This window comes from Modestobacter sp. SYSU DS0657, from assembly GCF_054050925.1.
Window position 1 is genome coordinate 1 of sequence record NZ_JBJHAG010000022.1, and the last position, 54,473, is coordinate 54,473.

Sequence of the window (54,473 nt, forward strand, 5' to 3'; positions counted from 1 at the left end):
TTTTTTTTTTTGTTTGTGGGTTGTGATGATATTTGTATATTTATATTATATGGAGTTCGGGGGGTTTGTGTGGGGGGGGGGGGGGGGGGCCCCCCCCCCCCCCCCCCCGCCGGCTCCGAGCACTGCCCACCCCACGCACGCGCACGACTGCGAAGACACGGAGAGAGGAACCCAGTGGCCAAGGCCAAGTTCGAGCGGAACAAGCCGCACGTCAACATCGGCACCATCGGGCACATCGACCACGGCAAGACGACGCTGACCGCGGCGATCACCAAGGTGCTGCACGACAAGTACCCGGACCTCAACGAGGCGTCCGCCTTCGACATGATCGACAAGGCGCCCGAGGAGAAGGCCCGCGGCATCACGATCTCGATCGCGCACGTCGAGTACCAGACCGAGAGCCGGCACTACGCGCACGTCGACTGCCCCGGGCACGCCGACTACATCAAGAACATGATCACCGGTGCCGCGCAGATGGACGGCGCGATCCTGGTGGTCGCGGCGACCGACGGCCCGATGCCGCAGACCAAGGAGCACGTCCTCCTGGCCCGCCAGGTCGGCGTCCCCTACATCGTCGTGGCGCTCAACAAGGCCGACATGGTCGACGACGAGGAGATCCTCGAGCTCGTCGAGCTCGAGGTCCGCGAGCTGCTCAGCGAGTACGAGTTCCCGGGCGACGACGTCCCCGTGGTCCGCGTCTCGGCGCTGAAGGCCCTCGAGGGCGACGCCGAGTGGGGCGACAAGCTCATGGAGCTGATGAACGCCGTCGACACGGCGATCCCGGAGCCCGAGCGCGACATCGACAAGCCGTTCCTCATGCCCGTCGAGGACGTCTTCACCATCACCGGCCGCGGCACCGTCGTGACCGGTCGCGTGGAGCGCGGCATCGTCAAGGTCTCCGAGGAGATCGAGATCGTGGGCATCCGCCCCGGTTCGACCAAGACCACGGTCACCGGCGTCGAGATGTTCCGCAAGCTGCTCGACCAGGGCCAGGCCGGTGACAACGTCGGTCTGCTGCTGCGCGGCATCAAGCGCGAGGACGTCGAGCGCGGCCAGGTCATCGTGAAGCCGGGTTCCATCACCCCGCACACGAACTTCGAGGGCTCGGTCTACATCCTCTCGAAGGACGAGGGCGGCCGTCACACGCCGTTCTTCAACAACTACCGGCCGCAGTTCTACTTCCGGACCACGGACGTGACCGGCGTCGTCACGCTGCCCTCGGGCACCGAGATGGTCATGCCCGGTGACAACACCGAGATGACCGTCGAGCTGATCCAGCCCATCGCGATGGAGGAGGGCCTTCGGTTCGCCATCCGTGAGGGTGGCCGCACCGTCGGCGCCGGCCGGGTCACCAAGATCATCAAGTGACACCCTGACGGGCGGCGGTCGTTCCCGGCCGCCGCCCGTCACCCGGGTCGGGAGACCCGACCCCCGGGTCAGCAGACCCACCTGAACTTTCACAACCGATCGGCAGGAGCGAAGACAACCGATGGCGGGACAGAAGATCCGCATCCGGCTGAAGGCCTACGACCACGAGGCGATCGATGCCTCGGCGCGGCGCATCGTCGAGACGGTGACGAAGACCGGAGCGCGCGTCGTCGGCCCCGTGCCGCTGCCGACGGAGAAGAACGTCTACTGCGTCATCCGCTCGCCGCACAAGTACAAGGACTCGCGCGAGCACTTCGAGATGCGCACGCACAAGCGGCTCATCGACATCCTCGACCCGACCCCGAAGACGGTCGACGCGCTGATGCGCATCGACCTGCCGGCCTCGGTCGACGTCAACATCCAGTAAGGGCTGTTTCCAGACATGGCGAGCACATTCCGTGGTCTCCTCGGCGAGAAGCTGGGGATGACCCAGGTCTTCGACGAGAACAACCGCATCGTGCCGGTGACCGTCGTCAAGGCGGGCCCGTGCGTGGTCACCCAGGTCCGCACCCCGGAGAAGGACGGCTACTCGGCCGTCCAGCTCGGGTTCGGCGCGATCGACCCCCGCAAGGTGAACAAGCCCGAGGGCGGGCACTTCGCCAAGGCGGGCGTCACGCCCCGGCGGCACGTGGTCGAGCTGCGCACCGAGGACGCCGGCGACTACACCGTGGGCCAGGAGCTGACCGCTGAGGTCCTCTCCGGCGTCGCCAAGGTCGACGTCATCGGCACCAGCAAGGGCAAGGGCACGGCCGGTGTCATGAAGCGTCACGGCTTCAAGGGCCTGGGCGCCGGTCACGGCACCCACCGCAAGCACCGCGCCCCCGGCTCGATCGGTGGGGCCTCGACGCCCGGCCGGGTTTTCAAGGGACTGAAGATGGCCGGGCGCATGGGCGCGGTCACCACCACCACCCTCTCGCTGAAGGTCCACGCCGTGGACACCGAGAAGGGCCTGGTGCTGATCAAGGGTGCCGTCCCGGGCCCGCGCGGTGGGCTGCTGCTGGTCCGCTCCGCGGTCAAGGGCGGCCCCGTGGGGAGTGACGCGAAGTGACCTCATCCACCAGCGAGCGGGTCGACCGCCAGGTCGACGTCCGCACCCCGGCGGGCAGCACCGCCGGCAGCGTGACGCTGCCGGGCGCGCTGTTCGACGCGCCGGCCAACGTGTCGCTGCTGCACCAGGTCGTCGTGGCGCAGCTCGCCGCGGCGCGCCAGGGCACGCACGCCACGAAGACCCGCGCGCAGGTCAGCGGTACCGGTGCGAAGCCGTACCGCCAGAAGGGCACCGGCCGTGCCCGCCAGGGCTCGCTGCGGTCGCCGCAGTTCTCCGGCGGTGGCATCGCGCACGGGCCGCAGCCGCGGAACTACGAGCAGAAGACGCCCAAGAAGATGAAGGCCGCCGCGCTGCGCGGTGCCCTCTCCGACCGGGCCCGCGAGGACCGCGTGCACGTGGTCTCCGCCTTCGTCGAGGGCGACGCCCCGTCGACCAAGGCCGCGCTCAAGGTGCTGGACTCGGTCACCGCCGCGAAGCGGGTCCTCGTGGTGCTCGACCGTGACGACGTCCTCAACTGGATCAGCCTGCGCAACGTGCCGCGGGTGCACCTGATCGAGGCCGGCCAGCTGAACACCTACGACGTGCTCGTCTCCGACGAGGTGGTCTTCACCGAGACCGCGCTGGCGGAGTTCATCGCCGGCCCGGCCCGGGGCGGCAGCTCCGTCGAGCTGCCCGACCTGACCACGCCGGACGTCCCGGGTGGCATCCCCTCGATCGAGGGCACCGGCACGACGGACCTCGACCTGGGCGAGGCCCCGGCCGAGGCGGCGCCGGTCAAGAAGGCGGCGGCCAAGAAGGCCACGGCCAAGAAGGCCGGCAGCGCTGCCGACGCCGCGCCGGCCAGCGCTGCCGAGGCCGCTGCGGCCCCGGCCGAGCAGGCCGAGGCCGCCAACGCCGGTACGGACGCCACGGCGCCCACCGAGGACGGCACCACCGACGCGAGCACCGAGGAGAAGGCATGAGCGTCCGCGACCCCCGGGACGTCCTGCTGTCCCCGGTCATCTCCGAGAAGAGCTACGGGCTCCTGGACGAGAACAAGTACACGTTCATCGTCCGGCCCGACGCCAACAAGACCCAGATCAAGATCGCTGTGCAGCAGGTCTTCAACGTGAAGGTCCTGTCCGTAAACACGATCAACCGTCAGGGGAAGAGGAAGCGCTCGCGCGGCGCTGTGATGGGGAAGCGCAAGGACACCAAGCGCGCCATCGTCGCCGTTGCCCCCGGCGACCGCATCGAGCTCTTCGGGGGGCCGGGCGCCTGAGGCGACAGCCTCATCCACCCGGACACCCGCCCCACAGACTGGACCAGAGGACTCTGAGGAACCATGGCCATCCGTAAGTACAAGCCGACGACGCCGGGCCGCCGCGGCTCGTCCGTCGCCGACTTCGCCGAGGTCACCCGCGACCACCCCGAGAAGTCGCTGGTCCGGCCGCTGCACGGTCGCGGCGGGCGCAACGTCCACGGCCGCGTCACCGCCCGGCACCAGGGCGGTGGGCACAAGCGCGCCTACCGGCTGATCGACTTCCGCCGGGCGGACAAGGACGGCGTGCCGGCCAAGGTCGCGCACATCGAGTACGACCCCAACCGCACGTCGCGCATCGCGCTGCTGCACTTCGCCGACGGGGAGAAGCGCTACATCATCGCCCCGGCCCGGCTGAAGCAGGGCGACACGGTGGAGTGCGGGCCCGCCGCCGACATCAAGCCCGGCAACAACCTGCCGCTGCGCAACATCCCGGTCGGCACCGTCGTGCATGCGATCGAGCTGCGGCCCGGTGGCGGCGCGAAGATCGCCCGGTCGGCCGGCACGAGCGTCCAGCTGGTCGCCCGTGAGGGCCGCTTCGCACAGCTGCGCATGCCGTCCGGTGAGATCCGCAACGTCGACGTGCGCTGCCGCGCCACCGTCGGCGAGGTGGGCAACGCCGAGCAGTCGAACATCAACTGGGGCAAGGCCGGCCGCATGCGGTGGAAGGGCAAGCGCCCGACCGTCCGCGGTGTCGCCATGAACCCGGTGGACCACCCGCACGGTGGTGGTGAGGGCAAGACCTCCGGTGGCCGGCACCCGGTCAACCCGAAGGGCAAGCCGGAGGGCCGGACGCGCAAGCGGAAGGCCAGTGACGCCCTGATCGTGCGCCGCCGGCGCACCAACAAGAAGCGCTGAGCGGGTAGAGGAGTCCGACAGACATGCCACGCAGCCTGAAGAAGGGCCCGTTCGTCGACGACCACCTGCTCGCCAAGGTGGACGCTCAGAACGACAAGGGCACCAAGAACGTCATCCGCACCTGGTCGCGGCGTTCGACGATCATCCCCGACATGCTCGGGCACACGATCGCCGTGCACGACGGCCGCAAGCACGTCCCGGTGTTCGTCACCGAGGCGATGGTCGGGCACAAGCTCGGCGAGTTCGCGCCCACCCGCACCTTCCGTGGGCACGTCAAGGACGACCGCCGGTCGCGGCGCGGCTGAGCGCCGGACCAGGTAGAGAAGAGACGCATCAGATGACTTCCCAGTTGGGACAGGAGACGCCGGTCGCCCGGGCCACCGCCCGGTTCGTCCACGTCACCCCCATGAAGGCCCGTCGGGTGGTGGACCTGATCCGCTACCTGCCGACCGACGAGGCGCTCGCACTCCTGCGGTTCGCCCCGCAGAGCGCCAGCGAGCCGGTGGCCAAGGTCGTCGCCAGCGCGGTCGCCAACGCCGAGCACAACCTGCGGCTGGACCCGGCCGCGCTCGTGGTGAGCGCCGCGTTCGTCGACGAGGGCCCGACCCTGAAGCGGATCCGTCCGCGCGCCCAGGGCCGCGCCTTCCGGATCAACAAGCGCACCAGCCACATCACCGTCGAGGTGAGCGAGGTGACCAGCAGCGCGGACCTCGCGCAGCGGTCGCGCAAGGCACGTCGGGACACCGGTCAGGCCGGCCCGGCCACCCAGCAGTCGAAGAACAACACGAGGGGAGGGACCCGCTAGTGGGTCAGAAGGTCAACCCGCACGGGTTCCGGCTCGGCATCACCACCGACTACAAGTCCCGGTGGTACGCCGACAAGCTGTACAAGGACTACGTCAAGGAAGACGTGGCCATCCGCAAGCTCATGGGCAAGGGCATGGAGCGCGCCGGGATCTCGAAGGTGGAGATCGAGCGCACCCGTGACCGGGTCCGGGTCGACATCCACACCGCCCGTCCGGGCATCGTCATCGGCCGCCGCGGCGCCGAGGCCGACCGGATCCGTGGCGAGCTGGAGAAGCTCACGGGCAAGCAGGTGCAGCTGAACATCCTCGAGGTGAAGAACCCGGAGTCCGACGCGCAGCTGGTCGCCCAGGGCGTCGCCGAGCAGCTCTCCAGCCGGGTCAGCTTCCGCCGTGCCATGCGCAAGGCGATGCAGTCCGCGCAGCGGAGCCCGCAGGTCAAGGGCATCCGGGTGCAGTGCTCGGGTCGTCTGGGCGGCACCGAGATGAGCCGGTCGGAGTTCTACCGCGAGGGTCGGGTGCCGCTGCACACGCTCCGCGCGAACATCGACTACGGCATCTACGAGGCCCGCACGACCTTCGGTCGCATCGGCGTGAAGGTGTGGATCTACAAGGGTGACGCGAGCGGCTCGCGCGCCGAGCGGGAGGCCCTCGAGGCCCTTGCGCAGCGGCAGGCCCGGCGTGAGCGCCCCCAGCGTCCGCGTCGTTCGGGCTCCAGCGGCACCACCGCTGGTGGCACCGAGGCCGGTCGCGCCGCCGCAGAGGGCGGCCCGGGCACGGCTCAGGACGCCGTCGCCGTCAGCTCGGGTGACGTCCCGGGCGAGCAGACCATCGCCCAGGCCGCCGGGGCCGAGGGCACCGCGGCAGCCACCTCCGCCGCTGACACGGCGGCCGGTACCGAGAACAACACGACTCCGGAGCAGGGGGCCTGATCATGCTGATCCCGCGTCGGGTCAAGCACCGCAAGCAGCACCACCCGGACCGTTCCGGGCGGGCCAAGGGCGGCACGGCGATCAACTTCGGTGAGTACGCCATCCAGGCGCTCGAGCCGGCGTACGTCACCAACCGGCAGATCGAGTCCGCTCGTATCGCCATGACCCGCCACATCAAGCGTGGCGGCAAGGTCTGGATCTCGATCTACCCCGACCGCCCCCTCACCAAGAAGCCGGCCGAGACCCGCATGGGTTCCGGCAAGGGCTCGCCGGAGTGGTGGGTGGCCAACGTGAAGCCCGGTCGCATCATGTTCGAGCTCTCGGGTGTCGCCGAGCCCGTGGCCCGCGAGGCCATGCGCCGCGCGATCCACAAGCTCCCCATGAAGTGCCGCTTCATCACCCGTGAAGGAGAGGTGTGATGGCCGCCGGACTGACTGCGCCCGAGCTGCGCGAGCTGTCCGCCGACGAGCTGGCCACCCGGCTGCGCGAGTCGCGCGAAGAGCTGTTCAACCTGCGGTTCCAGGTGGCCACCGGCCAGCTGGACAACAACCGGCGACTGCAGACCGTCCGCCGCGACATCGCCCGGATCTACACGATCATGCGCGAGCGCGAGCTGGGCCTCTCGGTCGCCCCGAACGAGGGTGTGGCATGAGCGAGGCCAGTACCACCAACACCGAGGCCCAGACCTCGACCGGCCCCGGCCTGGCCGGGCGCGGGTACCGCAAGGTCCGCGAGGGCCTCGTCGTCAGCGACAAGATGGACAAGACCATCGTCGTCGAGGTCGAGGACCGGGTGAAGCACGGGCTGTACGGCAAGGTGCTCCGCCGGACCAGCAAGCTGAAGGCCCACGACGAGCAGAACACCGCCGGCATCGGCGACCGGGTGCAGATCATGGAGACGCGCCCCACCTCGGCCACCAAGCGCTGGCGCCTGGTGACCATCGTCGAGAAGGCCAAGTGACGCATCCGGCTGCAACGGCCGGGTGAACAACAGGTACTCTGGACGACTGGCGCCCCTGACGGGTGCGCCGCATCCCGGTATCCCGTGACGGACGGCCGGTGGCTCACGCCACCGGCTGTCCGCGCGTGGGAACCGGACAGCCGGTTCACCGATCCGGCCCGGCTGTCACCACTAGTTCGAGGAGCAGGAAGTGATCCAGCAGGAGTCGCGGCTGCGAGTCGCCGACAACACCGGTGCCAAGGAGATCTTGTGCATCCGTGTGCTCGGTGGGTCCGGGCGACGCTACGCGGGCATCGGCGACATCATCGTCGCCACCGTGAAGGACGCCCTCCCGGGCGCCGGCGTGAAGAAGGGCGACGTGGTCAAGGCCGTCATCGTCCGCACGGTCAAGGAGCGGCGCCGTCCCGACGGCTCGTACATCCGCTTCGACGAGAACGCCGCGGTGATCATCCGCGACAGCGGCGACCCGCGCGGTACGCGCATCTTCGGTCCCGTCGGCCGCGAGCTGCGGGACAAGCGCTTCATGCGGATCATCTCGCTCGCTCCGGAGGTGTTGTGATCATGGCTCAGCACATCAGCGGGAAGACCCCGTCGATGAAGGTCAAGAAGGGCGACCAGGTCGTCGTCCTGTCCGGCAAGGACAGGGGCGCCAAGGGCCGCGTCATCGCAGCCTTCCCCAAGACCCAGAAGGTGCTCGTCGAGGGCATCGGCCGGGTGAAGAAGCACACCCGGATCAGCTCCACCCAGCGTGGGGCGCAGTCGGGCGGGATCGTCACGCAGGAGGCGGCCATCCACGTCAGCAACGTGATGGTCATCGACAGCGAGGACAAGCCGACCCGGGTCGGTTACCGCAAGGACGAGGAAGGCCGCAGCATCCGGGTCTCGCGGCGCACCGGTAAGGACCTCTGATCCCCATGAGCGCACCCACCCGTGAGCTGCCCCGCCTGCTCGCCCGCTACCGCGCGGACATCGCGCCGGCGCTGCAGAACGAGTTCGGCTACGCCAACGTCATGCAGATCCCCGGTCTGGTGAAGATCGTGGTCAACATGGGCGTCGGCGAGGCCACCCGTGACGCCAAGCTGATGGACGGCGCGGTCCGTGACCTCACCGCCATCACCGGCCAGAAGCCGGCGGTCGTCCGGGCCCGCAAGTCGATCGCCCAGTTCAAGCTCCGCGAGGGCATGCCGATCGGCGCGAAGGTCACCCTCCGCGGCGACCGCATGTGGGAGTTCCTGGACCGGCTGCTGTCGCTGGCCCTGCCCCGCATCCGTGACTTCCGTGGGCTCAACCCCAAGCAGTTCGACGGCCACGGCAACTACACGTTCGGCCTGACCGAGCAGTCGATGTTCCGCGAGATCGACGTCGACAAGATCGACCGTCCCCGCGGCATGGACATCACCCTGGTGACCACCGCGACCACCGACGAGGAGGGCCGCGAGCTGCTCACGCTGCTCGGCTTCCCCTTCGCCGGCCAGACCGTCGTGAACGCGACCCGCTGAGCGGGCGAGGAGAAGCGATATGGCCAAGAAGGCTCTGATCAACAAGGCGGCCCGCAAGCCGAAGTTCGCGGTCCGCGGTTACACCCGCTGCCAGCGGTGCGGTCGCCCGCACGCGGTCTTCCGCAAGTTCGGCCTCTGCCGCATCTGCCTGCGGGAGATGGCGCACGCCGGCGAGCTGCCGGGCGTGAGCAAGTCCAGCTGGTGACTGACCCCGCCGCCCCCCACGCCTCGCAAGCTCGGCGCGGGACCCTGCGGCGGGGCCGTCCCAGCGGCAGCACTCTGCAGGACCCCACCTAGAAGAGCACCACCGATCGCCGAGAGGCCCGGGGCCAAGTCGCACGGACCCAGCCCCAGAGGAACCGCGGCGAGAGAGGCACCACCCGACATGACGATGACCGACCCGATCGCGGACATGCTCACGCGGCTGCGGAACGCCAACCAGGCGTACCACGACACCGCCGCCATGCCGTCGTCGAAGCTGAAGACGCACGTCGCCGAGATCCTCCAGCAGGAGGGCTACATCGGCGGCTGGACCGTCAACGACGTTGAGAAGGACGGCCACATCCGCAAGGAGCTCGTGGTCACCCTCAAGTACGGCCCGAACCGCGAGCGGAGCATCGCCGGCGTCCGGCGGGTGTCGAAGCCGGGTCTGCGGGTCTACGCGAAGTCGACGTCGCTGCCCAAGGTGCTCGGCGGCCTGGGGGTCGCGATCATCTCGACCTCCACCGGGCTGCTCACCGACAAGCAGGCGAACAAGAAGGGCGTGGGTGGGGAAGTCCTCGCCTACGTCTGGTAAGAGGAGCGAGCAGACATGTCACGGATCGGACGACTCCCGGTTCCGGTGCCCTCTGGTGTGGAGGTCGCCCTCGACGGGCAGACCGTCAACGTCTCGGGCCCGAAGGGGAAGCTGAGCCACACGGTCGCAGCTCCCATCACCGTCGAGCGCGGTGAGGACGGCACGTTGCTGGTGCAGCGTCCCAACGACGAGCGTGAGAGCCGGGCGCTGCACGGCCTCTCCCGCACCCTCATCGCCAACATGATCACCGGCGTCACCCAGGGCTACGACAAGACCCTGGAGATCGTCGGCGTGGGTTACCGCGTGCAGGCCCGTGGTGCGGACCTCGAGTTCGCCCTGGGCTTCAGCCACCCGGTCCCGGTGAAGGCGCCCGAGGGCATCACCTTCACCGTCGAGGCCCCCACCCGAATCCGGGTGAGCGGCATCGACAAGCAGCAGGTGGGCCAGGTCGCGGCCAACATCCGGAAGCTCCGCAAGCCCGACCCGTACAAGGGCAAGGGCGTGCGCTACCAGGGTGAGGTCGTTAAGCGCAAGGTCGGGAAGACGGGCAAGTGATGGCACAGGCACAGAGCGACAAGGGTGCCCGGGTGCACAAGCCCGTGGGCACCGACATCAGCACCGCCCGCCGCGTCTCGCGGCTGCGCCGCCACAACCGGCTGCGCAAGCGGGTCTCCGGCACGCCGGAGCGTCCGCGCATGGTGGTCAACCGCAGCAGCCGGCACATGCACGTCCAGGTGGTCGACGACACCGTCGGCCGTACCCTGGTCAGTGCATCGACGCTGGACGCCAGCCTGAAGGGCGCCGAGGGCGACAAGTCGACGCTCGCCAAGCAGGTCGGTGCGCTGGTGGCCGAGCGGGCCAAGGCGGCCGGCATCACCGCGGTCGTCTTCGACCGTGGTGGCAACCGGTACGCCGGCCGCATCGCGGCGCTGGCGGACGGCGCCCGCGAGGGCGGGCTGGACTTCTGATGAGCACGGCAACTGAGATCGAGAGGGACGTCTGATGCCAGGACCACAGCGACGCGGCGGCGGCGCCGGCGGCGGTAACGACCGCCGCGACCGCCGTGACGGCGGGCGGGGGCCCGGAGGCGCGCCCGCCGAGAAGAGCCAGTTCATCGAGCGCGTGGTCGCGATCAACCGCGTGTCGAAGGTCGTCAAGGGCGGTCGGCGCTTCAGTTTCACCGCGCTGGTGATCGTCGGCGACGGCGACGGCACCGTGGGCGTCGGCTACGGCAAGGCCAAGGAGGTGCCCGCGGCCATCGCCAAGGGCGTCGAGGAGGCCAAGAAGCACTTCTACCGCGTGCCGCGCATCGCCAGCACCATCCCGCACCCGGTGCAGGGTGAGGCGGCAGCCGGTGTCGTGCTGCTCAAGCCGGCCAGCCCGGGTACCGGTGTCATCGCCGGTGGTCCGGTGCGCGCCGTGCTCGAGTGCGCCGGAATCCACGACGTGCTCTCCAAGAGCCTCGGGTCCTCCAACCCGATCAACATCGTCCACGCCACCATGCAGGCGCTGAAGGACCTCGTCCGTCCCGAGGAGATCGCGGCCCGCCGCGGTCTGCCCCTGGAGGACGTCGCCCCGGCCGCCATGCTGCGGGCGCGGGCCGGTCAGGGGGTCTGAGATGGCTCAGCTGAAGGTCACCCAGATCAAGTCGGCCATCGGCACCAAGCCGAACCAGCGTCAGACGCTGCGTTCGCTGGGGCTCAAGCGGATCAACGACTCGGTCGTCCAGGAGGACCGTCCCGAGATCCGCGGGATGGTCGCGACGGTGCCGCACCTGGTCACCGTCGAAGAGATCGTCTGAGCAGGGGAACACCATGACTCTCAAGGTCCACCACCTGCGGCCGGCTCCCGGCGCTCACACCAAGAAGACCCGCGTGGGTCGTGGTGAGGGCTCCAAGGGTAAGACCGCCGGTCGCGGCACCAAGGGCTCCGGCGCCCGCGTGCAGGTGTCTGCCCGCTTCGAGGGCGGTCAGACCCCGCTGCACATGCGGCTGCCGAAGCTCTCGGGCTTCAAGAACAACAACAAGGTCGTCTTCCAGGTCGTGAACCTGGACCGGATCGCCTCGCTCTTCCCCGAGGGCGGCTCGGTCAACCCGGACTCGCTGGCGGACGCCGGCGCGGTGCGGCGCGGCCAGCCGGTCAAGGTGCTGGGCACCGGCGAGCTCGGCGGCGTCCAGGTCCACGTGCACGCGCACGCCTTCTCGGCTTCGGCCGCGGAGAAGATCGGCGCGGCCGGGGGCAGCACCACCCAGATCTGAGCGAGGACCCCCCTGCCGTCCCGCCTCGAACGCGCTCGAGGCGGGACCTAGCAGGGGGGCCTTTCTCTGTCCGCGGCCGGGCCCGCCGACGCCCCGGTCCGTCCCCTCGGGACGGCCGGGGTCGGTTCGCCCGACCTCCGTTGATAACCTCGCACGACCGACTCGGGGAGGGCACGTGCTGCAGGCGTTCGCCGCGGCGTTCCGGACGCCAGACCTCCGGCGCAAGCTGCTGTTCTCCCTGGCGGTCATCGCCGTCTACCGGCTGGGCGCCAGCATCCCCGGCCCAGGCGTGTCCATCGAGGCGATCAACAGCTGCCTCGAGCAGGCGCAGGCCTCCGACCAGCGGGACGTCTACTCGCTGGTCAACCTGTTCTCCGGCGGTGCGCTGCTGCGCCTCTCGGTCTTCGCGCTCGGCATCATGCCGTACATCACCGCGAGCATCATCGTCCAGCTGCTGGTCGTGGTCATCCCACGATTCGAGCAGCTGAAGAAGGAAGGGCAGTCCGGTCAGGCGAAGCTGACCCAGTACACCCGTTACCTGACGATCGCCCTCGCGGTCCTGCAGAGCACCGGCATCATCGCCCTCGCCCGCAGCGGTCAGCTCTTCCCCGGCTGCGCGCAGGACATCATCCCGTCGGACTCGGTCTGGACCACGATCATCCTGGTCGTCACCCTCACCGCCGGCACCGCCGTCATCATGTGGCTGGGTGAGCTGCTGACCGAGAAGGGGATCGGCAACGGCATGTCCGTGCTGATCTTCACCTCGATCGCCGCCCGAATCCCCGCCGAGGGCGGGTCGATCCTGCAGGCGCGCGGTGCGTTCATCTTCGCGATCGTCTGCCTGATCGCGGTCGTCATCATCGGCACCGTCGTCTACGTCGAGCAGGCGCAGCGGCGCATCCCGGTGCAGTACGCCAAGCGCATGGTCGGCCGACGCATGTACGGCGGCACCTCCACCTACCTGCCGCTGAAGGTGAACCAGGCGGGTGTCATCCCGGTCATCTTCGCCTCGTCGCTGCTCTACCTGCCGCAGCTGATCGCCCAGCTCCAGGGGGACACCGCCGGCCCGGTCCGGCGGTTCTTCGAGTCCTACGTGATCAACCAGAGCAGCCCGGTGCACATCGCGATCTACTTCGCGATGATCATCTTCTTCACGTACTTCTACGTGTCGATCACGTTCAACCCCGAGGAGCGGGCGGAGGACATGAAGCGCTACGGCGGCTTCATCCCGGGCATCCGGCCGGGGCGTCCCACCGCGGAGTACCTGCAGTACGTGCTGTCCCGGATCACCCTGCCCGGGTCGATCTACCTGGGGCTGGTCGCGGTGCTGCCCAACCTCTTCCTCTCCATCACGCAGGAGGGGCAGAACCAGAACTTCCCGTTCGGCGGGACCGCGGTGCTGATCATGGTGGGAGTGGGCTTGGAGACGGTGAAGCAGATCGAGACGCAACTCAACCAGCGCAGCTACGAAGGGTTCCTGAAGTAGTGCGCGTCGTGCTGCTGGGCCCGCCTGGAGCCGGCAAGGGGACCCAGGCCCAGATCATCGCCGGCCGGCTGTCGGTGCCCGCGATCTCCACGGGCGACATCTTCCGGGCCAACGTGAGCGGCCAGACGGAGCTCGGACGGGCCGCCAAGGTCTACATGGACGCCGGCGACCTCGTGCCCGACGAGATCACGGTGGCGATGGTCTCCGACCGGCTCGCCGAGCCCGACGCCAAGGCCGGCTTCCTGCTCGACGGCTTCCCGCGCACCATCGCCCAGGCCGAGCAGCTGCGTGATTCCCTCGCCGAGATGGGGCACCGGCTCGACCGCGTACTGGAGCTCGTCGTCGACCAGGACGAGCTGGTCCGGCGTCTCTCCGGCCGGCGCATGCTCGTGGACGGCGAGTGGGTCCAGCGCGACGACGACAAGCCCGAGACCGTGCGGCACCGCCTCGAGGTCTACCGGGAACAGACGGCGCCGCTGTCCGGTTTCTACGCCGAGGCCGGGCTGCTCAGCCAGATCGACGCGATCGGGGAGATCGACGAGGTCACCCGGCGGGCGCTGACAGCCCTCGGCGCCGAGGACGCGCTGGCGGACGAGCCGGCCGACGGCTCGACCGAGGACTGAGGCCGGGACGTCCCCGGTGCACGGCGACCGCAGTGCCGCGCTCCTCGCCCGACTGCCCCTGTTGGCCAAGTGGAGTGGACGCATGATCCAGATCAAGACGGCGCACGAGATCGAGCTGATGCGTGCCTCCGGGCTCGTGACCGCCGGTGCCCTGAAGGCGGTGCGCGCCGCCGTGCGTCCCGGGGTGAGCACCAAGGAGCTCGACGCGATCGCTGAGGACCACATCCGGTCCCAGGGCGCGGTGCCGAACTTCCTCGGCTACCACGGCTTCACCGGCACCATCTGCGCCTCGGTGAACCACGAGGTGGTGCACGGCATCCCGAACCCGGACCGGGTGCTCGCCGACGGCGACAACATCTCGATCGACTGCGGCGCCATCCTGAACGGTTGGCACAGCGACTCCGCGATCACCGTGACGGTGGGGGAGCCCTCCCCGGAGGACGCCGCGCTGCTCGAGGTGACCGAGCGGTCGATGTGGGCGGGGCTCGCCCGCGCGCTGGCCGGCGGTCGGCTCACCGACATCAGCCACGCGGTGGAGGAGGCGATAACCGCCTCGGAGCATCCGTACGGCATCGTCGACCACTACGGCGGTCACGGTATCGGGACCGAGATGCACCAGGATCCGCACGTCCTCAACTACGGCCGGGCCGGCCGCGGTCCGAAGCTGGTCCCGGGCATGGCGCTGGCCATCGAACCGATGGTCACCGTGGGCGACCCGGCGACGGTGGAGCTCGAGGACGGGTGGACCGTGGTCACCAAGGACGGCTCCCGGGCCGCTCACTTCGAGCACTCCGTGGCCATCACCCCCGAGGGCCCCTGGGTCCTGACCGCCGAGGACGGCGGTGTCGCCGGCCTGGCACCGTTCGGCGTCACACCGCGCACCTGAGAAGGGCCCCCACCGCTCGCTCCGTTCGCGCGGGCCCCTGCGACGGGGCCGATGCGCCTGCCGGCGGGGTGCGCGGCCACCGTCACTCCAGCCCGGGTTGGAGACTCGGGGCGGGGCGGGGTAGAGTGGCCGATGGCGTTCGCGTCGTCCGTCGTCCTGCTGTGGCCGTAGTCCGACGGACGCCCTCTGCGAGATCGCCGCTCCAGCACCACCGTCCGTGCCGTCCCGGCATGGGCGCGACCAGCTCCACTGCGAGTTCTGTGAACGAGGAGGCCGTGTAGGGCATGGCAAAGAAGGACGGGGCCATCGAGGTCGAGGGTCGCGTCGTCGAGCCGCTCCCCAACGCGATGTTCCGAGTGGAACTGCAGAACGGGCACCGGGTGCTCGCCCACATCAGCGGCAAGATGCGGCAGCACTACATCCGCATCCTGCCCGAGGACCGCGTGGTCGTGGAGCTCTCGCCCTACGACCTGACCCGCGGTCGCATCGTCTACCGCTACAAGTGACCGCCGGCCCTCCGTGCAACGAGCGCGGGCGTCGGCACATCGATCTGAGGAATGAGGGGCGGCACCGGTGAAGGTCCAGCCGTCGGTGAAGAAGATCTGCGACAAGTGCAAGGTGATCCGCCGGCATGGCCGGGTCATGGTCATCTGCGACAACGCCCGGCACAAGCAGCGCCAGGGCTGAGGGAGTACCTGAACATGGCACGACTGGCTGGCGTCGACCTGCCCCGCGAGAAGCGGATGGAGATCGCGCTCACCTACATCTACGGGATCGGCAAGACCTCGGCGAAGGCGACCTTGAGCGCGACGGGCGTGAGCCCGGACCTGCGCGCGAAGGACCTCTCCGACGAGGACCTGCTGAAGCTCCGCGACTACATCGACGAGCACTTCCGCGTCGAGGGTGACCTGCGCCGTGAGGTCGCCGCCGACATCCGCCGCAAGGTGGAGATCGGCTGCTACCAGGGCCTGCGCCACCGCCGTGGCCTGCCCGTGCACGGTCAGCGCACCAAGACCAACGCGCGCGGCCGCAAGGGCCCGCGCAAGACGATCGCCGGCAAGAAGAAGGCTCGCTGAGTCGAGCTCGACGGCGCGCCGTCGCGGGTCCGTAGGGCCGGACCGGCGGCGCGCCAGCAGCGACAGCGCTGCACCCGCACCACCAGGCCACGAACACAGACACAGACCGGAGAGACATGCCTCCCAGGGCTCGCGCGGCTGCTGGCACCAAGAAGGTGCGCCGCAAGGAGAAGAAGAACGTCGCCCACGGCGCGGCGCACATCAAGAGCACGTTCAACAACACGATCGTGTCGATCACCGACCCGACCGGGAACGTGATCAGCTGGGCCTCCGCCGGCCACGTCGGCTTCAAGGGCTCCCGCAAGTCCACGCCGTTCGCCGCGCAGATGGCCGCCGAGAACGCCGCGCGCAAGGCGCAGGAGCACGGCATGCGCAAGGTCGACGTCTTCGTCAAGGGCCCGGGCTCCGGCCGGGAGACCGCGATCCGCTCGCTGCAGGCCACCGGCCTCGAGGTGGGTCAGATCCAGGACGTGACGCCGCAGCCGCACAACGGTTGCCGCCCCAAGAAGCGCCGCCGGGTCTGACCGGTCACTGACGAGACGAAGAGGTAGATAGACGTGGCCCGTTACACCGGAGCCGACTGCCGCCTGTGCCGGCGCGAGAAGATGAAGCTGTTCCTCAAGGGCAGCAAGTGCGAGTCCCCGAAGTGCCCGATCGAGATCCGGCCGTACCCGCCGGGCGAGCACGGCCGGGGTCGCAGCAAGGACAGCGAGTACCTGCTGCAGCTGCGTGAGAAGCAGAAGGCCCGCCGCATCTACGGCGTGCTGGAGAAGCAGTTCCGCGGCTACTACGAAGAGGCGAACAAGAAGACGGGCAAGACCGGTGAGGTCCTGCTGCAGATCCTCGAGTCGCGCCTGGACAACGTGGTCTACCGGGCCGGTTTCGCCGAGTCCCGTGACATGGCCCGCCAGCTGGTGCGCCACGGCCACATCAAGGTCAACGGCCACAAGGTCGACATCCCGTCCTACCGGGTGAGCGCCAACGACATCGTCGAGGTCGCCGCCAAGTCGGTCGAGATGGTCCCCTTCCAGCTCGCCCAGGCCAAGGCCGGGCAGCGCCCCGTGCCGCCGTGGCTGGAGGTCATCACCACGCAGCTGAAGGTGTTGGTCCACAACATCCCGGCGCGCCAGGTGATCGACACCCCGGTGCAGGAGCAGCTGATCGTGGAGCTCTACTCCAAGTGATCCACCGGCCCTGACCAGGCTCTCGCCTGGTCAGGGCCTGCACGACGGCGGGACGGGCGGACAGATGTCCGTCCCGCCGGCACCACCCCTCACGGCGTCATATGGCGGGTGCCGGAGGACCTGAAGGAGAACCATGCTCATCGCACAGCGTCCGACCCTCACCGAGGAGACCATCGACGCCCAGCGCTCGCGGTTCGTCATCGAGCCGCTGGAGCCGGGCTTCGGCTACACCCTCGGCAACTCCCTGCGTCGCACCCTGCTGTCCTCGATCCCCGGCGCTGCTGTCACCAGCATCCGCATCGAGGGCACCCTGCACGAGTTCACCACCGTGCCGGGCGTCAAGGAGGACGTCACCGAGATCATCCTGAACCTCAAGGGTCTCGTGGTCAGCTCCGACTCCGACGAGCCGGTCACCATGTACCTGCGCAAGCAGGGCCCGGGCGAGGTCACCGCCGCCGACATCGCGCCGCCGGCCGGTGTCGAGGTGCACAACCCCGAGCTGCACATCGCCACGCTCAACGCGAAGGGCCGCCTCGAGGTCGAGCTCGTCGTCGAGCGCGGCCGCGGGTACGTGCCGGCCACCCAGAACAAGCAGCCCGGCCAGGAGATCGGTCGCATCCCCGTCGACTCGATCTACTCCCCGGTGCTCAAGGTCACCTACGCCGTCGAGGCCACCCGCGTCGAGCAGCGCACCGACTTCGACCGCCTGGTCGTCGACGTCGAGACCAAGCCGTCGATGGAGCCCCGCGACGCCATCGCCAGCGCCGGCTCGACCCTGGTCGAGCTCTTCGGCCTGCTGCGCGAGCTCAACGTCGACGCCGAGGGCATCGAGGTGGGGCCCAGCCCGGCCGAGGCCGCCGACATCGCGAACTTCTCGATGCCGATCGAGGACATGGACCTCACCGTCCGGTCCTACAACTGCCTCAAGCGCGAGGGCGTGCACACCGTCGGTGAGCTCGTCACCCGCTCCGAGGCCGACCTGCTCGACATCCGCAACTTCGGTGCGAAGTCGATCGACGAGGTCAAGCTGAAGCTCGCCGCCATGGGCCTCGCGCTCAAGGACAGCCCGCCCGGGTTCGTCCCCTCCTCGGTGGAGAGCTACGACGAGGGCTACGAGACCGACGCGTACCAGGGCGACGCCGCCTTCGGCGACCCGGCCCAGTACGACGAGGGCAACTACCAGGAGACCGAGCAGCTCTGACGAAGGACCCCGCTGCCCCCCGCCGCGAGCACGCTCGCGGCGGGGCCCCGCAGCGGGGCCACTCGGGGCCCGGCACACTGGTCCCGGACCCAGCACCGCACTCTGCAGCACCGCGATGGACGACGCAGCCGGCACATGCCCGCCCGGCCGCCTGAGGAAGGACCGACATGCCCACCCCCACCAAGGGCCCCCGTCTCGGCGGGTCCCCCGCGCACGAGCGGCTGATGCTGGCCAACCTGGCCACCTCGCTGTTCGAGCACGGGCGGATCACCACCACCGAGGCCAAGGCCAAGCGGCTGCGCCCGCTGGCCGAGAAGCTGGTCACCTTCGCCAAGCGTGGTGACCTGCACGCCCGCCGGCAGGTCATGACGACGATCCGTGACAAGGACGTCGTGCACCACCTGTTCGCCGAGATCGGTCCCCGCTTCGCGGAGCGCCCCGGTGGCTACACGCGCATCGTCAAGGTCGGTCCCCGCAAGGGCGACAACGCCCCCATGGCGATCATCGAACTGGTCGAGGGTCAGACCGTGGCCCAGCAGGCCGTCGGTGAGGCCGAGCGTGCCCGTGGCACCCGCTTCGCCTCCGGCACCGGCGCGGCCGCTGCTGCCGGTGAGGTCAACGCCGACGCAGGCGACCTGACCGACACCGACGTCACCACCGGCCCCGGGGGCGACACGAGCCCGGCGGTCAGCGGCGACGAGCCGGCCGAGGACGTCGCTGCGGGCCAGGAGGTCGTCACCGACGTCTACAACCCGGACGGCGACCGGCAGGACGACGGGGACGTCACCCCCGAGCCGACCGCGGAGAACCTGGCCGTGGTCGACGACCCGACCCTCTCCCCGGACGTGGCGAACGCCGCGGCCGCCGAGGTCGAGGCCGCCGAGCTCAGCGACGCCGCCACCGCCGGGACGCACGCCCCGGGCGGCGAGCCCGAGATCGACCCCAAGTGATCCGACCGGCCTCGCGCTGAGGCCGGGGGTCATGGACCACCAGCACGCAACGGACGAGCCCGCCACCGCACCCGGTGGCGGGCTCGTCCGCGTTCGCCTGGACGTCGCCTACGACGGCACCGCGCTGCACGGGTGGGCCCGCCAGCCCGGCCTGCGCACCGTCCAGGGCGAGCTGGAGCTCGGCCTCGCCACGGTGCTGCGGTCCGACGTCGACCTCACGGTTGCCGGCCGCACCGACGCGGGCGTGCACGCCACCGGCCAGGTCGCGCACACCGACCTCCCGGCCGACCTGTTCGCCGCACACGAGCGGCGACTGCTGCGCCGGCTGCGCGGGGTGCTGCCGCCCGACGTCGCGGTGACCGGTGCCCGGGTGGTCACGTCCGACTTCGACGCCCGCTTCGGGGCCCTCGCCCGGCACTACGTGTACCGGCTGACCGACGCCGACGCCGGGCCGCCACCACTGCGCCGGGCGGACACCGTCGGCTGGGCCCGCACGCTGGACGCGGGCGCGATGTCGCTGGCCGCCGGCCTGCTGCTCGGGCAGCACGACTTCGCCGCCTACTGCCGACGCCGGGAGGGGGCGACGACCATCCGCACCCTGCTGGACCTCGACGTCGTCCGGGACGGCGACCTGATCGAGGTGCGCGCCTCGGCCGACGCCTTCTGCCACTCCATGGTCCGCAGCCTCGTGGGGGCGCTGATCGCCGTGGGCGAGGGACGACGGCCCGTGGGCTGGCCGGCGTCGCTGCTGGAGCTGCGCCGGCGGGCGAACGACGTGCCGGTGGCGCCGGCCGGCGGCCTGACGCTGGTCCGGGTCGACTACCCCTCGGACGCCCAGCTGGCCGACCGCGCCCGGCTCACCCGGGCGCGGCGCGACGGCTGATCAGGGGAGGGCGGCGACGGCCTCGTCGATCGGGGTCTCGCCGGCGACCAGCTCCACCACCTCGCCCCACTTCCCGGCGGCCAGGATCTCCGCGAGCACCGCGGCGACGTCGTCCCGGGGCACGCTGCCCCGCTCGACCCCGTGCCGGAGCGTGACGCGCCCGGTGCCGGGGTCGTCGGTGAGCCCGCCCGGCCGCACGATCGTGGTGTCCAGCCCAGCCCGGGGGAGGACGGAGTCCTCCGCGGCGAGCTTGGCCTGCAGGTACGCGGCGAACTGGGGGTCCATGCCCTGCGGGGTGCCCTGACGGGCCTGCTCGACGCCCATGGAGGAGACCAGGAGGTAGGGGCGCACCTCGGCCCGCTCGGCGGCGTCGGCGAGCAGCACGGCCGCTCCGCGGTCGACGGTGTGCTTGCGGTCCGGGCCGCTGTTCGGTCCGCCGCCGGCGGCGAAGACCACGGCGTCGGCACCGCGGACCACGTCGGCGACCTGGTCGACCGAGGCCTGCTCCAGGTCCAGGACCGTGGGCTGGACGCCGTCGGCCTCCAGGTCGGCCCGGTGGTCGGGGTTGCGGACGATGCCGACGACGGTGTCCCCGCGGCTGCTGAGCAGCCGGCCGAGGCGACGCGCGACCTGTCCATGGGCTCCGGCGATCACGATGCGCATGGCCCCGCCCTACCCGCCGGCGCTGCCCGGCAGTCGTCCGGTGGCGGCGGCCCGGGCCGCGGCGAGCTCCGCAGGGGTGTCGCAGTCGGTCCACGGCGGCGGGGTGCCGGGCGGCGCGGAGGGGTGGTGCCGGACGGCGGCGAGGGGCCCCAGCACCGACCGCAGGGGCGCGTGCGGGCGGGCCCCGACGAGCGCGGTCCGGAGCGGCCCGGTGCGCCACAGCCCCAGGAGCAGCTGGTCCCGGCCGGTCTCGTCGACGACGAGCGCGCCGTCCCCGGTGAGCCTGTCCCGCAGCTCGGCGACGAGCTGCGGCGTGACGAACGGCAGGTCGCCGGCGAGCACCGCGACCACGCCGACGCCGGGGGGCACCGCGGCGAGGCCGGCGGCCAGCGCCGGCACGGGGCCACCGCCGGGGGGCTCCTCCCGCACCAGCACGGCACCCGCCGGCACGTCCTGGGGAGGGCCGACGACGACCCGGGGCCGCGCGTCGGCCACCGCGGCCAGGACGGCGTCCAGCATGGTCCGGCCACCGACGTCGAGCTGCGGCTTGGGCTGCCCGCCCAGGCGGGAGGCGCGGCCGCCGGCGAGGACGACCGCGGCGTAGGGCGGGAGCTCGGTCACGGCACGAACGGTAGGGCGCGACCGGTGAGTACCGTCAGGCGCGTGGGACGAGTCACCAGCCGGACCCCGGTGCTGCGCATCCGGGGCGACCTGCACACCAAGCGCCCGGACACCGTCGCGGCGGAGGAGCCGTTGGAGATTCGCCTGGGCGGCACCCCGCTGGCGGTGACGATGCGCACCCCGGGCGACGACTTCGACCTCGTGCACGGGTTCCTGGCCACCGAGGGCGTCATCCGCAGCGCCGACGACCTCGCCGGGCTGCGGTACTGCAACTCCGTCGACGACGAGGGCAGGAACACCTACAACGTGGTGGACGTCGACCTCGCGCCCGGCGTCGAGGCACCGGACACCGCGCTGGACCGGAACTTCTACACGTCCAGCTCGTGCGGGGTCTGCGGCAAGGCGAGCATCGACGCGATCCGCACCCGGACCAGCTACGCCATCGCCGGTGACGACACCCGGCTCACGCTGGAGACGCTGCTGGCCCTGCCCGACCGCCTGCGGGCGGCGCAGCAGGTGTTCGAGAAGACCGGTGGGCTGCACGCGGCCGGGCTGTTCACGCCCGAGGGCGAGCTGGTCGCGCTGCGCGAGGACGTCGGCCGGCACAACGCGGTGGACAAGGTCATCGGTGACGCGGTGCGCGAGGGGCGGGTGCCGCTGTCCCGGCACGTCCTCATGGTCAGCGGGCGGTCGTCGTTCGAGCTGACCCAGAAGGCGGCGATGGCCGGCATCCCGGTGCTCGCCGCGGTGTCGGCGCCCAGCTCGCTGGCGGTGGAGCTGGCCCAGGAGTTCGGCATGACGCTGATCGGCTTCCTCCGCGGCGACGGCTGCAACGTCTACACCCACCCGGAGAGACTGCTGCTCTGACTGCGACGCTGCCGCGCCGCACCGCGGCCAGGTGTCGTCCCCGATCTGCGCTGAGCCGCTGCCCGCGTTCCCGGCGGGAGCCTCCGGCCCCGCGCCGGGTCCCCCGGACCGTCCTACGGACGGGTGGTCCGTACCCGTACCCGGCTCTCCGACCTCACGGGCCCGGCGCTGACGCGCCGGGCCCGTGGTCGCCGCCGCGGAGCTGGCTGACGACGTGCGGCAGGAGCGGGCCGAGGACGGCGAGCCCGTCGCGGACACCGCCGGTGGAGCCGGGCAGGTTCACGATCAGGGTGCGGCTGCAGGTGCCGGCCAGACCCCGGGACAGCACCGACGTCGGCACGCTGCCTTGGCCGTACCGCCGGATCGCCTCGGCGATGCCGGGCGCCTCCCGTTCCAGGACGGCGCGGGTCGCCTCGGGGGTGACGTCGGTGGGGGTCAGCCCGGTGCCGCCGGTGGTGAGGACGACGTCGGCGCCGGCGGCCACCGCCTCGCGGAGCACGATCTCCAGCTCGGCGATGTCGTCCGGGCGGACGTGCGGCCCCTCGACGGTGAAGCCGAGCTCGCGCAGGCCGTCGGCGAGCGCCTGGCCGCTGCGGTCCTCGTACACGCCGAACGCCGCGCGGTTGGACGCGGTGACGACGACGGCCAGGGCGTCGGGCGGGAGCTCGGTCACCGGTGGAAGTCCCCGCTCTTGCCGCCGGTCTTCGACAGCAGCTGGACGTCGGTGAGGGAGGCGCGCTTGTCGACGGCCTTGACCATGTCGATCATCGTGAGCCCGGCGACGGTGACCGCCGTCAGGGCCTCCATCTCCACGCCGGTGCGGTCGGCGGTGCGCGCGGTGGCGGTGATCTCCACGGCGTCGGCGGTGATCTCCAGGTCGACGGTCACCCCGTGCAGCGCGATCGGGTGGCACAGCGGCACCAGGTCCGGCGTCCGCTTGGCCCCGGCGATGCCGGCGATCCGCGCGGTGGCGATCGCGTCGCCCTTCGGCACGCCCCCGCTGCGCAGCAGCGCGACGACCTCCGGGCTGACCAGCACCCGGCCGGCCGCGGTGGCCGTGCGGGCGGTGACCGCCTTCGCGGTGACGTCGACCATCCGGGCGGCGCCGGACTCGTCGAGGTGGGTGAGCCGGGGCTCGCTCATTGGAGTGCTCCTTCGATCAGGACGACGGTCACCTCGGCGCCCGCGGGCAGCTCGGTGACCTCCTCGGGGAGGACGACCAGGCAGTTGGCGCGGGCCAGGTGGGCGACCAGGTGCGAGCCGGGGCCACCGACCTGGGACACCTCGCCGCCGTCGAACCGGCCGCGGAGGAACTGGCGCTTCCCCGCCGGGGAGTGCAGCGGCGCGGTGAGCCGGGCGGTGGTGCGCAGCCGGTCGGGGTCGCGGTGCCCCAGCGCCCGGCGCAGGGCCGGCCGCACGAACACCTCGAAGGAGACGAACGAGCTCACCGGGTTCCCGGGCAGGGTGACCACCGGGACGCCGTCCACGGTGCCGGCCCCCTGGGGCCCGCCGGGCTGCATGGCGACCTTGCCGAACTCGACGGTGCCCAGGCCGCGGAAGGCGTCCTTGACCACCTCGTAGGCGCCGGCGCTCACCCCGCCGCTGGTCACCAGCAGGTCGGCGGTGCTGAGCTCGGCGCGGACGGTGCGCAGGAACTCGTCGACGTCGTCGGGCACGAAGTGCAGCGTGCGCGCCTCGCCGCCGGCGGCCTCGACCGCCGCGGCCAGCAGCACCGAGTTCGACTCGTAGATCTGCCCCGGCAGCAGCGGCCGGCCGGGCTCGACCAGCTCGCTGCCGGTGGACAGCACCAGCACCCGCGGGCGGCGGCGCACGGGCACGACGGCGTGGCCGAGCGCGGCCGCCAGGCCGAGCTGCGCGGCGCCGAGCGGCGTGCCCGCGGCGAGGGCGACCTCGCCGGCGCGGATGTCCTCCCCGGTGTGGCGCAGGTGCGCGCCGGCGGCGGGGGCGCCGGTGATGGTGACCACGTCGGTCGCGCCGTCGGTGCGCTCCACCGGGACGACGACGTCTGCGCCGGCCGGCACGGGGGCGCCGGTCATGATCCGGTGCGCCGTGCCCGGCTCGAGGACCGGGACGTCGGTGCGCCCGGCCGGGATGTCGGCGGCGACCGGCAGCCGGACGGGGGTCTCCGGTCCGGCCCCCGCCACCTCGGCGTGCCGGGCGGCGTAGCCGTCCATCGCCGAGTTGGTGAAGCCGGGCAACGAGACCAGCGCGGTGAGGTCGGCGGCGAGCACCCGTCCGGCGGCAGCGCCGAGCGGGACGTCCTCGACCGGCAGCGGGGCCAGCAGGCCGCGCACCACCGCCTGGTGTTCCTCGACCGTTCGCACGCCCCCATCCTCACCGACCCGGCCCGGCGCCGGACCAGGGGGCGCGTGCACCACCCGGCGGGACCGGGCAGGGTGGGCTCCGTGAGCGCTCCGGAGGGACCGGCCGTCGTCGTCGGGCAGGTGGGCCGTGACCTGGTGCTGGAGATCGACCAGCTGCCCGCCGGCGGCGGCAGCACCCCGGTGCGCTCCCGCCGTGAGCTGCTCGGGGGCAAGGGCGCCAACCAGGCCGTCGCCATGCAGCAGCTGGGTCTGCCGGCTGCGCTGGTGGGCGTGCTGGGGGACGACGAGGCGGGTGACCACGTGCTGGCCCAGGCGGTGCACGACGGGCTCTGGATCTCCGGGGTGGTGCGCCGGCGCGGTGGGACCACCGCCCTGCTGGTCGACCTGGTGGAGGCCGGCGGCACCCGGCGGCTCCTCGAGGACGTGCCCGGGTCGAGCCTGCTGACCCCGGCCGACGTGGCGGCCGCCGGTGAGCTGTTCGAGCGCGCCCGGGCGGTCGTCCTGCAGCTGCAGCAGCCCGGGCCGGCGGTGCGGGCGGCGCTGGAGCTCGCGCCCCGCAGCGCCCTGACGGTGGCCGACGGCGCCCCGCCGGACGGCGAGACGGCGGAGGCGCTGCTGGCCGGGGTGCAGGTCCTCCGCGCGGACGCCGCCGAGGCCGGCATGTGGGTCGGCGGCGAGCTGTCCGGCCTGGACGACGTGCGCGCCGCGGCCACCGAGCTCTGCCACCGGGGCCCGCGGGTGGTCTGCCTGGCCGCCGGTGAGCAGGGCGACCTGACCGTGTGGCGCTCGCGCAGCGGGCGGGTGCAGGAGCAGCTCGTCCCGTTGCAGGGGGAGTCCCCGGTCGACCCGACCGGCGCGGGGGACACCGTCGTCGCCGCGCTCACCGCGGCCCTGCTGGCCGGCCGTGACCCCCGGGAGGCGGCCTGGCAGGCGGGCGTCGCCGCGGCGCGCACCGTCTCCCGGCTCGGCGGCCGCCCGCGGCTGGACGCCGAGGAGGTGCGGCGGTCCGCCGAGGAGGCCCGTCGTCCTGCCGGTCGCTGACCTCGCCGCTAGCGTGGTGGCCCGGATCCTAGGGGAGAGGACTGCTGTGAGCGAGATCGACCGGATGCTGGCGGCCAACGAGGAGTGGCTGGCCGAGTTCCCGGGGCCCATGCCGGTGGCGCCCGGGCGCAAGGTCGCCGTCGTGGCCTGCATGGACTCCCGGATGCCGCTGTTCGGCCTGCTCGGCCTCGCGGTGGGCGACGCCCACGTGCTCCGCAACGCCGGCGGCCTGGTCACCGAGGACACCCTCCGCTCGCTCGCCATCTCCCAGCACCTCCTGGGCACCCGCTCCGTGGTGCTCGTGCACCACACCGACTGCGGGCTGAACAAGGCGACCGAGGAGCAGTTCCGCGCCGCCGTCGAGGAGGCCACCGGGGTGCGGCCGCCGTGGCCCGCGGGTGCCTTCAGCGACCTGGACGCCGACGTCCGGGAGTCGATCCGCCGCGTGCGCGAGGCGCCCTACCTGGTGACCGAGGAGATCCGGGGCACGGTCTACGACGTCACGACGGGCCGGCTGCGCGAGGTGTCCTGACGGCGGGCCTGCAGGGCCCGTTGCGAGCTCGCGGGCGGTGCGGCGGGCGAGATCCTTTGGGGGTCCTCCCTCCTGGTATCGTGTCCGTTTGGCGCGCGCTGCCGGCTGGTGCACGCGTGTCCCGGGTCGTCGGTCACCTGCACGCACGGTGCCCGGATGGCGGCCAAGTCTCCCGTGCTCGGTGAGGCGATCCCACCAGCCGCCCGCCCGATCGACGAAGGACAGTGAGCCTCGTGCGCACGTACAGCCCCAAGCCCGGTGACATCACCCGGGCGTGGCACGTCATCGACGCCACCGACGTGGTGCTCGGCCGACTCGCCAGCCAGACCGCACAGCTGCTGCGCGGCAAGCACAAGCCCCAGTTCGCCCCGCACGTGGACGCCGGTGACTTCGTCGTCATCGTCAACGCGGGCAAGGTGGCGCTGACCGGCTCCAAGCGCGACGACAAGATCGCCTACCGCCACTCCGGCCACCCGGGCGGCCTCAAGCGGACCAACGTCGGCGACGAGCTCCGGACCCGCCCCGACCGCGTCATCGAGCGCGCCGTCAAGGGGATGCTGCCGCACAACTCGCTGGGCCGGCAGATGCTCTCCAAGCTCAAGGTCTACGCCGGGCCCGAGCACCCGCACGCCGCCCAGCAGCCCCAGACCTACGAGATCAAGCAGGTGGCCCAGTGACCACGCCCATGACCACGGCCCAGACCGTGACCGACGCCGACGGGCGTCCGGTGCAGACCGTCGGCCGCCGCAAGGAGGCCATCGTCCGGGTGCGCCTGCTCCCCGGCACCGGCCAGTTCCGGCTCAACGGCCGCTCCATCGAGGAGTACTTCCCGAACAAGGTCCACCAGCAGCTCATCCGTGAGCCGTTCGTGATCCTGGAGAAGGCCGAGCAGTACGACGTCGTGGGCATCCTGCACGGCGGTGGCGTCAGCGGCCAGGCCGGCGCCCTGCGCCTGGCGATCGCCCGCGCGCTGATCGAGGTCGAGCCCGACGACCGGCCGACGCTGAAGAAGGCCGGCTTCCTGACCCGTGACCCGCGTGTCACCGAGCGCAAGAAGTACGGCCTGAAGAAGGCCCGCAAGGCCCCGCAGTACTCCAAGCGCTGACCGGCGTCCGGGGGTCTGTTCCATGGGTCGCCTCTTCGGCACCGACGGCGTCCGGGGCCGGGCCAACGCCGACCTGACGCCGGAACTGGCCCTCTCGGTGGCCCGTGCGGCCGCCAGCGTGCTCGCCGACCGCGACGGGACCTCGCGTCCCGTCGCGGTCGTCGGCCGCGACCCCCGCGCGAGCGGGGAGATGCTCGAGGCGGCCGTGGTCGCCGGGCTGGCCAGTGCCGGAGCCGAGGTGCTGCGGGTGGGCGTGCTGCCCACGCCGGCCATCGCGCACCTGACCGGGCGCACCGACGCCGACCTCGGCGTGATGCTGTCGGCCAGCCACAACCCGATGCCCGACAACGGCATCAAGCTGTTCAGCCGCGGTGGGCACAAGCTGCCCGACGCGGTCGAGGCGGCGATCGAACGGCGGGTCGCCGGCGGTCTCGACGGCGGTGACCCCCGGGGCGACCACCGCCCCACCGGCGGCGGGGTCGGCCGCGTCCGTGAGCTGGCCGGCGCCGCCGAGGACTACACCGCCCACGTGCTCTCCGCCCTGCGCGAGCCGTTGCGCGGCCTGCGCGTGGTGGTCGACTGCGCCCACGGCGCCGCCTTCCGCTGCGCTCCCGAGGTCTACCGCCGGGCCGGTGCGCAGGTGCACGTCATCGGTGGCGAGCCCGACGGCTGGAACATCAACGACGGCATCGGCTCGACCCACCTGGAGCCGCTGATCGCCGAGGTCGCCCACCGCGGCGCGGACATCGGCATCGCCCACGACGGTGACGCCGACCGCTGCCTGGCCGTCACCGCCGAGGGGCAGGTCGTCGACGGCGACGCGATCCTCGCGATCTGCGCCTTGGCGCTGCACGAGAGCGGCAACCTCACCGACGACACGGTCGTGGCGACGGTGATGAGCAACCTCGGCTTCCACCACACCATGCGCGACGCGGGCATCACGGTGCAGACCACCGCCGTCGGTGACCGCTACGTGCTGGAGGCGCTCCGGTCCCGCGGGCTGTCGCTCGGGGGCGAGCAGAGCGGTCACCTGGTCTTCCTGGACTGGGCCACCACCGGCGACGGCCTGCTCACCGGCCTGGCCCTGCTGTCCCGGATGAGCGCGACCGGGGCGTCGCTGGCGGAGCTGGCCTCCGTCGTCCGGCGGCTGCCGCAGACGCTGGTGAACGTGCCGGTCACCGACCGGCTGGCGGTCGTGGAGAGCGACGAGGTCGCCCAGGCGGTCAACGCCGTCGAGGCCGAGCTCGGGGACGCCGGCCGGGTGCTGCTGCGCCCCTCGGGCACCGAGCAGCTGGTCCGGGTGATGGTCGAGGCGCCCACCCAGGAGGAGGCCGACGCGACCGCCGCCCGGCTGGCTGCGGTGGTGGCCGCCACCGGCTGAACGCCCGGGGCGCCGCACCGCGCTCCCTTGTCGCACCTGTCCCGTGCGATCCGTGTCGCCGTCGACCGTGACGGAACGGTCGCACGCTCGCCGGTACCATCGGTCGAATGTGCGGCATCGTGGGGTATGTGGGACCGCAGGACTCGCTCGACGTGGTCCTCGACGGTCTCCGCCGGCTCGAGTACCGCGGGTACGACTCGGCCGGGGTCGCGGTCGTCGCCGACGGGCGGCTGAGCACCGCGAAGAAGGCCGGCAAGCTCGCCAACCTGGAGAAGGAGCTCGCCGAGGAGGGGCTGCCCGCCGCCACCATCGGACTCGGACACACCCGGTGGGCCACCCACGGGGGGCCCACCGACCGCAACGCCCACCCGCACGTCTCCGCCGACGGCACCGTCGCGGTCGTGCACAACGGCATCATCGAGAACTTCGCCGCGCTGCGTGCCGAGATCGAGGCGACCGGTGTGGAGTTCACCTCCGAGACCGACACCGAGGTCGTAGCCCACCTGCTGGCCGCTGCCTACCGGGAGCTGCCCGCCGGTGCCGGCCGGCTCGCCGAGGCGATGCGGGTGGTCAGCGGCCGGCTCGAGGGCGCCTTCACCCTGGTCGCCGGGCACGCGGCGGAGCCCGACACCCTGGTCGCCTCCCGGCGCAACAGCCCGCTGGTCGTGGGCGTCGGTGAGGGTGAGTACTTCCTCGGCTCCGACGTCGCGGCCTTCATCGGGCACACCCGCAAGGCCCTCGAGCTCGGCCAGGACCAGGTCGTGGAGATCGACCGCACCCGCGGGGTCACGGTCACCGACTTCGCCGGCGCACCGGTCGAGCCCACCGGCTACGACGTCGACTGGGACGCCGCGGCCGCCGAGAAGGGCGGCTACGACTGGTTCATGCTCAAGGAGATCGCCGAGCAGCCGCAGGCGGTCGCGGACACCCTGCTGGGTCGGCTGGGGGAGAACGGCGAGCTCGTCCTCGACGAGGTCCGCCTCTCCGACCAGGAGCTGCGCGACATCGACAAGGTCTTCGTCGTCGCCTGCGGCACCGCCTACCACGCCGGCCTGATCGCCAAGTACGCCATCGAGCACTGGACCCGGATCCCGGTGGAGGTGGAGCTGGCCAGCGAGTTCCGCTACCGCGACCCGGTGCTGGACCGCTCGACGCTCGTGGTCGTCATCAGCCAGTCCGGTGAGACGATGGATACCCTGATGGCGCTGCGGCACGCCCGCGAGCAGAAGGCCCGGGTGCTGGCGATCTGCAACGCGAACGGCTCGACGATCCCGCGCGAGTCCGACGCCGTCCTCTACACCCACGCCGGGCCGGAGGTCGCCGTCGCCTCCACCAAGGGCTTCCTGACCCAGGTGGTCGCCTGCTACCTGGTGGGGCTGTTCCTCGCCCAGGTCCGCGGGGTCAAGTACGCCGACGAGGTCGCCTCGATCGTCGACGACCTGCGGCAGCTGCCGGGCGCGGTGTCCCAGGTGCTCGCCGACATGGAGCCGGTGCGCGAGCTGGCCCGGTCGCTGGCCACCGAGAACACGCTGCTGTTCCTCGGCCGGCACGTGGGCTACCCGGTCGCTCTCGAGGGCGCGCTCAAGCTCAAGGAGCTGGCCTACATCCACGCCGAGGGCTTCGCCGCCGGCGAGCTCAAGCACGGGTCGATCGCGCTGATCGGGCAGGGCACGCCGGTCGTCGTCGTGGTGCCGTCGCCGCGCAGCCGCGGGTCGGTGCACGGCAAGGTCGTCTCCAACATCCAGGAGGTCCGCGCCCGCGGCGCCCGGACCATCGTGGTGGCCGAGGAGGGTGACGACGACGTGCTGCCCTACGCCGACCACCTGATCCGGGTGCCGCGCACGCCCACCCTGCTGGCGCCGGTGGTCACCACCGTGCCGCTGCAGGTGCTGGCCTGCGAGATCGCCGACACCCGGGGCCTGGACGTCGACCAGCCGCGCAACCTGGCGAAGTCCGTCACCGTCGAGTAGGAGGGGCCTGTTCCCCGGTTGGATCAGGTCACCTGATCACTGCCTGTCCCCCCGCACCAGCATTGGTGCGGGGGGACAGGTGTTGGTGCAGGAGGACGCCGGGCGGGGCCACCGGGCAGACTGGGCGGGTGATCATCGGGGTCGGCATCGACGTGTGCCCGGTCGACCGGTTCGCCGCGTCGCTGCAGCGCACGCCGGGCCTGCGGGACCGGCTCTTCACCACCGCCGAGCAGCGCACGCCCGCAGGCACGGAGCGGACCGGGGAGTCCCTGGCCGCCCGCTTCGCGGCGAAGGAGGCGCTGGCCAAGGCCCTCGGCGCCCCCGGCGGCCTGCAGTGGCACGACGCGGAGGTGGTGGTCGGGGAGCGGGGCCGTCCACACCTGGAGGTGCGGGGCACCGTGGCCCGGCAGGCCGCCGAGCTCGGCGTCACCTCCTGGCACGTGTCGTTGAGCCACGACGGGGGCATCGCCTCTGCCGTGGTCATCGCCGAGGGTGCTCCGTGATCGGGCTCCACACCGCCGACGAGGTGCGGACGGCGGAGCGTGCGCTGATGGCCACGCTGCCGCCCGGCGCGCTCATGCAGCGAGCCGCGACGGGGCTCGCGACGATCTGCCTCGGGCTGGCCGGCCGGGCGCACGGGCTGCGGGTGGTGCTGCTCGTCGGCGCCGGCGACAACGGCGGTGACGCGCTGTTCGCCGGCGCCCACCTCGCCGGGCGGGGCGCGCAGGTCACCGCCGTCCTGCTGGACCCCGAGCGCGCGCACGCGGCCGGCCTGGCCGCGCTCCGCCGGGCCGGGGGCCGGGTCGCCGACCCCGCGCACAGCGGCCTGGACCGCGCCGACCTCGTCCTGGACGGGGTCGTCGGCATCGGGGGCTCCGGCGGCCTGCGCCCGGCCGCCGCCGACCTGGCCGGGCAGGCGGCCGCCGGGCCGGGGCTGCTGGTCGCCGTCGACCTGCCCAGCGGGGTCGCCGCGGACACCGGGGAGGTGCCCGGGGAGGCCTTCACCGCGCAGCACACGGTGACCTTCGGTGCGGTGAAGCCGGGGCTCGTCGTCGGGGAGGGCCGCCGGCACGCCGGGCAGGTGCACCTGGTCGACATCGGCCTCGGCCCGCACCTCGGCGAGCCGTCCGCCCGGCAGCTGGCCGATGCCGACGCCGCGGCGCGGATCGAGCCGCCGTCGCCGGACAGCGACAAGTACACCGGCGGGGTCGTGGGGATCGTCGCCGGCTCGGCCACCTACCCGGGGGCCGGCGTGCTCTGCACCGGCGCCGCGCTGCGCACCCGCCCGGGCCTGGTGCGCTACGCCGGTACCGCCGCCGACGGGGTGCGCGCCTCCTGGCCGGAGGCGATCGTGACCTCCGGCCGCCCCGGGGACGCCGGCCGGGTGCAGGCCTGGGTGGTGGGCCCGGGCATGGGCACCGACGACGACGCGCGCAGCGTGCTGGCCGAGGTGCTCGCCACCGACCTGCCGGTGGTGGTGGACGCCGACGGGCTGACGATGGTCGCCGACTCCCCGGAGCTCGTCCGCGACCGGACGGCGCCGACCGTGCTCACCCCGCACGACCGCGAGTTCGCCCGGATCTTCGGCGAGGTGGGCGCCGACCGGATGGCTGCCGCCCGCCGGGGGGCGGCCGAGCTGGGGTGCACGGTGCTGCTCAAGGGCGATGCCACCGTGGTCGCCGACGCGGCGGGGACGACGTTCGTCAACGGCACCGGCACCCCGTGGCTGGCCACCGCCGGTACCGGTGACGTCCTCTCCGGCGTGCTCGGCTCGGTGCTGGCGCAGACCCCGGTCACCGGGCTGCCCGCGGTCGAGGCCGCCGCGACCGCCGCCCACGTGCACGGCCGGGCGGGTCAGCTGGCCGCCGCGGACGGACCGCTGGTCGCCGGTGACCTGGTGCGCCACCTGCCGGAGGCCGTCGGCCGGCTCTACCGGGGCGGTGCCCCCGCCTGAGCGGGCGCGCCTGGGACAGTGAGCTGGTGACGACGGTGCAGCAGACCCCCCGGCGGACCGGGGACAGCCGGGCCGAGGTGCTGGTCGACCTGGACGCGATCGCGGCGAACACCGCGGTGCTGCGCGAGCGGGTCGGCCGGCCGCTGATGGCCGTGGTCAAGGCCGACGGGTACGGCCACGGGCTGGTGCCGGCCGCCCGTGCCGCGCTCGCCGGCGGTGCCGACGCGCTCGGGGTGACCGTGCTGGAGGAGGCGCTCGCGCTGCGCGCGGCGGGGGTCACCGCGCCGCTGCTGTCGTGGCAGCACGGGCCGGGGGAGGACTACGCCGCCGCGCTGACCGCCGACGTCGAGGTGTCGGTCAACGCCGAGTGGGCGCTGGCCGAGGTGGTGGACGCCGCCCGGGCCACCGGCCGGACCGCCCGGGTGCAGCTGTTCGCCGACACCGGGCTGTCCCGGGAGGGCGCCACCCCGGACGCCTGGCCCGGGCTGGTGGCGGACGCGGCGCGCGCGCAGGCCGACGGCGAGCTGGTGGTCACCGGGCTGTGGAGCCACCTGGCCTACGCCGACGCCCCGACGCATCCGACGATCGGCCGGCAGGTCCGGGTCTTCGAGGAGGCCGTGGCGCTGGCCCGGGCGGCCGGGCTGACCGACGCCCGCCGGCACCTGGCCAACTCGGCGGCGACCATCGCGCTGCCGGGGACCTGGTTCGACATGGTCCGTCCCGGCGTGGCGGTCTACGGGCTGGACCCGCTCGGCGGCGACCCGGCGCAGTACGGGCTGCGCCCGGCGATGACCGTGCGGGCCCGGGTCGCGCTCACCAAGCGGGTACCCGCCGGTGCCGGGGTCTCCTACGGCCACACCTACGCCACCGCGGACGAGACGACGCTGGCGCTGGTGCCGGTGGGGTACGCCGACGGGGTGCCCCGGGCCGCCGGCAACCGTGCGCGGGTGCTGGCCGCGGGCGCGCAGCGCACCATCGCCGGCCGGGTGTGCATGGACCAGTTCGTGCTCGACGTCGGGAACGACCCGGTGGCGCCCGGTGACCGGGTGGTGCTGTGGGGCCCGGGTGACGACGGCGAGCCGACGGCGCAGGACTGGGCCGACGCCCTCGACACCATCCACTACGAGCTGGTCACCCGGGTCGGTGGCCGGTTCACCCGCCGGCACGTCGGCACGGCCGGGGCGGTCTGATGGCCGCCGCGAACCGCCACCCGCACCAGGTCCACCACCTGCACCGGCCCAGCGGGCGCACCGTCGGCCTGGTCGGTGCGGTGCTCGGGCTGGCCGCCGCCGGCACGGCCGTCGGGGTCACCGCCACCCGCGCGGCCACCGCCCGGGTCCGTGCCGAGCGGCTGGCCGGCCAGGTTCCCGACGTCGACCAGGAGACGTGGCAGGAGCTGCGCGAGGAGGACCCGCTGGGCCTGCGCCGCCGCCCGGCCGACCGGACGGCGGTGGTCGAGGCCGACGACGGCTGCCGGCTGGCCGTGGAGGAGGTCGGCCCGCTCGACGCGCCGCTGACCGTCGTGTTCGTGCACGGCTACGCGCTGTCGATGCACTCCTGGACGTTCCAGCGCCGCGACCTCGGCGAGCAGCTGGCCACCGCCAACGGCCACCGGCCGGCGGCCCGGCTGGTCTTCTACGACCAGCGCGGCCACGGCTCCTCCGGCCGGGGCGACGCCGCGCACGCCACCATCGAGCAGCTGGCGGCGGACCTGGAGGCGGTGCTCACCGCGCGGGTGCCGCGCGGCCCGGTGGTGCTGGTCGGCCACTCGATGGGCGGGATGAGCCTGCTGGCGTTCGCCCGCCGCCGTCCGGAGCTGTTCGGCGACCGGGTGGTGGGCGTGGCGCTGGTGTCGACCTCGAGCGGCAACCTCGCCGACCTCGACTTCGGGCTGCCGCACCTGCTCACCCGAGTGCGGGCCGCGGTGCTACCGCTGGCCGCGTGGACCATGCGCCGCCGGCCGGTGATCGCCGAGCACACCCGCCGGCTGGCCAAGGACGTCGTCTCCGCAGCCACCCGGGCGCTGTCGTTCTCCTCCGCCGACGTCGCGCCGGCGCTGGGCCACTACGTGGACGCGATGATCGCCGGCACCCCGGTCGACGTGATCGCGGAGTTCTACCCGGCGCTGGTCCGCCTGGACCAGAGCGGCGCCATCGAGCCGCTGCGCCGGGTGCCCGTCCTGGTGCTCACCGGCGACAGCGACCGGATGATCCCCGCCGCGCACAGCGAGCTCATCGTGCAGGACCTGGGCCGCGACGAGCACGGGGTGGACTTCGTCGTCGTACCCGACGCCGGGCACCTGGTGCCGCTCGAGCACCCGGAGCAGGTGACGGCGGCGCTGTCCGAGCTGCTGCGCCGGGTGGAGGCGGAGCGGGGGTCCCGGCGCGGGTGACCGCACCGGCCCGGTCGTAGGGTGCTCGCCGTGGCCGCCCTCCGACCGCCCCGCCTCGACGCGGCCGCCGACGAGGTGGCCCGCACCGCCGCGGCCGCGGCGGACTGGACCGCGTTGGCCGGGGTCGCCCGCTCCTGCGTGGCCTGCCCGGAGCTGGCCGCCACTCGCCAGCACGTCGTCGTCGGCGACCTGCCCGTCGGTGGCCGCCCGCGTCTGGTCCTCGTGGGCGAGGCCCCGGGGGCGACCGAGGACGAGACCGGCCGGCCCTTCGTCGGGCGCTCCGGCGCGCTGCTGGACCAGTTGCTCGGCGAGGCGGGGCTGGACCGGGCCGACGCCGCGGTGCTCAACATCGTGAAGTGCCGACCGCCGGCCAACCGGACCCCGAAGGCGCCGGAGGTGGCGCGCTGCAGCGGCTGGTTGCGCCGCCAGCTGGAGCTGCTCGACGCCCGGGTGGTGGTGGCGCTGGGGCTCTCCTCGGCGAAGTGGTTCCTCGGGCCGCGCACGGTGCTGGGCCAGGTCCGCGGCCGGGCGCACGAGGTCGACGGCCGGCAGGTGTGGGCCACCTACCACCCGTCGGCGGCGATCCGGTTCGGGCCCAACGGGGCGCCGCGCGCCGGGTTGCTGGCCGACCTGCAGGCCGTGGCGGGCGCGCTGTGAACCGCGAGCACCTGCTGCCCACGCCGGCGGACACCCACGCCCTGGGCCGCGAGCTGGCCGGGCTGCTGCGCGCCGGCGACCTCGTCGTGCTCGCCGGCCCGTTGGGCGCCGGCAAGACCGCGCTCACCCAGGGCATCGGCGCCGGGCTCGGCGTGCGCGGGCCGGTCACCTCGCCGACGTTCGTGCTGGCCCGGGTGCACCGCGGCGGCCGGGTGCCGCTGGTGCACGTCGACGCGTACCGGCTCGGGAGCATGGCCGACGTCGACGACCTGGACCTCGACGCCACCACCGAGGAGGCGGTCACCGTGGTCGAGTGGGGACACGGCCTGGTCGAGCAGCTGGCCGACGAGCACCTGGTCGTCGAGCTGGACCGACGGGACGACGACGTCCGCACCGCCCGCCTCGTGCCCGTCGGCGCGGGCTGGGAGCAGCGCCTCGGCGACTGACCTGCGTCCGGCAGTGCCCGGGGCCGGGCCGTCTCGTACCGTCCAGGAACCGAGCCGCACACCGGTGCGGCCACCGGGTCGACGTCGGGGGCGTCGCCGGTCGAGGAGCGGAGGGGCCAGTGCGGGCACAGCCGGTCATCGAGACCATCTACGACGAGGTCCTGCGCCGGAACCCGGGGGAGACGGAGTTCCACCAGGCGGTGCGCGAGGTGCTGGAGTCGCTCGCGGTCGTGCTGTCCCGGCACCGCGAGTACACCGAGATGAGGACCGTCGAGCGGATCTGCGAGCCCGAGCGGCAGGTCATCTTCCGCGTCCCCTGGCAGAACGACCGCGGTGAGGTGCACATCAACCGCGGCTTCCGGGTGGAGTTCAGCTCGGCGCTGGGCCCCTACAAGGGCGGGCTGCGGTTCCACCCCTCGGTGAACCTGGGCATCGTCAAGTTCCTCGGCTTCGAGCAGGTCTTCAAGAACGCGCTCACCGGCATGCCGATCGGCGGGGGCAAGGGCGGGGCGGACTTCGACCCGAAGGGCCGGTCCGACGCCGAGGTGATGCGCTTCTGCCAGTCCTTCATGACCGAGCTGTACCGGCACCTCGGGGAGTACACCGACGTCCCCGCCGGGGACATCGGCGTGGGGGCGCGGGAGATCGGCTACCTCTTCGGGCAGTACAAGCGGATCACCAACCGCCACGAGTCCGGTGTGCTCACCGGCAAGGGCCTGGGCTGGGGCGGCGCGCTGGTGCGCACCGAGGCGACCGGGTACGGCGCCGCCTTCTTCGCCGCCGAGATGCTGGCGGCCCGGGGCGACGCGATGGACGGCAAGCGGGTCACCGTCTCCGGTTCCGGGAACGTGGCCGTGTACGGCATCGAGAAGGTGCACCAGCTGGGTGGGACGGTGGTCGCCTGCTCGGACTCCAGTGGCTACGTCGTGGACGAGCGGGGCATCGACCTCGACGTGCTCAAGGACGTGAAGGAGGTGCAGCGGGCCCGGATCGACGCCTACGCGGATCGTGTGCCGTCCGCGCGCTTCGTGGCCGGCGGCAGCATCTGGGACGTCCCCTGCGACATCGCGCTGCCGAGCGCGACGCAGAACGAGCTCGGCGGGGAGGCCGCGGAGACGCTGGTCCGCAACGGCTGCCGGTACGTCGTCGAGGGCGCCAACATGCCGGCCACCCCTGATGCGGTCCGCGTGCTCCGCGAGGCCGGTGCGGCCTTCGCGCCGGGCAAGGCGGCCAACGCCGGCGGGGTGGCCACCTCGGCTCTGGAGATGCAGCAGAACGCCTCCCGCGACCGCTGGACCTTCGAGCACACCGAGGCGCGGCTGGCGGAGATCATGCGGGACGTCCACGCCCGTTGCCACGAGACGGCCGAGGAGTACGGCGCGCCCGGCGACCTGGTGCTGGGAGCCAACGTGGCCGGCTTCCTCCGGGTGGCCGACGCGGTGCACGCCCACGGACTGGTCTGAACGGTCCGCCCCGGCCGAACTACGCTGGGCGGTCGTGCTGGTCCTCGCGCTCGACACCGCCACCCCGACCCTCGTCGTCGGCCTGGCCCGGTGGCCCGGCGAGGAGCCGGGCGCAGGCCCGGTGGAGGTGCTCGCCGAGCGCGCCGTCGCCTCGGGCAACCGGCACGCGGAGCTGCTCACCCCTGCCGTGCGCGAGGTGCTGGCCGAGGCCGGCGTGTCGCGGGCCGACCTCGACGCCGTGGTCACCGGGCTGGGCCCGGGGCCGTTCACCGGACTGCGGGTCGGCATCGTCACCGCCGCCGCGTTCGGGGACGCCCGGGGCCTGCCGGTGCACGGCGTCTGCTCGCTGGACGCGGTGGGCGAGGGCGCCCGGTCGGTCGTCACCGACGCCCGGCGCAAGGAGGTCCACTGGGCCACCTACGACGCCGCGGGCACCCGGCTGGCCGGACCCGGGGTCGACAGGCCCGAGGACGCGCCGGTGACCGACCCGGTGGTGGGCGACGTCCGGTTCGCCGAGCGGCTCGGGCGCGAGGTGACCGCCGCGGAGGTCACGACGGCCGGGCTTCTGCGCGCCGCCGCACCGCTGCTCGGCCACCCGCCCGCGCCGCTGGAGCCGCTGTACCTGCGCCGTCCCGACGCCGTGCCGCCGGCCGCCCGCAAGGCGGTCAGCCAGTGAGCGTCCGGCTGCGCGCGATGACCGCGGCCGACCTCCCCCGGGTGATGGAGCTGGAGGAGGAGCTCTTCGCGCCGGACACCTGGACCGAGTGGATGTACCGCGACGAGCTGGCCCGCCCCGACACCCGCCGCTACCTGGTCGCCGTCGACCCGGACGGCGTCGTCGTCGGCTACGCCGGGCTGATCGCCTACGACGACGAGGCGCACATCGCCACCATCGGGGTCACCGGCGCACGGCAGCACGAGGGCATCGGGGCGCTGCTGCTGGACACCCTGCTGGTGGAGGCCGACCGGCGGCCCACCCCGGTGCTGCTGGAGGTGCGCGCCGACGACGCGGCCACCCGGGCCTTCTACGCCCGCCGCGGGTTCGTCGAGATCGGCCGGCGGCCGCACTACTACCCGCTCAGCGGGGCCGACGCCGTCGTGATGGAGAGGAAGGTGCGGCCATGAGCGGACAGGGAGTGAGCATCGCAGCGAGGTCTGCGAGCGAGGAGCGGAGCGACCGCGGGAGCGAACGATGACGGTGAGCCAGCCGCTGGTGCTGGGTTTCGAGACCTCGTGCGACGAGACCGGCATCGGGCTGGTGCGCGGGCAGACCCTGCTCTCGGACGCGCTGGCCACGAGCATGGCCGAGCACGAGCGCTTCGGCGGCGTCGTGCCGGAGATCGCCAGCCGGGCCCACCTGGAGGCGATGGTCCCGACCGTGCACCGGGCGCTGGCCGACGCCGGGGTCGCGCTCGGCGACGTCGACGCCGTCGCGGTGACCGCCGGGCCGGGCCTGACCGGCGCGCTGCTGGTCGGGGTGGCGGCGGCGAAGGCCTACGCGCTGGCGCTGGACGTGCCGCTGTACGGGGTCAACCACCTCGCCGCGCACGTCGCGGTCGACGAGCTGGAGCACGGCCGGCTCGCCGAGCCGTCGCTGGCGATGCTCGTCTCCGGCGGGCACAGCTCGCTGCTGCTGGTGCCGGACCTGACCCAGGACGTGCAGGAGCTGGGCCGCACCATCGACGACGCCGCGGGGGAGGCGTTCGACAAGGTGGCCCGGGTGCTCGGCCTGCCCTTCCCGGGTGGCCCGCCGATCGACCGCGCCGCCCGGGACGGCGACCCGTCCTCCATCGCCTTCCCGCGCGGTCTCACCGGCCCGCGCGACGCCGCCTACGACTTCTCCTTCTCCGGCCTGAAGACCGCGGTCGCCCGCTGGGTCGAGGCCCGGCAGCGGGCCGGCGAGCCGGTGCCGGTGGCCGACGTCGCCGCCGCGTTCCAGGAGGCCGTGGCCGACGTGCTCACCGCGAAGGCGGTCCGGGCCTGCCGGGACAACGGGGTCGACCACCTGGTCATCGGCGGGGGAGTGGCGGCCAACTCCCGGCTGCGCGCGCTGGCCCAGGAGCGCTGCGACGCCGCCGGCATCGTGCTGCGCACCCCCAGTCCGCGGCTGTGCACCGACAACGGCGCGATGGTGGCCGCGCTCGGCTCGCGGCTGGCCGAGGCCGGGGTCGCCGCCTCGCGGATCGACCTGGGCGCCGACAGCTCGCTGCCGATCGAGGTCGTCTCGCGGTAGCGGCTGAGGGCTTCGCGGTAGCGCTGAGGGCTTCGCGGTAGCCCTGAGGGCAGGGACGGCCGTGTCCGCCCTCAGCGGGGCGGGTCGCAGACGAGCACGGTAGGCGCCCCGGCCACCCGGGTGACGACGACGACCGCCGTCCCGCCGCCCGGGCCGCGCAGCTGCCGCGCCAGCGTCTCCGGCTCGATCGCCGAGCCCCGCTTCTTCACCGTGACCCGGCCGACGCCGCGGGCGCGCAGCAGCGCCCGCAGCTTCTTGAGGTTGAACGGGACCACCTCGGTGACCCGCAGCGAGCTGACCCAGGGGGAGTCCGCCGGGGCGTCGGAGGTCAGGTAGGCGATGGTGGGGTCGACGCCGGTGGCGCCGAGCCGGTCGGCGACCAGCGCCACCAGGCCGGAACGGATCACCGCCGGATCGGGCTCGTGCAGCCAGTGCCGCACCGCGGCCACCGGGGTGAGCCCGGGGTCGACGTCGGCGGTCAGCTCCAGCACCGTGCCGTCGGGCTGCAGCTGCGCGGCGCGGCGCCAGGTCGCCGACACCCCGGGCCCCCACAGCAGCGCCTCGACGATCGACCCACCGGCGGAGACCCACTCGGCCTCGACCCCGGCCGGCACCCGGTCGTGGTCGAGCCCCGGGGCCACCTTCACCACGCAGGTGGGCAGCACGTCGAGCAGCCGGGACACCGTCGACCAGGGCGGTGACCACCGGTCGGGGTCCAGCAGCCGCCGGCCACCCGCCCGGCGGGCCGGGTCCAGGACGGCGGCGTCGCACCCGGCCACCCGGCCGTCGGCGGCGGCCGCCACCAGGTCGACGACGTCGGCGTCGCGCACCTGCACGCGGTCGGCCAGACCGAGCGCGGTCGTGTTGAGAGCGGTGAGCTCCCGGGCGACCGGGTCGCGGTCGACCGCCACCACCCGGGCGCCCGCGCGGGCCAGCGCGATCGTGTCGGTGCCGGCGGCGCAGCCCAGGTCGGCGACCTCCGCGGCGCCGCCGGCCAGCAGCCGGTGCGCCCGCCGGGTGGCCAGCACCGGGCGGCCCGCCTGCTCCAGGGCCTCGCCGGTGAAGAGGAGCCGGTCGGCGTCGGCGCCGAAGGCCGCCCGGGCGCGCTCGCGCTGGCGGGCGAGGCCCCAGGCCGGCCCGGCCAGGTCCACCCCCACCTCGGCGCGCAGCCGGGTCAACGCGGCGACGGCGTCGACCCCTGCGGAGAGCAGGGCGGTCGCCCGCGCCAGCGCCGCGGTGCCGGCGGGGGTGGCGACCGCCCGCAGCTGGCGGACCGTCTCGGCCGTCAGGTCGCCGGGCTCCGCCTCCGGGTGCGCGCTGGACACGTCCACCAGCCTGGCCCACGCCCGTGTCGCCCGGGCGGGCGACCCGGTTGAGTGGCTGGCACTCGCGTGGGTAGAGTGCCAACGACACGGCCGGTGGCTGACCCCCGCGACGGCAGCTCCCGCGACTCCGTGCCACAGCATCTGCACCACCGCACGACCTTCCGAGTACCCGTCCGACACCGAAGGGGGCGTCACGACGTGACGACCGCTACCAAGGTCAACATCAAGCCGCTCGAGGACCGCGTGGTCGTCCAGGCCAACGAGGCCGAGACCACCACCGCCTCCGGTCTGGTCATCCCGGACACCGCCAAGGAGAAGCCCCAGGAGGGCACCGTCGTCGCCGTCGGCCCCGGCCGCGTCGACGACAACGGCAACCGGGTCCCGCTCGACGTCAACGTCGGCGACGTGGTCATCTACTCGAAGTACGGCGGCACCGAGGTGCGCTACGGCGGCGAGGACTACCTCGTCCTGTCCGCGCGCGACCTGCTCGCCGTCGTCGAGAAGTAAAGGACCCTCCTGCCCCCCACCGCTCGCAAGCTCGCGGTGGGCCCCTGCAGGAGGGCCGGCGGCTGGTGACCCGTTCATCGCCGCTCGCGCTCCGAACGTCCGCCCCGGCGACCCGAGATACCGGGTCCCGGGGCGGACGTCGTCCGCCCCTGTTCTCCTCCGCGCACCCTGAGAGAGGTCTGGCAATGGCCAAGATCATCCTGTTCGACGAGGACGCCCGGCGCGCCCTCGAGCGCGGCGTCGACAAGCTCGCCGACGCCGTCAAGGTCACCCTCGGCCCCCGCGGTCGCAACGTCGTCATCAACAAGAACTTCGGTGCCCCGACGATCACCAACGACGGCGTCACCATCGCCCGGGAGATCGACCTCGAGGACCCCTACGAGAACCTCGGCGCGCAGCTGGCGAAGAACGTCGCCACCAAGACCAACGACGTCGCCGGTGACGGCACCACCACCGCTACCGTGCTGGCCCAGGCGCTCGTCCACGAGGGCCTGCGCAACGTGGCCGCCGGCGCCAACCCGATGGCCGTGGGCCGCGGCATGCGCGCCGCCGTCGACGCCGTGCACGCGGCGCTGGACCAGGTGGCGATCCCGGTCGACGACCGCGGCGCCATCTCCGAGGTCGCCACCATCTCAGCCCAGGACGCCACCGTCGGCGACCTGATCGGTGAGGCGATGGAGCGGGTCGGCAAGGACGGCGTCATCACCGTCGAAGAGGCCAGCGGCATGACGACCGACCTGGACGTCACCGAGGGCGTGCAGTTCGACAAGGGCTACCTGTCGCCGTACTTCGTCACCGACAACGAGTCGATGGAGGCCGTCCTCGAGGACGCCCTCGTGCTGCTCGTGCAGGGGAAGATCAGCGCGCTGGCCGACCTGCTGCCGCTGCTGGAGAAGGTGCTCTCGACCGGTGGCCGCCCGCTGCTGATCGTCGCGGAGGACGTCGAGGGCGAGGCGCTGTCGACGCTGGTGGTCAACTCCATCCGCAAGACCGTCAAGGTCGTCGCGGTCAAGTCGCCGTTCTTCGGCGACCGGCGCAAGGCCTTCATGGCCGACCTCGCCGTCGTCACCGGTGGCCAGGTCGTCAGCGAGGACGTCGGCCTGTCCCTGGACTCCGTCGGCCTGGAGGTGCTCGGCACCGCCCGCCGGGTCACCGTCACCAAGGACGACACCACGCTGGTCGACGGTGGCGGCACGTCCGAGGCCATCGCCGACCGGGTCGCCCAGATCCGCAAGGAGATCGAGGCCACCGACTCCGACTGGGACCGGGAGAAGCTGCAGGAGCGGCTGGCCAAGCTGGCCGGCGGCATCGCGGTCATCCGGGTCGGTGCGGCGACCGAGGTCGAGATGAAGGAGAAGAAGCACCGGATCGAGGACGCCATCGCCGCCACCCGCGCCGCGGTGGAGGAGGGCGTCGTCCCCGGTGGCGGCTCCGCGCTGGTGCACGCCGCCAGCGCCGTCGAGGCGCTGGACCTCTCCGGCGACGAGCTGATCGGGGCCCGGTCGGTGCGCAAGGCGATCGACTCGCCGCTGGCCCTGATCGCCTCCAACGCGGGCTTCGAGGGCCCGGTCGTCGTCGGCAAGGTCCGCGAGCTCGGCGTCGGGCAGGGCTTCAACGCCGCGACCGGTGAGTTCGGCGACCTGGCAGCTCAGGGGGTCATCGACCCGGTGAAGGTCACCAAGGCCGCGCTGGCGCACGCCGTGTCCATCGCCGCGATGGTGCTCACGACCGACTCCGCGATCGTGGAGAAGCCTGCCGAGGAGGAGCCCGCCGACGGCGGTCACCACACCCACGGGCACTCGCACGGCCACGGGCACAGCCACTGAGCAAGGGCCCCTCCAGCGGCTCACCCCTCGGGGCGAGCCGCTGGACGGGGGCCGACCGCCGGGGGAGCCTCCCGGCCGACGGTCACGCTGAATGCCGAGAGGGCCGGTCCGACATCACGTCGGACCGGCCCTCTCGGCATTCAGCGGGCGGCGGGGTCTCCCCGCCCGGCGGCGCTGACCCCGGTGCTCAGACCCCGGCGGCGATGGCCGCGGGCTCGGCTGCGATCAGCCGGGTCCGCTCCTCCTCGCTCATGCCGCCCCAGACCCCGTAGGGCTCGCGGACGGCGAGTGCGTGCTTGAGGCACGCGTCGATGACGGGGCACGTTCCGCAGACGGCCTTGGCGGCGGCCTGGCGGCGGGCGCGTGCCGGGCCGCGCTCGCCGTCGGGGTGGAAGAACAGCGAGGTGCTCTCACCCCGGCAGGCGCCGTGCAGCTGCCAGTCCCAGACCTCGGCGACGGGGGTGGGCAGTCGGCGGATGTCGGCCATTGGACCTCCTCGGCTCGGATGCACCGGGGGGTCTGCCCGGTCACGGAGCAGCGGGTGCCCCCGCGCAGTCGGCGGCAAACACGGCTGATCCCGTTTCATCGTGCGGAATCTCCCGGGGTGTGCATCGCGTCGTCCCCGGCCGGCGACGTCCGCGCAGGTCTCACCCCCGCGGGTGACGGGCGCTGTCCTCCCGTCACCCCGGCGATCAAGGTGGTCACAGGGAGTGCCGACCACCGGGGTGGGGGACACCCCGACACCCGTCCGGGGGTCGGAGGTGGCGGCACCCCTGGGAGCGGGGCGCACCTCGTTCCCGACCGTCGGACCGGGCGCTCGCCCGGACCGGTACGCGCCGGCTCCCCGCCGGCGCAGAACGGGAGCACGCGGTGATCGAGGACAGGATGCGCGGCAACGGCGGCGCAGGCGCCGTGGTCTGGGTGTTCGACGAGCGTCGCCGGGTGCGCGACGAGGTCGCCGGCCGACTCCTCGCCCTGCCGTTCGTCAGTCGGGTCGAAGCGGTCGGTGACCCGGCCGCACTGCTGGCGCGGCTGGACAACCGGCTGCCCGACGTCCTGCTCGTCGGCACCCAGCGGGCCACCGACAGTGGTCTGTCCGTGGCCACCCAGGTCCTCCGCGCCCACCCCGCGTTGCGGGTCCTGGTCCTCGGCGCCCCCGACGACGCCGACTCCGTGCGGGCTGCGGTCGCCGCCGGCGCCCGCGGCTACCTGCGGTGGGACGCCAGCCCGCTCGAGCTGGGCCTGGGCCTGTCCCGCACCGGCCTGCGCAACGAGCCGGGCCGGCCGCCGTCGCTGGCCCCGGCGCCGCGCGCGCCGCACCAGGTGCTGGCCGGTTCCGGTGGGCCGTCGTCCGGGCCGTCCTGGGGCGGGGCGACCCCGCTGGCCGGGCTCGCCCCCACGACCGTCCGCTCGACGGTCCCCGAGACCCCGGCCGTCGCGCTCTCCATGCGGGAGATGCAGGTGCTCACGGGCATGAGCCAGGGCAAGAGCAACGCCCAGATCGGCCGTGAGCTCTACCTGTCCGAGGACACCATCAAGACCCACGCCCGGCGGCTGTTCCGCAAGCTGGGCGCCAAGGACCGCGCCGAGGCGGTTGCCACCGGCTTCCGCCGCGGGATGATGACCTGACACTGCGGTCCTACCGGACGCACCGCGGCCAGGAGCCGTCCCCGGGCGCCGCTGAGCCGTTGCCGGCGTTGCGCCGGGGACCCTGCGGGTCCGCCACCGCCTCGCCGATGCGCTGACGCGCAGTTCTCCGTGGCGGCTACTCGTCGCGGGCGTGCCGGCCGCCGGTGCCGTGCCGGCCGGTCGGTTCCTCGCGCTCGGCGAGCGCCGCGATCCCGTCGGCGTAGCCGCTGGCGTAGTCCCAGCTGACGTAGTCGTCCGGGTTCGGGTCGAACGGCGGCTCGTGCCGGCCGGTCTGCCCCTCGTCGAGCAGCTGGCGCAGGTTGGCCTGCATCAGCGCCCAGTCGACGTGGTGCTCCTCCTGGCAGTCCTGGCAGTCGACGACGATGCCCTTGACGCCCGTGGGCTCCAGCAGGGTGCGGAAGACCTCCAGCTCGGCGAGGTCGTCGAGCACCCCCGCCCGCTCCTCCATGGTCAGCGGCGGGTGGCCCGGTCCGCCGTCGGGGTCGGGCCCGAACTCCCCGCCGAAGTCGCGGTCGGGGAACCCGTCAGCTGCGTCCCACGCGTCCACGTGTCCTCCTCGCCCGGTCCTGCTCCTGTGGTCGCACCGGCACCGCTGGTGACCAGCGGGGGCGGTGTCCGACGGACCACGGTAACGGGGGAACAGCGCCGCTGGGGGCTCCGCCTACCATCGACGTGGTCCCCTTGCGCCGTCGGCGGCGCTCCACCACCAACTCCGAGAGGGTGGCGACACGTGCAGCTTGATGCGCATGGTCTCGACGAGCACCGTCCCGAACTGCCGGCCAAGTTCGCCCCGCTGGGGCTGACCTACGACGACGTGCTCCTGGTCCCCGGGCCCTCGGACATCGTGCCCACCGACGTCGACACGAGTTCCCGGCTGACCCGCGGCATCCGGCTGGCCATCCCGCTGCTCTCCTCGGCGATGGACACCGTCACCGAGTCGCGGATGGCGATCGCCATGGCCCGCGCCGGGGGCATCGGCGTCCTGCACCGCAACCTCGCCGCCGAGGACCAGGCCGGCCAGGTCGACCTGGTGAAGCGCTCCGAGGCGGGCATGGTGACCAACCCGGTCACCTGTTCCCCGGACAACACCCTGGCCGAGGTGGACGCGCTGTCGGGTCGGTACCGGATCTCCGGGGCCCCGGTGGTCGACGCCGACGGCGTGCTCGTCGGCATGGTGACCAACCGGGACATGCGCTTCGAGACCGACCAGAACCGGCTCGTCCGGGACGTGATGACGCCGATGCCGCTGGTCACCGCCCCGGTGGGCGTCGACCCGGAGCGGGCCCTGGCGCTGCTCAAGCAGCACAAGATCGAGAAGCTCCCGCTCGTCGACGACGCCGGCCGGCTGCGCGGGCTGATCACCGTCAAGGACTTCGTCAAGCGCGACCAGTTCCCCGACGCCACCAAGGACGTCGACGGCCGGCTGTCGGTCGGTGCGGCGCTGGGCGTGGGCGAGGACGCCTACAAGCGCGCCGGGCTGCTCGTGGACGCCGGGGTCGACGTGCTCGTCGTCGACACCGCCCACGGGCACCAGCGCGCGGTGCTGGAGATGGTCGCCCGGGTGAAGCGGGACTTCGCCGACGTGGGCCACGGCGTGCAGGTCGTCGGCGGCAACATCGCCACCCGCGCCGGCGCGCAGGCGCTCATCGACGCCGGGGTGGACGCGGTCAAGGTCGGGGTCGGCCCCGGCTCCATCTGCACCACGCGGGTGGTGGCCGGGGTCGGCGTCCCGCAGATCAGCGCGATCTACGAGGCGAGCCTCGCCGCGCGCCCGGCCGGCGTCCCGGTCATCGCCGACGGCGGGCTGCAGTACTCCGGCGACATCGTCAAGGCCCTGGTCGCCGGCGCCGACACGGTGATGATCGGCGGGCTGTTCGCGGGCGTCGAGGAGGCGCCGGGCGAGCTGGTCTTCATGAACGGCAAGCAGTACAAGACCTACCGCGGCATGGGGTCGCTGGGCGCGATGCAGAAGCGTGGCAACCAGTCCTTCAGCCGGGACCGGTACTTCGCCGACGACGTCCTCTCCGACGACAAGCTCGTGCCCGAGGGCATCGAGGGGCAGGTGCCCTACCGGGGCCCGCTGTCCGGGGTCGCCCACCAGCTGGTCGGCGGCCTGCGCGCCGGGATGGGCTACGCGGGCGCGGCCACCGTCGCCGACCTGCAGGAGCGCGGCCAGCTCACCCGGATCACGTCCGCCGGGCTGACCGAGAGCCACCCGCACGACATCCAGATGACCGTCGAAGCACCGAACTACCGGGGACGCTGACCGATGCCCGTACGCGACAACGTCGAGATCGGTCTGAACCGCTTCGCCCGCCGGGGCTACGACCTGGACGAGGTGTCGATCGTCCCCTCCCGGCGAACCCGTGACCACGACGACGTCTCCACCGCCTGGCAGATCGACGCCTTCCGCTTCGAGATGCCGCTGATCACCAGCCCCAGCGACGCCGTGGTCAGCCCGGCCACCGCGATCGCGATCGGCCAGGTCGGTGGGCTCGGCGTGCTCAACGCCGAGGGTCTGTGGACCCGCTACGACGACCCGACCGACGTCTACCGCCGCTTGCGCGACGCCGCCGGCCCGGACAGCGGCCCGCCGACCGCGCTGCTGCAGGAGGTCTACGCCGAGCCGGTGAAGCCCGACCTGATCACCGCCCGGGTCAAGGAGCTGCGCGACTCGGGCGTGACGACGGCGATCCGGGTCTCCCCGCAGCACACGCTGCAGCTGGCCCCGACGATCCTCGCGGCGGGGGTCGACCTGCTCGTCATCCAGGGCACGATCGTCTCCGCCGAGCACGTGACGACGGCGGGGGAGGCGCTGAACCTCAAGGAGTTCATCGCCGACCTCGACGTCCCGGTGATCGTCGGCGGCGCGGCCGACTACCAGACCGCGCTGCACCTGATGCGCACCGGCGCTGCCGGCGTGATCGTCGGCGTCGGGGCCGACAGCTGGTCCACCGCCGACGCCGTCATGGGCGTCCGGGTGCCGCTGGCCAGCGCGATCGCCGACGCCGCCGCGGCCCGCCGTGACTACCTCGACGAGACCGGCGGCCGGTACGTGCACGTCATCGCCAACGGCCGGATCGAGACCAGCGGTGCGATCGCGCGTGCCCTGGCCTGCGGTGCCGACGCCGTCCAGCTGGGGGAGCCGCTGCGGGCCGCGAGCGAGGCCCCGGCCGGCGGTGTGTGGTGGGACTCGGTCGCCGCCCACCCGAGGCTGCCCCGCGGCGGCACCTCGGGTGCCGCCGAGCCGCGCGGCACGATGGAGCAGCTGCTGCTCGGGCCGGCGGCCACCGCCGACGGGCGCACCAACCTCTTCGGCGCGCTGCGGCGCACGATGGCCAAGACCGGCTACCGCGACCTCAAGGAGTTCCAGCGGGTCGACCTGGTCCTCGGTGGCGGCAGCGGCGAGAGCGCCGTCGGCCCCGGCCACCTGGTCGGCTGACGATGGACTTCCCGACCGTCCTGGTCGTCGACTTCGGCGCCCAGTACGCGCAGCTGATCGCCCGCCGGATCCGGGAGGCCGGGGTCTACTCCGAGCTCGTCGGCTCCGACGTCCCGGTCGAGGAGCTGCTGGCCCGCAAGCCGGCGGCGATCGTCCTGTCCGGTGGCCCCTCCAGCGTCTACGCCGAGGGGGCGCCGCAGATCGACCGCACGTTGTTCGAGGCCGGCGTGCCCGCCTTCGGCATCTGCTACGGCTTCCAGGCGATGGCCGCCAGCCTCGGCGGCACGGTCGCCCGCACCGGTGACCGCGAGTACGGGGGCACCCCGCTGACCGTCACCACCCCCGGACGGCTGTTCGGTGCGATGCCGAACGAGCAGTCGGTGTGGATGAGCCACGGCGACGCGGTGAGCGCGGCCCCGCCCGGGTTCACCGTGACCGCGACCTCGACCGGTGCCCCGGTCGCGGCGTTCGAGGACGTCGACCGGCGGCTGGCCGGCGTGCAGTTCCACCCCGAGGTGAAGCACACCGCGCACGGTCAGACGGTGCTCGAGCACTTCCTGTTCGACATCGCGGGCCTGGAGCGCAGCTGGACGATGGCCAACGTCGTCGACGAGCAGGTCGCCGCGATCCGGGAGCAGATCGGCGACCGGCGGGCCATCTGCGGGCTGTCGGGCGGGGTCGACTCCGCGGTGGCGGCCGCGCTGGTCCAGCGGGCCATCGGCGACCGGCTCACCTGCGTCTACGTCGACCACGGCCTGATGCGCGAGGGCGAGACCGAGCAGATCGAGCGGGACTTCGTCGCGGTCACCGGCGCCGACCTGCGGGTCGTGGACGCCAGCGATCAGTTCCTCGCCGCACTGGCCGGGGTCAGCGACCCGGAGACCAAGCGGAAGATCATCGGCCGGGAGTTCATCCGGGTCTTCGAGCAGGCCGCGCTCGACGTGATCGCCGATGCCAAGGAGCACGGGGAGACCGTGGACTTCCTGGTGCAGGGCACGCTCTACCCCGACGTCGTCGAGTCCGGTGGCGGCACCGGGACGGCGAACATCAAGAGCCACCACAACGTCGGCGGGCTGCCCGAGGACCTCACCTTCACCCTGGTCGAGCCGCTGCGCACGCTGTTCAAGGACGAGGTGCGCGAGGTCGGCCGGCAGCTCGGCCTGCCCGACACCCTGGTGCAGCGGCAGCCCTTCCCCGGCCCGGGCCTGGGCATCCGGATCATCGGTGAGGTCACCCGCGACCGGCTGGACGTGCTCCGCCGGGCCGACGCGATCGCCCGCGAGGAGCTCACCGCGGCGAAGCTGGACACCGAGATCTGGCAGTGCCCGGTGGTGCTGCTCGCCGACGTCCGCTCGGTGGGGGTGCAGGGCGACGGGCGCACCTACGGGCACCCGGTGGTGCTGCGCCCGGTGTCCAGCGAGGACGCGATGACCGCCGACTGGACCCGGCTGCCCTACGACGTGCTGGCGAGGATCTCCACCCGGATCACCAACGAGGTCGCCGAGGTGAACCGGGTCGTGCTCGACGTGACGAGCAAGCCCCCGGGCACCATCGAGTGGGAGTGAGTCGGAGGACCCCACCCCCCCGCGGCGGGGCCTTACCCCTGCCCGCGCTCGGGTGGCGGTGACCGGCGGGCCGTGATCTGGTTGCCGGCGGTCTGACCGTCGACACCTGGAGGTTCCGAGTGACCACCGGAGCGTGGCCGCTCGTGCCGAGCCTCATCGCCCTGGTCCTGATGGGCGTGGTCATCGTGGTCGTCGGGGTCCGGCTGACCCGGGCGGCGGACGAGCTCGCCGACCGCACCGGCCTCGGCGACGCGATCGGGGGTGCGCTGCTCCTGGGAGCGGTGACCTCCCTCCCGGGCAACGTCGCCGTCCTGACCGGGGCGCTGGAGGGGGACGCCGGATTCGCGCTGGCGAACCCGGTCGGCGGCATCGCACTGCAGACCGTCTGGCTGGCGGTCGCCGACCTGGTGTACCGCCGGGCCAACCTCGAGCACGCCGCCGCGTCGCTGGAGAACGTCATGCAGTCGGTGATCCTCATGGCGATGCTGTCGCTGCCGGTGATCGCCTACTCGACGCCCCAGCTGACCCTCGGCTGGATCCACCCGGTCACGCTGCTCATCCCGCTCCTCTACGCCTACGGGTTGCGGCTGCTGCGCCGGATGCACGACCACCCGATGTGGGTGCCCACCCACACCTCGGCGACGGAGGGCTCGCACGACGAGGAGGAGGGCTCCGGTCGCTCGACCCGGCGGCTGTGGGCCACGCTGGCCGGGCTGGGGCTGATCGTGGGCGTCGCCGGCTGGGTCGTCGGGCAGGCCGGTCTCGGCGTCGCTGCCGGAACCGGTCTGGAGGGCGGCATCATCGGGTTCACGCTGACCACGGCCGTGAGCTCGCTGCCCGAGCTGGTCGTGCTGGTCACGGCGGTGCGGATGGGGCAGCTGACCCTCGGGGTCGGCAACATCGTCGGGGGCAACGTCTTCGACATGCTGATGGTCGCCGTCGCGGACCTGGGCTACATCAACGGCTCCCTGTACCGGGACGCCGGCTCGACCAGCCTGGTGCTGCTGGGCGGCACCATGCTGCTGATCGCGGTGCTCACCGCCGGGCTGGTGATGCGGGACCGGAAGGGCATCGGGTTCGAGGGCCTGCTGCTCCCGCTGATCTACGTCGGCACGGTCGCCCTGGCCACGGTCAGCATCTGACGTGGGCCCGGGGAGCGACCGCTCCCCGGGCCCACGTGCACCTCGACCGCGCTCATCTGCGTCGGCGGGCCCGGCGCAGCTCGTTGACCAGGAGGGCCAGCCCGGCGCCGATCAGCAGCACCCAGCTGAAGCCGTGCTCGAACCAGCTCAGCGGCAGGGTCACGCCGGTCATGAACAGGACGGCGAGGCCGATGAAGAACACGCCGGCGACCAAGGCGGTGGTGTCCAGGTCACGCCGGCGGGCCGGCGGGTCGGTCGGGGAGGCGCCGCTGGGGAACACCTCGGTCTGCTCCCGGCCGTAGGGGTCGTGCTCAGCCACGGGACACCTCCACGCTCCCGGCACCGAGGGAGATCGTGAGCACGATCTCCGGGTCGTCGTCGTCGCTCCAGTCCGCGCCGTACCCCGGGAAGAACCCGGACTCCAGGGCGTCCCCGAACAGCTCCACATCGCCGATGGCGTTGTCCACGCTCACTTGGACGTCGGCCGAGAAGGGCACCAGGACCCGGACGTCGCCCAGGCCGGAGTCCACGCTGGTGCGGATGGTCCGGTCGCTGTCGGCCAGGTCGAGCTCGCTGAGGTCGAGGGTGAAGTCCCCGGCCCCGTGCTCGTACTCCGACTGCACGGCGGCGGCGGTCATCGGCCGGTAGGTGCGGTCGCCCATCTCGCCGTTGGGCAGCTGCACCGTCGAGGCGATCAGCAGGGCCGCGGAGAGCAGCAACCCGAGGGTGATCAGGCCGCCCTTGGCGCCACGCCCCACGCCCGTCAGGGCGCCGACCACCAGGCCGACGCCGATGACGAGCAGCGCGCTGCCGAGGAAACCGCGGGCCCCGAGGTCGAGGTCGGTGAACTGCGTGACCAGCACCCCGACGCCGAGGACGATCAGCAACGCCGCGACGGTCACCCCCGGAACCGGCGAGCGCGGGCCGGACGGCGGGCGCGGGGCCCGGTCTCCCGGTTGCACGGCCGGCGCCGCCGGCATCAGCAGCCACAGCAGGACGTAGATCACGATCCCGCTGCCGCCGGCGAGGGTGAGCGCGATCGCGCCGACCCGCCAGAGCAGGGCGTCGACGCCGGTGTAGTCGGCGAGGCCGCCGGCGACGCCGCCGATCACCTTGTCGGTGCGGCTGCGGCGCAGCTGCGGGCGGGGCGCCGGGTCGGGCGGCGGCGGAGGAGGCCAGGAGCCCGGCGGCTGCTCGGCCGTCGGGGGTGGCGCGGAGGGAGGAAGTGCTGAGGACATGGCCCCAGCCTGCTCACCCCGACGGCGCAGCGGTATCGGGGAACCCCCTGGACCGACCCTGATCCCACCCGCCCGGTCGACCCGGACCGTCCCGTGCCCGCACTCCGGGTGATCACCGGTGTGCGGGCACGGCAGGCGGTGACACCATCGATCCGTGACCACCAGCACCGCGCCGACCGCCCGGCCCCCCGTGGGCCTCGGCGCCCGGCCCCCGCTCGCGCGCCCGGCCTCCGGCCGGCTGCTCGCCGGGGTCGCCGCGGGCACGGCCGCGCACCTGCGCCTGGACCCGCTGGTGGTCCGCGTCGTCATCACCGGGCTGGCCTTCGCCGGGGTCGGGGTCGTCGCGTACGCGCTCCTCTGGCTGACGATGCCCGTCGTCGAGGAGTCCGACGACGGTGCCCCGGCCGCCGTGATCGGCGAGCGCCCCAGCCGGCGGCAGCTGATCCTGCTGGCGCTGCTCTCCTTCGCCGCCTTCGGGCTGGTCTCCCAGCTGCTCACCTTCGGCGGCTACGACGTCGTCGTACCGCTGGCCCTGGCCGGGACCGGCCTGGCGGTCATCTGGCGGCAGACCGACACCGACACGTCGCGGTCCCGCCGCACCAGCCGCTGGGCGCTGGCCGCCGGCGTCGCCGTCGGCGTGGTCGGGGTGGTGCTGCTGCTGGCCACCACCGGGCAGCTGGCCAACGCCCGCAACGGCTTCACCGCCACCGTGGTGATCCTGGTCGGCCTGGTGCTGGCGACCGCCCCGTTGTGGCGCCGGCTGCTCGACCAGCGGGCGACCGAGCGTGCCGCCCGCATCCGCTCCGAGGAGCGCGCCGCGGTCGCCGCGCACCTGCACGACTCGGTGCTGCAGACCCTGGCGCTCATCCAGCGGCACGCGGAGGACCCGACCGTGGTCGGGCGGCTGGCCCGCAGCCAGGAGCGCGAGCTGCGCGCGTGGTTGTACGAGCCGACGGTGGCCACCGGCGGCACCTGGGCCGGGCTCGTCGCCCGGCTGGTCGCCGAGGTCGAGGCCGACCACGCCGTCGCGGTCGACCCGGTGGTCGTCGGCGACCTGCCGGTCGACGACGCGGTCGCCGCGCTGGGACAGGCTGCGAAGGAGGCGGTGGTGAACGCCGCCAAGCACTCGGGGGCTCCCCGGGTGTCGCTCTACTCCGAGGTGACGCCGGCGACGGTGACGGTCTTCGTGCGGGACCGTGGCACCGGCTTCGACCCGGCTGCGGTGCCCGGGGACCGCCGGGGCCTGCGCGACTCGGTGGTGGGCCGGCTCACCCGGCTCGACGGAACGGCGACGGTGCGTTCAGCACCAGGAGAGGGGACCGAGGTGGAGCTGTGTCTCCCGCGCGAGGCGGGGGTGTCCGCGTGAGCGCGCCGATCCGCGTCTTCCTGGTCGACGACCACGCGATGGTCCGGGCCGGGGTCCGCACCGAGCTCGGCGACGACGTCGAGGTCGTCGGGGAGGCCGCCGACGTGGCGACCGCGATCTCCGGGATCCGCGCCGCGGCGCCCGACGTCGTCCTGCTCGACGTGCACCTGCCCGGCGGCAACGGGCAGGCGGTGCTCGAGGCGCTGCGCGTGGAGCTGCCGCGGACCCGCTGGCTGGCGCTGTCGGTCTCCGACGCCGCGGAGGACGTCATCGCGGTCATCCGCGCCGGCGCCCGCGGCTACGTCACCAAGACCATCTCCGGCGCGGAGCTGCGCGACGCGGTGCGCCGGGTCGCCGAGGACGACGTGGTGTTCAGCCCCCGGCTGGCGGGTTTCGTGCTCGACGCCTTCGCCGCCGCCGGCGCCGTCGCGGCGCCCACCAGCGCGGACCCGGCCGTCGACCCCGGCCTGGACCTGCTCTCGGCCCGGGAGCGGGAGGTGATGCAGCTGCTGGCCCGCGGCTACACCTACCGGGAGATCGGCCAGCGGCTGTTCATCTCGGTCAAGACCGTC

The 54,473-nt window shown here is 73.1% G+C and carries 69 protein-coding genes (1 of these 69 running past the window's edge); 59 read left to right on the forward strand and 10 right to left on the reverse strand.

The window, feature by feature from the left end; all coding sequences use genetic code 11:
* The first annotated feature begins 174 nt into the window (after window positions 1-174).
* The 33 genes from tuf to truA all read left to right on the forward strand — a co-directional run bounded on the left by tuf (window position 175) and on the right by truA (window position 20,170).
* On the forward strand, window positions 175-1,368 hold the full coding sequence (gene tuf / locus ACI79A_RS14125; RefSeq protein WP_457084180.1) for an elongation factor Tu: 1,194 nt from the start codon (window positions 175-177) through the stop codon (window positions 1,366-1,368).
* Between the two features lie 121 nt (window positions 1,369-1,489).
* On the forward strand, window positions 1,490-1,795 hold the full coding sequence (gene rpsJ / locus ACI79A_RS14130; protein WP_012950483.1) for a 30S ribosomal protein S10: 306 nt from the start codon (window positions 1,490-1,492) through the stop codon (window positions 1,793-1,795).
* A gap of 15 nt (window positions 1,796-1,810) precedes the next feature.
* A complete protein-coding gene (rplC, locus tag ACI79A_RS14135) occupies window positions 1,811-2,476 on the forward strand; it encodes a 50S ribosomal protein L3 (RefSeq protein WP_457084183.1) in 666 nt (221 codons plus the stop codon).
* On the forward strand, window positions 2,473-3,438 hold the full coding sequence (gene rplD / locus ACI79A_RS14140; RefSeq protein WP_457084185.1) for a 50S ribosomal protein L4: 966 nt from the start codon (window positions 2,473-2,475) through the stop codon (window positions 3,436-3,438). The genes rplC and rplD overlap by 4 nt, the downstream gene beginning before the upstream one ends.
* A complete protein-coding gene (rplW, locus tag ACI79A_RS14145) occupies window positions 3,435-3,737 on the forward strand; it encodes a 50S ribosomal protein L23 (RefSeq protein WP_457084187.1) in 303 nt (100 codons plus the stop codon). The genes rplD and rplW overlap by 4 nt, the downstream gene beginning before the upstream one ends.
* A gap of 63 nt (window positions 3,738-3,800) precedes the next feature.
* Window positions 3,801-4,634, forward strand: coding sequence for a 50S ribosomal protein L2 (gene rplB, locus ACI79A_RS14150; protein WP_457076402.1), 834 nt, complete (start codon window positions 3,801-3,803; stop codon window positions 4,632-4,634).
* Window positions 4,635-4,657: 23 nt separating this feature from the next.
* On the forward strand, window positions 4,658-4,939 hold the full coding sequence (rpsS, locus tag ACI79A_RS14155) for a 30S ribosomal protein S19 (RefSeq protein WP_153359827.1): 282 nt from the start codon (window positions 4,658-4,660) through the stop codon (window positions 4,937-4,939).
* A gap of 32 nt (window positions 4,940-4,971) precedes the next feature.
* A complete protein-coding gene (rplV, locus tag ACI79A_RS14160) occupies window positions 4,972-5,439 on the forward strand; it encodes a 50S ribosomal protein L22 (protein ID WP_457084189.1) in 468 nt (155 codons plus the stop codon).
* Entirely contained in the window at window positions 5,439-6,368 is a 930-nt protein-coding gene (gene rpsC, locus ACI79A_RS14165; RefSeq protein ID WP_457084191.1) for a 30S ribosomal protein S3, read from the forward strand. Before rplV ends, rpsC begins: the two co-directional genes overlap by 1 nt.
* 2 nt (window positions 6,369-6,370) lie before the next feature.
* Window positions 6,371-6,787, forward strand: a complete 417-nt coding sequence (gene rplP, locus ACI79A_RS14170) for a 50S ribosomal protein L16 (protein ID WP_222194238.1) — start codon at window positions 6,371-6,373, stop codon at window positions 6,785-6,787.
* Entirely contained in the window at window positions 6,787-7,020 is a 234-nt protein-coding gene (gene rpmC / locus ACI79A_RS14175; protein ID WP_014742850.1) for a 50S ribosomal protein L29, read from the forward strand. The genes rplP and rpmC overlap by 1 nt, the downstream gene beginning before the upstream one ends.
* A complete protein-coding gene (rpsQ, locus tag ACI79A_RS14180; protein ID WP_457084193.1) occupies window positions 7,017-7,328 on the forward strand; it encodes a 30S ribosomal protein S17 in 312 nt (103 codons plus the stop codon). The genes rpmC and rpsQ overlap by 4 nt, the downstream gene beginning before the upstream one ends.
* A 190-nt stretch (window positions 7,329-7,518) precedes the next feature.
* Window positions 7,519-7,887: a 50S ribosomal protein L14 gene (gene rplN, locus ACI79A_RS14185; RefSeq protein ID WP_091770139.1), complete on the forward strand. Its 369-nt coding sequence runs from the start codon at window positions 7,519-7,521 to the stop codon at window positions 7,885-7,887.
* Window positions 7,888-7,889: 2 nt separating this feature from the next.
* Window positions 7,890-8,237: a 50S ribosomal protein L24 gene (gene rplX, locus ACI79A_RS14190; protein ID WP_457084195.1), complete on the forward strand. Its 348-nt coding sequence runs from the start codon at window positions 7,890-7,892 to the stop codon at window positions 8,235-8,237.
* Between the two features lie 5 nt (window positions 8,238-8,242).
* Window positions 8,243-8,827, forward strand: coding sequence for a 50S ribosomal protein L5 (gene rplE / locus ACI79A_RS14195; protein ID WP_457084197.1), 585 nt, complete (start codon window positions 8,243-8,245; stop codon window positions 8,825-8,827).
* A 19-nt stretch (window positions 8,828-8,846) separates the two neighbouring features.
* Window positions 8,847-9,032: a type Z 30S ribosomal protein S14 gene (locus ACI79A_RS14200; protein ID WP_113838243.1), complete on the forward strand. Its 186-nt coding sequence runs from the start codon at window positions 8,847-8,849 to the stop codon at window positions 9,030-9,032.
* A gap of 180 nt (window positions 9,033-9,212) precedes the next feature.
* Entirely contained in the window at window positions 9,213-9,623 is a 411-nt protein-coding gene (gene rpsH / locus ACI79A_RS14205; protein WP_457084199.1) for a 30S ribosomal protein S8, read from the forward strand.
* Window positions 9,624-9,638: 15 nt separating this feature from the next.
* The gene (gene rplF, locus ACI79A_RS14210) at window positions 9,639-10,178 is read left to right on the forward strand and encodes a 50S ribosomal protein L6 (protein ID WP_457076394.1); all 540 of its coding nucleotides are present in this window, start codon (window positions 9,639-9,641) and stop codon (window positions 10,176-10,178) included.
* Entirely contained in the window at window positions 10,178-10,591 is a 414-nt protein-coding gene (rplR, locus tag ACI79A_RS14215) for a 50S ribosomal protein L18 (RefSeq protein ID WP_457084201.1), read from the forward strand. The genes rplF and rplR overlap by 1 nt, the downstream gene beginning before the upstream one ends.
* Window positions 10,592-10,625: 34 nt before the next feature.
* Window positions 10,626-11,240 (forward strand): 30S ribosomal protein S5, encoded by a 615-nt coding sequence (gene rpsE / locus ACI79A_RS14220; protein ID WP_153359847.1) that lies wholly within the window; start codon window positions 10,626-10,628, stop codon window positions 11,238-11,240.
* Between the two features lies 1 nt (window position 11,241).
* A complete protein-coding gene (gene rpmD / locus ACI79A_RS14225; RefSeq protein WP_457063857.1) occupies window positions 11,242-11,424 on the forward strand; it encodes an uL30 family ribosomal protein in 183 nt (60 codons plus the stop codon).
* Window positions 11,425-11,437: 13 nt separating this feature from the next.
* Window positions 11,438-11,881, forward strand: coding sequence for a 50S ribosomal protein L15 (gene rplO, locus ACI79A_RS14230; protein ID WP_457084203.1), 444 nt, complete (start codon window positions 11,438-11,440; stop codon window positions 11,879-11,881).
* Window positions 11,882-12,056: 175 nt separating this feature from the next.
* A complete protein-coding gene (gene secY, locus ACI79A_RS14235) occupies window positions 12,057-13,367 on the forward strand; it encodes a preprotein translocase subunit SecY (RefSeq protein ID WP_457084205.1) in 1,311 nt (436 codons plus the stop codon).
* The gene (locus tag ACI79A_RS14240; RefSeq protein ID WP_457084207.1) at window positions 13,367-13,990 is read left to right on the forward strand and encodes an adenylate kinase; all 624 of its coding nucleotides are present in this window, start codon (window positions 13,367-13,369) and stop codon (window positions 13,988-13,990) included. Before secY ends, ACI79A_RS14240 begins: the two co-directional genes overlap by 1 nt.
* A gap of 82 nt (window positions 13,991-14,072) precedes the next feature.
* Window positions 14,073-14,876, forward strand: coding sequence for a type I methionyl aminopeptidase (gene map, locus ACI79A_RS14245; protein ID WP_457084209.1), 804 nt, complete (start codon window positions 14,073-14,075; stop codon window positions 14,874-14,876).
* Between the two features lie 284 nt (window positions 14,877-15,160).
* Window positions 15,161-15,382, forward strand: a complete 222-nt coding sequence (infA, locus tag ACI79A_RS14250; protein ID WP_012950459.1) for a translation initiation factor IF-1 — start codon at window positions 15,161-15,163, stop codon at window positions 15,380-15,382.
* Window positions 15,383-15,449: 67 nt separating this feature from the next.
* Window positions 15,450-15,563 (forward strand): 50S ribosomal protein L36, encoded by a 114-nt coding sequence (gene rpmJ, locus ACI79A_RS14255; protein ID WP_012950458.1) that lies wholly within the window; start codon window positions 15,450-15,452, stop codon window positions 15,561-15,563.
* A gap of 14 nt (window positions 15,564-15,577) precedes the next feature.
* Window positions 15,578-15,952 (forward strand): 30S ribosomal protein S13, encoded by a 375-nt coding sequence (gene rpsM / locus ACI79A_RS14260; protein ID WP_457076388.1) that lies wholly within the window; start codon window positions 15,578-15,580, stop codon window positions 15,950-15,952.
* A gap of 116 nt (window positions 15,953-16,068) precedes the next feature.
* Window positions 16,069-16,476: a 30S ribosomal protein S11 gene (gene rpsK / locus ACI79A_RS14265; protein ID WP_026844840.1), complete on the forward strand. Its 408-nt coding sequence runs from the start codon at window positions 16,069-16,071 to the stop codon at window positions 16,474-16,476.
* Window positions 16,477-16,509: 33 nt separating this feature from the next.
* Window positions 16,510-17,136 carry a 30S ribosomal protein S4 gene (gene rpsD / locus ACI79A_RS14270; RefSeq protein WP_457084211.1) on the forward strand — a complete coding sequence of 209 codons (627 nt, stop codon included), beginning with the start codon at window positions 16,510-16,512 and terminating at the stop codon, window positions 17,134-17,136.
* Window positions 17,137-17,269: 133 nt separating this feature from the next.
* A complete protein-coding gene (locus ACI79A_RS14275) occupies window positions 17,270-18,337 on the forward strand; it encodes a DNA-directed RNA polymerase subunit alpha (RefSeq protein ID WP_457076386.1) in 1,068 nt (355 codons plus the stop codon).
* Between the two features lie 167 nt (window positions 18,338-18,504).
* Window positions 18,505-19,287 carry a 50S ribosomal protein L17 gene (gene rplQ, locus ACI79A_RS14280; protein WP_457084213.1) on the forward strand — a complete coding sequence of 261 codons (783 nt, stop codon included), beginning with the start codon at window positions 18,505-18,507 and terminating at the stop codon, window positions 19,285-19,287.
* 31 nt (window positions 19,288-19,318) lie between these two features.
* A complete protein-coding gene (truA, locus tag ACI79A_RS14285) occupies window positions 19,319-20,170 on the forward strand; it encodes a tRNA pseudouridine(38-40) synthase TruA (RefSeq protein WP_457084215.1) in 852 nt (283 codons plus the stop codon).
* Here the strand turns inward: truA and ACI79A_RS14290 are convergent, their stop codons facing one another.
* Complete coding sequence (locus tag ACI79A_RS14290) at window positions 20,171-20,833, reverse strand: SDR family oxidoreductase (RefSeq protein ID WP_457084217.1); 663 nt, start codon at window positions 20,831-20,833, stop codon at window positions 20,171-20,173.
* Window positions 20,834-20,842: 9 nt separating this feature from the next.
* Window positions 20,843-21,454 carry a molybdenum cofactor guanylyltransferase gene (gene mobA / locus ACI79A_RS14295; RefSeq protein WP_457084219.1) on the reverse strand — a complete coding sequence of 204 codons (612 nt, stop codon included), beginning with the start codon at window positions 21,452-21,454 and terminating at the stop codon, window positions 20,843-20,845.
* A gap of 42 nt (window positions 21,455-21,496) precedes the next feature.
* Between mobA and fdhD the strand changes: the two genes are divergently transcribed.
* On the forward strand, window positions 21,497-22,321 hold the full coding sequence (gene fdhD / locus ACI79A_RS14300; protein WP_457084221.1) for a formate dehydrogenase accessory sulfurtransferase FdhD: 825 nt from the start codon (window positions 21,497-21,499) through the stop codon (window positions 22,319-22,321).
* A gap of 154 nt (window positions 22,322-22,475) precedes the next feature.
* On the opposite strand, the gene ACI79A_RS14305 is transcribed toward fdhD, so the two are convergent.
* From ACI79A_RS14305 to moeA, 3 genes are read right to left on the reverse strand one after another with little or no spacing between them, the layout of a single operon-like run.
* Window positions 22,476-22,994 (reverse strand): MogA/MoaB family molybdenum cofactor biosynthesis protein, encoded by a 519-nt coding sequence (locus ACI79A_RS14305; RefSeq protein WP_457084223.1) that lies wholly within the window; start codon window positions 22,992-22,994, stop codon window positions 22,476-22,478.
* On the reverse strand, window positions 22,991-23,464 hold the full coding sequence (gene moaC / locus ACI79A_RS14310; protein WP_457084225.1) for a cyclic pyranopterin monophosphate synthase MoaC: 474 nt from the start codon (window positions 23,462-23,464) through the stop codon (window positions 22,991-22,993). The genes ACI79A_RS14305 and moaC overlap by 4 nt, the downstream gene beginning before the upstream one ends.
* Window positions 23,461-24,666, reverse strand: coding sequence for a molybdopterin molybdotransferase MoeA (moeA, locus tag ACI79A_RS14315; RefSeq protein ID WP_457084227.1), 1,206 nt, complete (start codon window positions 24,664-24,666; stop codon window positions 23,461-23,463). The genes moaC and moeA overlap by 4 nt, the downstream gene beginning before the upstream one ends.
* Window positions 24,667-24,747: 81 nt before the next feature.
* On the opposite strand from moeA, the gene ACI79A_RS14320 reads away from it, so the two are divergent.
* The 16 genes from ACI79A_RS14320 to tsaD all read left to right on the forward strand — a co-directional run bounded on the left by ACI79A_RS14320 (window position 24,748) and on the right by tsaD (window position 39,840).
* Window positions 24,748-25,707: a PfkB family carbohydrate kinase gene (locus ACI79A_RS14320; RefSeq protein WP_457084229.1), complete on the forward strand. Its 960-nt coding sequence runs from the start codon at window positions 24,748-24,750 to the stop codon at window positions 25,705-25,707.
* 46 nt (window positions 25,708-25,753) lie between these two features.
* Window positions 25,754-26,239, forward strand: coding sequence for a beta-class carbonic anhydrase (locus ACI79A_RS14325; protein WP_457084231.1), 486 nt, complete (start codon window positions 25,754-25,756; stop codon window positions 26,237-26,239).
* 233 nt (window positions 26,240-26,472) lie between these two features.
* Window positions 26,473-26,916, forward strand: coding sequence for a 50S ribosomal protein L13 (gene rplM / locus ACI79A_RS14330; RefSeq protein ID WP_457084233.1), 444 nt, complete (start codon window positions 26,473-26,475; stop codon window positions 26,914-26,916).
* Window positions 26,913-27,344, forward strand: a complete 432-nt coding sequence (rpsI, locus tag ACI79A_RS14335; RefSeq protein ID WP_457084235.1) for a 30S ribosomal protein S9 — start codon at window positions 26,913-26,915, stop codon at window positions 27,342-27,344. The genes rplM and rpsI overlap by 4 nt, the downstream gene beginning before the upstream one ends.
* Window positions 27,345-27,366: 22 nt before the next feature.
* Window positions 27,367-28,725: a phosphoglucosamine mutase gene (gene glmM, locus ACI79A_RS14340; RefSeq protein WP_457084237.1), complete on the forward strand. Its 1,359-nt coding sequence runs from the start codon at window positions 27,367-27,369 to the stop codon at window positions 28,723-28,725.
* A 107-nt stretch (window positions 28,726-28,832) separates the two neighbouring features.
* Window positions 28,833-30,695 (forward strand): glutamine--fructose-6-phosphate transaminase (isomerizing), encoded by a 1,863-nt coding sequence (gene glmS / locus ACI79A_RS14345; protein ID WP_457084239.1) that lies wholly within the window; start codon window positions 28,833-28,835, stop codon window positions 30,693-30,695.
* A 128-nt stretch (window positions 30,696-30,823) separates the two neighbouring features.
* A complete protein-coding gene (locus ACI79A_RS14350; protein ID WP_457084241.1) occupies window positions 30,824-31,198 on the forward strand; it encodes a holo-ACP synthase in 375 nt (124 codons plus the stop codon).
* On the forward strand, window positions 31,195-32,649 hold the full coding sequence (locus ACI79A_RS14355; protein WP_457084243.1) for an NAD(P)H-hydrate dehydratase: 1,455 nt from the start codon (window positions 31,195-31,197) through the stop codon (window positions 32,647-32,649). The genes ACI79A_RS14350 and ACI79A_RS14355 overlap by 4 nt, the downstream gene beginning before the upstream one ends.
* Window positions 32,650-32,675: 26 nt before the next feature.
* On the forward strand, window positions 32,676-33,839 hold the full coding sequence (gene alr, locus ACI79A_RS14360; protein WP_457084245.1) for an alanine racemase: 1,164 nt from the start codon (window positions 32,676-32,678) through the stop codon (window positions 33,837-33,839).
* Entirely contained in the window at window positions 33,839-35,041 is a 1,203-nt protein-coding gene (locus ACI79A_RS14365) for an alpha/beta fold hydrolase (RefSeq protein WP_457084247.1), read from the forward strand. Before alr ends, ACI79A_RS14365 begins: the two co-directional genes overlap by 1 nt.
* A 30-nt stretch (window positions 35,042-35,071) precedes the next feature.
* On the forward strand, window positions 35,072-35,698 hold the full coding sequence (locus ACI79A_RS14370) for a uracil-DNA glycosylase (protein WP_457084249.1): 627 nt from the start codon (window positions 35,072-35,074) through the stop codon (window positions 35,696-35,698).
* Window positions 35,695-36,144, forward strand: coding sequence for a tRNA (adenosine(37)-N6)-threonylcarbamoyltransferase complex ATPase subunit type 1 TsaE (tsaE, locus tag ACI79A_RS14375; RefSeq protein WP_457084251.1), 450 nt, complete (start codon window positions 35,695-35,697; stop codon window positions 36,142-36,144). Before ACI79A_RS14370 ends, tsaE begins: the two co-directional genes overlap by 4 nt.
* Window positions 36,145-36,263: 119 nt before the next feature.
* Window positions 36,264-37,607 (forward strand): NADP-specific glutamate dehydrogenase, encoded by a 1,344-nt coding sequence (gdhA, locus tag ACI79A_RS14380; protein ID WP_457084253.1) that lies wholly within the window; start codon window positions 36,264-36,266, stop codon window positions 37,605-37,607.
* Between the two features lie 34 nt (window positions 37,608-37,641).
* The gene (tsaB, locus tag ACI79A_RS14385) at window positions 37,642-38,283 is read left to right on the forward strand and encodes a tRNA (adenosine(37)-N6)-threonylcarbamoyltransferase complex dimerization subunit type 1 TsaB (protein WP_457084255.1); all 642 of its coding nucleotides are present in this window, start codon (window positions 37,642-37,644) and stop codon (window positions 38,281-38,283) included.
* A complete protein-coding gene (gene rimI / locus ACI79A_RS14390) occupies window positions 38,280-38,732 on the forward strand; it encodes a ribosomal protein S18-alanine N-acetyltransferase (protein ID WP_457084257.1) in 453 nt (150 codons plus the stop codon). The genes tsaB and rimI overlap by 4 nt, the downstream gene beginning before the upstream one ends.
* A gap of 67 nt (window positions 38,733-38,799) precedes the next feature.
* Window positions 38,800-39,840 carry a tRNA (adenosine(37)-N6)-threonylcarbamoyltransferase complex transferase subunit TsaD gene (gene tsaD, locus ACI79A_RS14395; protein ID WP_457084259.1) on the forward strand — a complete coding sequence of 347 codons (1,041 nt, stop codon included), beginning with the start codon at window positions 38,800-38,802 and terminating at the stop codon, window positions 39,838-39,840.
* A gap of 71 nt (window positions 39,841-39,911) precedes the next feature.
* Here the strand turns inward: tsaD and ACI79A_RS14400 are convergent, their stop codons facing one another.
* Window positions 39,912-41,165, reverse strand: coding sequence for a class I SAM-dependent methyltransferase (locus ACI79A_RS14400; RefSeq protein WP_457084261.1), 1,254 nt, complete (start codon window positions 41,163-41,165; stop codon window positions 39,912-39,914).
* A gap of 198 nt (window positions 41,166-41,363) precedes the next feature.
* Here ACI79A_RS14400 and groES point away from each other — a divergent pair, with 198 nt between their 5' ends.
* Both groES and groL read left to right on the forward strand, forming a co-directional pair.
* Entirely contained in the window at window positions 41,364-41,672 is a 309-nt protein-coding gene (groES, locus tag ACI79A_RS14405; RefSeq protein ID WP_036334331.1) for a co-chaperone GroES, read from the forward strand.
* 185 nt (window positions 41,673-41,857) lie between these two features.
* Entirely contained in the window at window positions 41,858-43,498 is a 1,641-nt protein-coding gene (gene groL / locus ACI79A_RS14410; protein ID WP_457084263.1) for a chaperonin GroEL, read from the forward strand.
* Window positions 43,499-43,685: 187 nt separating this feature from the next.
* Here groL and ACI79A_RS14415 read toward each other — a convergent pair whose 3' ends face one another.
* Window positions 43,686-43,985: a WhiB family transcriptional regulator gene (locus ACI79A_RS14415; RefSeq protein WP_457063782.1), complete on the reverse strand. Its 300-nt coding sequence runs from the start codon at window positions 43,983-43,985 to the stop codon at window positions 43,686-43,688.
* Window positions 43,986-44,368: 383 nt separating this feature from the next.
* On the opposite strand from ACI79A_RS14415, the gene ACI79A_RS14420 reads away from it, so the two are divergent.
* A complete protein-coding gene (locus ACI79A_RS14420) occupies window positions 44,369-45,127 on the forward strand; it encodes a response regulator transcription factor (RefSeq protein ID WP_457084265.1) in 759 nt (252 codons plus the stop codon).
* 136 nt (window positions 45,128-45,263) lie between these two features.
* On the opposite strand, the gene ACI79A_RS14425 is transcribed toward ACI79A_RS14420, so the two are convergent.
* On the reverse strand, window positions 45,264-45,695 hold the full coding sequence (locus ACI79A_RS14425) for a DUF5319 family protein (RefSeq protein ID WP_457084267.1): 432 nt from the start codon (window positions 45,693-45,695) through the stop codon (window positions 45,264-45,266).
* Window positions 45,696-45,878: 183 nt separating this feature from the next.
* Between ACI79A_RS14425 and guaB the strand changes: the two genes are divergently transcribed.
* From guaB to ACI79A_RS14445, 4 genes are all read left to right on the forward strand, one after another.
* Complete coding sequence (guaB, locus tag ACI79A_RS14430) at window positions 45,879-47,414, forward strand: IMP dehydrogenase (protein ID WP_457084269.1); 1,536 nt, start codon at window positions 45,879-45,881, stop codon at window positions 47,412-47,414.
* 3 nt (window positions 47,415-47,417) lie between these two features.
* Window positions 47,418-48,590: a GuaB3 family IMP dehydrogenase-related protein gene (locus ACI79A_RS14435; RefSeq protein WP_457084271.1), complete on the forward strand. Its 1,173-nt coding sequence runs from the start codon at window positions 47,418-47,420 to the stop codon at window positions 48,588-48,590.
* 2 nt (window positions 48,591-48,592) lie between these two features.
* Complete coding sequence (gene guaA, locus ACI79A_RS14440; protein WP_457084273.1) at window positions 48,593-50,155, forward strand: glutamine-hydrolyzing GMP synthase; 1,563 nt, start codon at window positions 48,593-48,595, stop codon at window positions 50,153-50,155.
* A 143-nt stretch (window positions 50,156-50,298) separates the two neighbouring features.
* The gene (locus tag ACI79A_RS14445) at window positions 50,299-51,297 is read left to right on the forward strand and encodes a sodium:calcium antiporter (protein WP_457084275.1); all 999 of its coding nucleotides are present in this window, start codon (window positions 50,299-50,301) and stop codon (window positions 51,295-51,297) included.
* A gap of 52 nt (window positions 51,298-51,349) precedes the next feature.
* Here ACI79A_RS14445 and ACI79A_RS14450 read toward each other — a convergent pair whose 3' ends face one another.
* Both ACI79A_RS14450 and ACI79A_RS14455 read right to left on the reverse strand, forming a co-directional pair.
* Window positions 51,350-51,616 (reverse strand): hypothetical protein, encoded by a 267-nt coding sequence (locus ACI79A_RS14450; protein ID WP_457084277.1) that lies wholly within the window; start codon window positions 51,614-51,616, stop codon window positions 51,350-51,352.
* Entirely contained in the window at window positions 51,609-52,535 is a 927-nt protein-coding gene (locus ACI79A_RS14455) for a PspC domain-containing protein (RefSeq protein WP_457084279.1), read from the reverse strand. Before ACI79A_RS14455 ends, ACI79A_RS14450 begins: the two co-directional genes overlap by 8 nt.
* Before the next feature lie 154 nt (window positions 52,536-52,689).
* Here ACI79A_RS14455 and ACI79A_RS14460 point away from each other — a divergent pair, with 154 nt between their 5' ends.
* Both ACI79A_RS14460 and ACI79A_RS14465 read left to right on the forward strand, forming a co-directional pair.
* Window positions 52,690-53,901: an ATP-binding protein gene (locus ACI79A_RS14460; protein WP_457084281.1), complete on the forward strand. Its 1,212-nt coding sequence runs from the start codon at window positions 52,690-52,692 to the stop codon at window positions 53,899-53,901.
* Window positions 53,898-54,473, forward strand: the 5' portion of a protein-coding gene (locus tag ACI79A_RS14465; protein ID WP_457084283.1) for a response regulator. It continues 90 nt past the right edge of the window; only the first 576 of its 666 coding nucleotides appear in the window; it begins with the start codon at window positions 53,898-53,900; its stop codon lies beyond the right edge, outside the window. The genes ACI79A_RS14460 and ACI79A_RS14465 overlap by 4 nt, the downstream gene beginning before the upstream one ends.

Excerpts from the sequence above, each read along its gene's own strand:
- infA (WP_012950459.1), top strand. The coding sequence starts at position 15,161 with ATGGCAAAGAAGGACGGGGCCATCGAGGTCGAGGGTCGCGTCGTCGAG.
- ACI79A_RS14200 (WP_113838243.1), top strand. The coding sequence starts at position 8,847 with ATGGCCAAGAAGGCTCTGATCAACAAGGCGGCCCGCAAGCCGAAGTTC.
- glmS (WP_457084239.1), top strand. The coding sequence starts at position 28,833 with ATGTGCGGCATCGTGGGGTATGTGGGACCGCAGGACTCGCTCGACGTG.
- rplX (WP_457084195.1), top strand. The coding sequence starts at position 7,890 with ATGGCTCAGCACATCAGCGGGAAGACCCCGTCGATGAAGGTCAAGAAG.
- rplO (WP_457084203.1), top strand. The coding sequence starts at position 11,438 with ATGACTCTCAAGGTCCACCACCTGCGGCCGGCTCCCGGCGCTCACACC.
- rplR (WP_457084201.1), top strand. The coding sequence starts at position 10,178 with ATGGCACAGGCACAGAGCGACAAGGGTGCCCGGGTGCACAAGCCCGTG.
- rpsS (WP_153359827.1), top strand. The coding sequence starts at position 4,658 with ATGCCACGCAGCCTGAAGAAGGGCCCGTTCGTCGACGACCACCTGCTC.
- rplW (WP_457084187.1), top strand. The coding sequence starts at position 3,435 with ATGAGCGTCCGCGACCCCCGGGACGTCCTGCTGTCCCCGGTCATCTCC.
- rpmC (WP_014742850.1), top strand. The coding sequence starts at position 6,787 with ATGGCCGCCGGACTGACTGCGCCCGAGCTGCGCGAGCTGTCCGCCGAC.
- rpsE (WP_153359847.1), top strand. The coding sequence starts at position 10,626 with ATGCCAGGACCACAGCGACGCGGCGGCGGCGCCGGCGGCGGTAACGAC.
- rplB (WP_457076402.1), top strand. The coding sequence starts at position 3,801 with ATGGCCATCCGTAAGTACAAGCCGACGACGCCGGGCCGCCGCGGCTCG.
- rplE (WP_457084197.1), top strand. The coding sequence starts at position 8,243 with ATGAGCGCACCCACCCGTGAGCTGCCCCGCCTGCTCGCCCGCTACCGC.
- rpsM (WP_457076388.1), top strand. The coding sequence starts at position 15,578 with ATGGCACGACTGGCTGGCGTCGACCTGCCCCGCGAGAAGCGGATGGAG.
- rplV (WP_457084189.1), top strand. The coding sequence starts at position 4,972 with ATGACTTCCCAGTTGGGACAGGAGACGCCGGTCGCCCGGGCCACCGCC.
- ACI79A_RS14435 (WP_457084271.1), top strand. The coding sequence starts at position 47,418 with ATGCCCGTACGCGACAACGTCGAGATCGGTCTGAACCGCTTCGCCCGC.
- ACI79A_RS14290 (WP_457084217.1), bottom strand. The coding sequence starts at position 20,833 with ATGCGCATCGTGATCGCCGGAGCCCATGGACAGGTCGCGCGTCGCCTC.
- groL (WP_457084263.1), top strand. The coding sequence starts at position 41,858 with ATGGCCAAGATCATCCTGTTCGACGAGGACGCCCGGCGCGCCCTCGAG.
- rplC (WP_457084183.1), top strand. The coding sequence starts at position 1,811 with ATGGCGAGCACATTCCGTGGTCTCCTCGGCGAGAAGCTGGGGATGACC.
- glmM (WP_457084237.1), top strand. The coding sequence starts at position 27,367 with ATGGGTCGCCTCTTCGGCACCGACGGCGTCCGGGGCCGGGCCAACGCC.
- map (WP_457084209.1), top strand. The coding sequence starts at position 14,073 with ATGATCCAGATCAAGACGGCGCACGAGATCGAGCTGATGCGTGCCTCC.
- ACI79A_RS14455 (WP_457084279.1), bottom strand. The coding sequence starts at position 52,535 with ATGTCCTCAGCACTTCCTCCCTCCGCGCCACCCCCGACGGCCGAGCAG.
- moaC (WP_457084225.1), bottom strand. The coding sequence starts at position 23,464 with ATGAGCGAGCCCCGGCTCACCCACCTCGACGAGTCCGGCGCCGCCCGG.
- rpsK (WP_026844840.1), top strand. The coding sequence starts at position 16,069 with ATGCCTCCCAGGGCTCGCGCGGCTGCTGGCACCAAGAAGGTGCGCCGC.
- rpsJ (WP_012950483.1), top strand. The coding sequence starts at position 1,490 with ATGGCGGGACAGAAGATCCGCATCCGGCTGAAGGCCTACGACCACGAG.
- ACI79A_RS14415 (WP_457063782.1), bottom strand. The coding sequence starts at position 43,985 with ATGGCCGACATCCGCCGACTGCCCACCCCCGTCGCCGAGGTCTGGGAC.
- tsaD (WP_457084259.1), top strand. The coding sequence starts at position 38,800 with ATGACGGTGAGCCAGCCGCTGGTGCTGGGTTTCGAGACCTCGTGCGAC.
- rplQ (WP_457084213.1), top strand. The coding sequence starts at position 18,505 with ATGCCCACCCCCACCAAGGGCCCCCGTCTCGGCGGGTCCCCCGCGCAC.
- rplP (WP_222194238.1), top strand. The coding sequence starts at position 6,371 with ATGCTGATCCCGCGTCGGGTCAAGCACCGCAAGCAGCACCACCCGGAC.
- rpsQ (WP_457084193.1), top strand. The coding sequence starts at position 7,017 with ATGAGCGAGGCCAGTACCACCAACACCGAGGCCCAGACCTCGACCGGC.
- rpsH (WP_457084199.1), top strand. The coding sequence starts at position 9,213 with ATGACGATGACCGACCCGATCGCGGACATGCTCACGCGGCTGCGGAAC.
- rplF (WP_457076394.1), top strand. The coding sequence starts at position 9,639 with ATGTCACGGATCGGACGACTCCCGGTTCCGGTGCCCTCTGGTGTGGAG.
- ACI79A_RS14275 (WP_457076386.1), top strand. The coding sequence starts at position 17,270 with ATGCTCATCGCACAGCGTCCGACCCTCACCGAGGAGACCATCGACGCC.
- ACI79A_RS14365 (WP_457084247.1), top strand. The coding sequence starts at position 33,839 with ATGGCCGCCGCGAACCGCCACCCGCACCAGGTCCACCACCTGCACCGG.
- truA (WP_457084215.1), top strand. The coding sequence starts at position 19,319 with ATGGACCACCAGCACGCAACGGACGAGCCCGCCACCGCACCCGGTGGC.
- rpmD (WP_457063857.1), top strand. The coding sequence starts at position 11,242 with ATGGCTCAGCTGAAGGTCACCCAGATCAAGTCGGCCATCGGCACCAAG.
- guaA (WP_457084273.1), top strand. The coding sequence starts at position 48,593 with ATGGACTTCCCGACCGTCCTGGTCGTCGACTTCGGCGCCCAGTACGCG.